55 protein-coding genes and 1 pseudogene (1 of these 56 running past the window's edge) are annotated in these 57,671 nt (G+C 37.6%); 18 read left to right on the top strand and 38 right to left on the bottom strand.

The window, feature by feature from the left end; genetic code table 11:
- Positions 1 to 458 precede the first annotated feature (458 nt).
- Positions 459 to 848, bottom strand: a complete 390-nt coding sequence (locus MLE13_RS12920; protein ID WP_346429171.1) for a VOC family protein — start codon at positions 846 to 848, stop codon at positions 459 to 461.
- A 232-nt stretch (positions 849 to 1,080) separates the two neighbouring features.
- Here MLE13_RS12920 and MLE13_RS12925 point away from each other — a divergent pair, with 232 nt between their 5' ends.
- Together MLE13_RS12925 and MLE13_RS12930 are read left to right on the top strand one after the other, a co-directional pair.
- Positions 1,081 to 1,872 (top strand): AraC family transcriptional regulator, encoded by a 792-nt coding sequence (locus MLE13_RS12925; RefSeq protein ID WP_240750093.1) that lies wholly within the window; start codon positions 1,081 to 1,083, stop codon positions 1,870 to 1,872.
- Positions 1,873 to 2,021: 149 nt separating this feature from the next.
- The gene (locus tag MLE13_RS12930; protein WP_240750094.1) at positions 2,022 to 4,124 is read left to right on the top strand and encodes a sensor domain-containing protein; all 2,103 of its coding nucleotides are present in this window, start codon (positions 2,022 to 2,024) and stop codon (positions 4,122 to 4,124) included.
- 51 nt (positions 4,125 to 4,175) lie between these two features.
- On the opposite strand, the gene MLE13_RS12935 is transcribed toward MLE13_RS12930, so the two are convergent.
- The 9 genes from MLE13_RS12935 to MLE13_RS12975 form a co-directional block, all read right to left on the bottom strand.
- A complete protein-coding gene (locus MLE13_RS12935; RefSeq protein ID WP_240750095.1) occupies positions 4,176 to 5,777 on the bottom strand; it encodes a pyruvate oxidase in 1,602 nt (533 codons plus the stop codon).
- Positions 5,778 to 5,896: 119 nt separating this feature from the next.
- Positions 5,897 to 6,079 (bottom strand): hypothetical protein, encoded by a 183-nt coding sequence (locus tag MLE13_RS12940; RefSeq protein WP_240750096.1) that lies wholly within the window; start codon positions 6,077 to 6,079, stop codon positions 5,897 to 5,899.
- Between the two features lie 2 nt (positions 6,080 to 6,081).
- Entirely contained in the window at positions 6,082 to 7,287 is a 1,206-nt protein-coding gene (locus MLE13_RS12945; protein ID WP_240750097.1) for a Bcr/CflA family efflux MFS transporter, read from the bottom strand.
- Positions 7,288 to 7,553: 266 nt separating this feature from the next.
- Complete coding sequence (locus MLE13_RS12950) at positions 7,554 to 8,015, bottom strand: NUDIX domain-containing protein (protein ID WP_240750098.1); 462 nt, start codon at positions 8,013 to 8,015, stop codon at positions 7,554 to 7,556.
- Between the two features lie 60 nt (positions 8,016 to 8,075).
- Complete coding sequence (locus MLE13_RS12955; RefSeq protein WP_240750099.1) at positions 8,076 to 8,837, bottom strand: kanamycin nucleotidyltransferase C-terminal domain-containing protein; 762 nt, start codon at positions 8,835 to 8,837, stop codon at positions 8,076 to 8,078.
- Positions 8,838 to 8,902: 65 nt separating this feature from the next.
- Complete coding sequence (locus tag MLE13_RS12960; protein ID WP_240750100.1) at positions 8,903 to 9,460, bottom strand: AAA family ATPase; 558 nt, start codon at positions 9,458 to 9,460, stop codon at positions 8,903 to 8,905.
- Between the two features lie 42 nt (positions 9,461 to 9,502).
- Entirely contained in the window at positions 9,503 to 10,420 is a 918-nt protein-coding gene (locus tag MLE13_RS12965; protein WP_240750101.1) for a DMT family transporter, read from the bottom strand.
- Positions 10,421 to 10,729: 309 nt separating this feature from the next.
- A complete protein-coding gene (locus MLE13_RS12970) occupies positions 10,730 to 10,984 on the bottom strand; it encodes a hypothetical protein (RefSeq protein ID WP_240750102.1) in 255 nt (84 codons plus the stop codon).
- A gap of 23 nt (positions 10,985 to 11,007) precedes the next feature.
- Entirely contained in the window at positions 11,008 to 11,901 is an 894-nt protein-coding gene (locus MLE13_RS12975) for an acyl-ACP desaturase (RefSeq protein WP_058385095.1), read from the bottom strand.
- Between the two features lie 331 nt (positions 11,902 to 12,232).
- Here MLE13_RS12975 and MLE13_RS12980 point away from each other — a divergent pair, with 331 nt between their 5' ends.
- From MLE13_RS12980 to MLE13_RS12995, 4 genes and pseudogenes are all read left to right on the top strand, one after another.
- On the top strand, positions 12,233 to 12,709 hold the full coding sequence (locus MLE13_RS12980) for a putative immunity protein (protein WP_240750103.1): 477 nt from the start codon (positions 12,233 to 12,235) through the stop codon (positions 12,707 to 12,709).
- Positions 12,710 to 12,945: 236 nt separating this feature from the next.
- On the top strand, positions 12,946 to 13,626 hold the full coding sequence (locus tag MLE13_RS12985; protein ID WP_240750104.1) for an HAD family hydrolase: 681 nt from the start codon (positions 12,946 to 12,948) through the stop codon (positions 13,624 to 13,626).
- Positions 13,627 to 13,823: 197 nt separating this feature from the next.
- Positions 13,824 to 14,239 (top strand): annotated as a pseudogene (locus MLE13_RS12990) (GNAT family N-acetyltransferase).
- Positions 14,240 to 14,345: 106 nt separating this feature from the next.
- Positions 14,346 to 15,002, top strand: a complete 657-nt coding sequence (locus MLE13_RS12995; RefSeq protein WP_240750105.1) for a Type 1 glutamine amidotransferase-like domain-containing protein — start codon at positions 14,346 to 14,348, stop codon at positions 15,000 to 15,002.
- 220 nt (positions 15,003 to 15,222) lie between these two features.
- Here the strand turns inward: MLE13_RS12995 and MLE13_RS13000 are convergent, their stop codons facing one another.
- Positions 15,223 to 16,269 (bottom strand): hypothetical protein, encoded by a 1,047-nt coding sequence (locus MLE13_RS13000; protein WP_240750106.1) that lies wholly within the window; start codon positions 16,267 to 16,269, stop codon positions 15,223 to 15,225.
- 622 nt (positions 16,270 to 16,891) lie between these two features.
- Between MLE13_RS13000 and MLE13_RS13005 the strand changes: the two genes are divergently transcribed.
- Complete coding sequence (locus MLE13_RS13005) at positions 16,892 to 17,437, top strand: GrpB family protein (protein ID WP_240750107.1); 546 nt, start codon at positions 16,892 to 16,894, stop codon at positions 17,435 to 17,437.
- Positions 17,438 to 17,938: 501 nt separating this feature from the next.
- Complete coding sequence (locus tag MLE13_RS13010) at positions 17,939 to 18,292, top strand: ASCH domain-containing protein (RefSeq protein WP_240750108.1); 354 nt, start codon at positions 17,939 to 17,941, stop codon at positions 18,290 to 18,292.
- A 359-nt stretch (positions 18,293 to 18,651) separates the two neighbouring features.
- Here the strand turns inward: MLE13_RS13010 and MLE13_RS13015 are convergent, their stop codons facing one another.
- The 6 genes from MLE13_RS13015 to MLE13_RS13040 form a co-directional block, all read right to left on the bottom strand.
- Positions 18,652 to 19,470 (bottom strand): permease prefix domain 1-containing protein, encoded by an 819-nt coding sequence (locus MLE13_RS13015; protein ID WP_240750109.1) that lies wholly within the window; start codon positions 19,468 to 19,470, stop codon positions 18,652 to 18,654.
- 1 nt (position 19,471) lies between these two features.
- On the bottom strand, positions 19,472 to 19,807 hold the full coding sequence (locus MLE13_RS13020; protein ID WP_240750110.1) for a PadR family transcriptional regulator: 336 nt from the start codon (positions 19,805 to 19,807) through the stop codon (positions 19,472 to 19,474).
- A 1,067-nt stretch (positions 19,808 to 20,874) separates the two neighbouring features.
- Positions 20,875 to 21,786, bottom strand: coding sequence for a hypothetical protein (locus MLE13_RS13025; RefSeq protein ID WP_240750111.1), 912 nt, complete (start codon positions 21,784 to 21,786; stop codon positions 20,875 to 20,877).
- A gap of 75 nt (positions 21,787 to 21,861) precedes the next feature.
- Positions 21,862 to 23,313, bottom strand: coding sequence for an MBOAT family O-acyltransferase (locus MLE13_RS13030; RefSeq protein ID WP_240750112.1), 1,452 nt, complete (start codon positions 23,311 to 23,313; stop codon positions 21,862 to 21,864).
- 143 nt (positions 23,314 to 23,456) lie between these two features.
- Entirely contained in the window at positions 23,457 to 24,851 is a 1,395-nt protein-coding gene (locus MLE13_RS13035) for an AMP-binding protein (RefSeq protein WP_240750113.1), read from the bottom strand.
- Entirely contained in the window at positions 24,844 to 25,092 is a 249-nt protein-coding gene (locus tag MLE13_RS13040; protein WP_240750114.1) for an acyl carrier protein, read from the bottom strand. Before MLE13_RS13040 ends, MLE13_RS13035 begins: the two co-directional genes overlap by 8 nt.
- A gap of 437 nt (positions 25,093 to 25,529) precedes the next feature.
- Between MLE13_RS13040 and MLE13_RS13045 the strand changes: the two genes are divergently transcribed.
- Genes MLE13_RS13045 through MLE13_RS13055 form a run of 3 tightly spaced genes read left to right on the top strand, consistent with a single transcriptional unit; the run spans position 25,530 to position 26,644 of the window.
- Positions 25,530 to 25,850: a hypothetical protein gene (locus tag MLE13_RS13045; RefSeq protein ID WP_240750115.1), complete on the top strand. Its 321-nt coding sequence runs from the start codon at positions 25,530 to 25,532 to the stop codon at positions 25,848 to 25,850.
- Positions 25,851 to 25,894: 44 nt separating this feature from the next.
- Complete coding sequence (locus tag MLE13_RS13050) at positions 25,895 to 26,437, top strand: DUF1572 family protein (protein ID WP_240750116.1); 543 nt, start codon at positions 25,895 to 25,897, stop codon at positions 26,435 to 26,437.
- A 48-nt stretch (positions 26,438 to 26,485) separates the two neighbouring features.
- A complete protein-coding gene (locus MLE13_RS13055; RefSeq protein WP_240750117.1) occupies positions 26,486 to 26,644 on the top strand; it encodes a hypothetical protein in 159 nt (52 codons plus the stop codon).
- A gap of 56 nt (positions 26,645 to 26,700) precedes the next feature.
- Here MLE13_RS13055 and MLE13_RS13060 read toward each other — a convergent pair whose 3' ends face one another.
- From MLE13_RS13060 to MLE13_RS13100, 9 genes are all read right to left on the bottom strand, one after another.
- Positions 26,701 to 28,296 carry a long-chain-fatty-acid--CoA ligase gene (locus MLE13_RS13060; protein ID WP_240750118.1) on the bottom strand — a complete coding sequence of 532 codons (1,596 nt, stop codon included), beginning with the start codon at positions 28,294 to 28,296 and terminating at the stop codon, positions 26,701 to 26,703.
- A 160-nt stretch (positions 28,297 to 28,456) separates the two neighbouring features.
- Positions 28,457 to 28,876: an arsenate reductase (thioredoxin) gene (gene arsC / locus MLE13_RS13065; protein WP_240750119.1), complete on the bottom strand. Its 420-nt coding sequence runs from the start codon at positions 28,874 to 28,876 to the stop codon at positions 28,457 to 28,459.
- A 31-nt stretch (positions 28,877 to 28,907) separates the two neighbouring features.
- Entirely contained in the window at positions 28,908 to 29,255 is a 348-nt protein-coding gene (locus MLE13_RS13070) for an ArsR/SmtB family transcription factor (protein ID WP_240750120.1), read from the bottom strand.
- Between the two features lie 224 nt (positions 29,256 to 29,479).
- Positions 29,480 to 30,556 carry an ABC transporter ATP-binding protein gene (locus MLE13_RS13075; RefSeq protein ID WP_240750121.1) on the bottom strand — a complete coding sequence of 359 codons (1,077 nt, stop codon included), beginning with the start codon at positions 30,554 to 30,556 and terminating at the stop codon, positions 29,480 to 29,482.
- Between the two features lie 12 nt (positions 30,557 to 30,568).
- On the bottom strand, positions 30,569 to 31,384 hold the full coding sequence (locus MLE13_RS13080) for an ABC transporter permease (protein WP_240750122.1): 816 nt from the start codon (positions 31,382 to 31,384) through the stop codon (positions 30,569 to 30,571).
- A complete protein-coding gene (locus MLE13_RS13085) occupies positions 31,384 to 32,268 on the bottom strand; it encodes an ABC transporter permease (protein ID WP_240750123.1) in 885 nt (294 codons plus the stop codon). The genes MLE13_RS13080 and MLE13_RS13085 overlap by 1 nt, the downstream gene beginning before the upstream one ends.
- The gene (locus MLE13_RS13090; protein WP_240750124.1) at positions 32,252 to 33,499 is read right to left on the bottom strand and encodes an ABC transporter substrate-binding protein; all 1,248 of its coding nucleotides are present in this window, start codon (positions 33,497 to 33,499) and stop codon (positions 32,252 to 32,254) included. Before MLE13_RS13090 ends, MLE13_RS13085 begins: the two co-directional genes overlap by 17 nt.
- A gap of 36 nt (positions 33,500 to 33,535) precedes the next feature.
- Positions 33,536 to 34,195: a TVP38/TMEM64 family protein gene (locus MLE13_RS13095; RefSeq protein ID WP_240750125.1), complete on the bottom strand. Its 660-nt coding sequence runs from the start codon at positions 34,193 to 34,195 to the stop codon at positions 33,536 to 33,538.
- Positions 34,192 to 36,075, bottom strand: a complete 1,884-nt coding sequence (locus MLE13_RS13100) for an FAD-dependent oxidoreductase (RefSeq protein ID WP_240750126.1) — start codon at positions 36,073 to 36,075, stop codon at positions 34,192 to 34,194. Before MLE13_RS13100 ends, MLE13_RS13095 begins: the two co-directional genes overlap by 4 nt.
- A gap of 174 nt (positions 36,076 to 36,249) precedes the next feature.
- On the opposite strand from MLE13_RS13100, the gene MLE13_RS13105 reads away from it, so the two are divergent.
- Positions 36,250 to 36,831 (top strand): CDP-alcohol phosphatidyltransferase family protein, encoded by a 582-nt coding sequence (locus tag MLE13_RS13105; RefSeq protein ID WP_240750127.1) that lies wholly within the window; start codon positions 36,250 to 36,252, stop codon positions 36,829 to 36,831.
- Between the two features lie 16 nt (positions 36,832 to 36,847).
- Positions 36,848 to 37,939, top strand: coding sequence for an FAD-dependent oxidoreductase (locus tag MLE13_RS13110; protein WP_240750128.1), 1,092 nt, complete (start codon positions 36,848 to 36,850; stop codon positions 37,937 to 37,939).
- Between the two features lie 67 nt (positions 37,940 to 38,006).
- Here the strand turns inward: MLE13_RS13110 and MLE13_RS13115 are convergent, their stop codons facing one another.
- The 6 genes from MLE13_RS13115 to MLE13_RS13140 all read right to left on the bottom strand — a co-directional run bounded on the left by MLE13_RS13115 (position 38,007) and on the right by MLE13_RS13140 (position 45,704).
- Complete coding sequence (locus MLE13_RS13115; RefSeq protein WP_240750129.1) at positions 38,007 to 38,930, bottom strand: HD domain-containing phosphohydrolase; 924 nt, start codon at positions 38,928 to 38,930, stop codon at positions 38,007 to 38,009.
- Between the two features lie 84 nt (positions 38,931 to 39,014).
- On the bottom strand, positions 39,015 to 39,713 hold the full coding sequence (locus tag MLE13_RS13120; RefSeq protein ID WP_240750130.1) for a hypothetical protein: 699 nt from the start codon (positions 39,711 to 39,713) through the stop codon (positions 39,015 to 39,017).
- Between the two features lie 314 nt (positions 39,714 to 40,027).
- Complete coding sequence (spoIIP, locus tag MLE13_RS13125) at positions 40,028 to 41,092, bottom strand: stage II sporulation protein P (RefSeq protein WP_240750131.1); 1,065 nt, start codon at positions 41,090 to 41,092, stop codon at positions 40,028 to 40,030.
- A gap of 82 nt (positions 41,093 to 41,174) precedes the next feature.
- The gene (locus MLE13_RS13130) at positions 41,175 to 42,473 is read right to left on the bottom strand and encodes a murein hydrolase activator EnvC family protein (protein WP_240750132.1); all 1,299 of its coding nucleotides are present in this window, start codon (positions 42,471 to 42,473) and stop codon (positions 41,175 to 41,177) included.
- Positions 42,474 to 42,677: 204 nt separating this feature from the next.
- Positions 42,678 to 44,735, bottom strand: a complete 2,058-nt coding sequence (locus tag MLE13_RS13135) for a heavy metal translocating P-type ATPase (protein ID WP_240750133.1) — start codon at positions 44,733 to 44,735, stop codon at positions 42,678 to 42,680.
- A gap of 60 nt (positions 44,736 to 44,795) precedes the next feature.
- The gene (locus tag MLE13_RS13140; RefSeq protein WP_240750134.1) at positions 44,796 to 45,704 is read right to left on the bottom strand and encodes a F510_1955 family glycosylhydrolase; all 909 of its coding nucleotides are present in this window, start codon (positions 45,702 to 45,704) and stop codon (positions 44,796 to 44,798) included.
- Between the two features lie 184 nt (positions 45,705 to 45,888).
- Between MLE13_RS13140 and MLE13_RS13145 the strand changes: the two genes are divergently transcribed.
- Positions 45,889 to 47,391, top strand: coding sequence for a multicopper oxidase family protein (locus MLE13_RS13145; protein ID WP_240750135.1), 1,503 nt, complete (start codon positions 45,889 to 45,891; stop codon positions 47,389 to 47,391).
- An 88-nt stretch (positions 47,392 to 47,479) separates the two neighbouring features.
- On the opposite strand, the gene MLE13_RS13150 is transcribed toward MLE13_RS13145, so the two are convergent.
- On the bottom strand, positions 47,480 to 48,772 hold the full coding sequence (locus tag MLE13_RS13150; RefSeq protein ID WP_240750136.1) for an APC family permease: 1,293 nt from the start codon (positions 48,770 to 48,772) through the stop codon (positions 47,480 to 47,482).
- A gap of 301 nt (positions 48,773 to 49,073) precedes the next feature.
- On the opposite strand from MLE13_RS13150, the gene MLE13_RS13155 reads away from it, so the two are divergent.
- The 3 genes from MLE13_RS13155 to MLE13_RS13165 all read left to right on the top strand — a co-directional run bounded on the left by MLE13_RS13155 (position 49,074) and on the right by MLE13_RS13165 (position 52,768).
- Positions 49,074 to 50,384, top strand: a complete 1,311-nt coding sequence (locus MLE13_RS13155) for a VTT domain-containing protein (RefSeq protein WP_240750137.1) — start codon at positions 49,074 to 49,076, stop codon at positions 50,382 to 50,384.
- Between the two features lie 216 nt (positions 50,385 to 50,600).
- Positions 50,601 to 52,040 carry an MATE family efflux transporter gene (locus tag MLE13_RS13160; protein WP_240750138.1) on the top strand — a complete coding sequence of 480 codons (1,440 nt, stop codon included), beginning with the start codon at positions 50,601 to 50,603 and terminating at the stop codon, positions 52,038 to 52,040.
- 23 nt (positions 52,041 to 52,063) lie between these two features.
- A complete protein-coding gene (locus tag MLE13_RS13165; RefSeq protein WP_240750139.1) occupies positions 52,064 to 52,768 on the top strand; it encodes a hypothetical protein in 705 nt (234 codons plus the stop codon).
- Positions 52,769 to 52,874: 106 nt separating this feature from the next.
- Here MLE13_RS13165 and merA read toward each other — a convergent pair whose 3' ends face one another.
- Both merA and merR read right to left on the bottom strand, forming a co-directional pair.
- Positions 52,875 to 54,503 carry a mercury(II) reductase gene (gene merA / locus MLE13_RS13170; protein ID WP_240750140.1) on the bottom strand — a complete coding sequence of 543 codons (1,629 nt, stop codon included), beginning with the start codon at positions 54,501 to 54,503 and terminating at the stop codon, positions 52,875 to 52,877.
- A 2-nt stretch (positions 54,504 to 54,505) separates the two neighbouring features.
- Positions 54,506 to 54,907: an Hg(II)-responsive transcriptional regulator gene (merR, locus tag MLE13_RS13175; RefSeq protein ID WP_240750141.1), complete on the bottom strand. Its 402-nt coding sequence runs from the start codon at positions 54,905 to 54,907 to the stop codon at positions 54,506 to 54,508.
- Between the two features lie 206 nt (positions 54,908 to 55,113).
- On the opposite strand from merR, the gene MLE13_RS13180 reads away from it, so the two are divergent.
- Complete coding sequence (locus MLE13_RS13180) at positions 55,114 to 55,497, top strand: hypothetical protein (protein WP_240750142.1); 384 nt, start codon at positions 55,114 to 55,116, stop codon at positions 55,495 to 55,497.
- A 1-nt stretch (position 55,498) separates the two neighbouring features.
- Here MLE13_RS13180 and MLE13_RS13185 read toward each other — a convergent pair whose 3' ends face one another.
- The 3 genes from MLE13_RS13185 to MLE13_RS13195 form a co-directional block, all read right to left on the bottom strand.
- Positions 55,499 to 56,035: a dihydrofolate reductase family protein gene (locus tag MLE13_RS13185; RefSeq protein WP_240750143.1), complete on the bottom strand. Its 537-nt coding sequence runs from the start codon at positions 56,033 to 56,035 to the stop codon at positions 55,499 to 55,501.
- Between the two features lie 214 nt (positions 56,036 to 56,249).
- Positions 56,250 to 57,149, bottom strand: coding sequence for a hypothetical protein (locus tag MLE13_RS13190; RefSeq protein ID WP_240750144.1), 900 nt, complete (start codon positions 57,147 to 57,149; stop codon positions 56,250 to 56,252).
- Positions 57,150 to 57,353: 204 nt separating this feature from the next.
- Positions 57,354 to 57,671, bottom strand: the final stretch of a protein-coding gene (locus MLE13_RS13195) for a GntP family permease (RefSeq protein WP_240750145.1). The gene runs 1,110 nt beyond the window's last position; only the last 318 of its 1,428 coding nucleotides appear in the window; its start codon lies off the right edge, out of view; its stop codon occupies positions 57,354 to 57,356.

Raw genomic sequence — 57,671 nt, forward strand, 5'->3', positions numbered from 1 at the left:
AAGAACAGGTGCAGTTTTTTATATTGATTGATGTAGATCTAATACGGCTATAAAATTCTTTAACTACTTATACATATAAAAACGCTAATAGATGAACTAAGCTAAGAGGAGAGGTTGAGATAAAAAGTGTTCTTTTAGTAAAATTTAATTTAAGTAGACATAATATAAATTATCGGAAGTAGTGTTTCACTCAATAAGTATACTTAAGACAGTGAGACAAAACCGGATTTTAAGCGTTTTTACGTCATTTTAAGCTAAATTCTATGGTTAGCGATTTGTGTGTGGTTTTCTATGTATTGCTGTTACTAATTTTCATTTTCGCTCAGCAAATTTAATTACGGAAGAATTTTATTTCTAAAAATTCTTCCGTAAGATTTATTTTAAAATTTCGTTTTACCTAAATACAAATAACCACGGTCACGTATTTAAATAGCTGTAAACTAATAATCTTCGTTAAACTACATCACCAGCAAATTCCACCGATGTCCATCCAAATCTGCAAATCCTGCGCCGTACAATCCATTACGCTCTGTTGGCTCACTAAACACAAATCCACCTGCTTGTTTCACTTTTCCGATCGTCTCATCAAGTTCCTCTTTAGTATCTACTGAGATTGAAAACAATACTTCTGTCGACTCGTTTGTGTCCGTTAAGTCGTTTTGCGTAAACCTTTTAAATTGCTCATCTGGAAATAACATAATCTGCACTTGTGGATTACCTACTACTAAACCCACCATTTGATCTGTCTCATGACGATTTTCCATGATTGGTACGCCAATGCTCCTAAAAAACTCCTTTGAACGATTTAAATCATGAACAGGTAAATTAATCCATAATTGCTTCATCATACTCAACCTTCTTTCTTTTTTTAAAGTCTGTTTATGTTTATTTTAGTTTAATTATCAGAATATTCATACCTCTAATTATTTTGCTTGGCTTTTCGACATGTAACTTCTCGTATTTTTTATTTCCTATTAATTCTTGTTCGAGCAATCGGAATTATCTCTAGTATTACCGGTATTATACAGATTTTCTTATTGATTCTTGTTATGATAAAAGAAAAAGAAATGAGCGATTAGTTTGACTCTAGCCCCGGATTCTTTCTTATTTCACAGCATACAATCTTTTTCTGTGCCGTACGGAACATCACAGCACGTCCCGCTCCACCGCCACGCCGATACAGTTGAGATGCTTTTAGTATTATCAGGAACAGTTCAATGTAAAATTGACGGCCAAGTGTATACAGCCCCCGCAGGAACAGTTCTTTTTATTCAAGCAGGATCATGGCATGAGCAACTCTATACTGCATCTGACAAGCATTGTGGGTACCGACTTAGCTTTTGTCCGGTAGACCCTACACATTATGCTGAGTTCCCCCCTGTTATTCCAATTGATAGAATAGACACTTTAAAAACACTCTTTATCCACTTGCAACAAGAAAAACAGTTTCCCCGAAAAGATTCTAAACAAATGACGCATCACGTGATAAGTTCTATTTTGTTACACGTTTATCGCTCTGCGGGTCGACAAGAATCACACAACTACTTAAATTCGGAAGAAACGATTCAAGAAGTAAAACACTATATGGAGGAAAACCATTCGAAACCACTAACGTTAGCAGAGCTCGCTACTCGATTTAACCTAACTAAATACCAATTAGCACGTCTTTTTAAAGAAATTACCGGCATGAGTCCGCTCCAATACATCATCTCTTGTCGTATCACTACGGCAAAACACTTATTACGTACAAGTGATAGTTCCGTCTCGAAAATCGCTGTAAAAATCGGATACAAAAGCAATACACAGTTTCAAGCAGCATTTAAGGCTGTTGTGGGTGTTACACCGAGGCAATATCGGGTAAACAGCAAATAACACAGCTAGTATTGATAAAATTAGATAATTTAAAATATAAATGGTATTAGTTTGAAAATTACTTTATTATACTTAACATATATACATATTGATGTGTGATGCTACCGAGAAGATGGTAGAAAATTTCGGATGACAAGGAGACCAGATTTGTGAAGAATGACAATAACAACGCGGACACCTCCATACACAAAAGATTGCCATTACCAACTGAATTGTTGTACGAGGATTTGTTTGATGACATTGTTCAACAAATTCCCATCAGTCTGTATGTACTAAATGGTTCAACTTACTCCTACGTAAATCCACATTTCTGCAAATTAGTGGGCTATCAGGAGAAGGAAATTTTAAATGGCACAGTTACTTTAGAAGACTTAATTCACCCAGAAGATTTATCCGTTATTCAAAAACGAATATTTACTGAGTATGATAGTAAAGATGCTTTTGCACGTTACCGTGTAAGAATTTACAGAAGTGATGGTCAATTGCTTCATGTTGAAATCCATTCCACTAAAAAGAAGTGGCAAGGTAAAAACGTGCTGTTTGGCACTGTGATCGACATTACAGCTGAAGTAACAGCCAATCTAAAATTAAAAGAAAAAGAAGAACGACTTGATTCGCTCTTTACCTATAACCCAGATGCAATATTTACTTTTGATGTGGAAGGAAATTTTCAATCAGCCAACCCGGGGTGCGAAATAATTTCGGGTTACACCAAGGAAGAAATATTGCAACTGTCTTTTACTCCCTTTATCGTTTCAGAAGATTTACCAAAAGCCTTTTTTCATTTTCACAACGCATTAAATGGAAATGCGAGTACTTATGAAATTAGCATGATTCGAAAAGATGGGGAAACAAGAACCCTGCTGGTAACCAATTTCCCTATGAAGTCAGGTGGCAACATTGTAGGTGCTTATGGAATTGCGAAAGACATCACTGTTGAAACAGACTATAAAAAGCTGATGGAAGGTATGGGTTTTTTCGATCCCCTGACGCGTTTGCCAAACCGTACCTTGTTTGAAGATCATGTAAAACGGGCGATAGAAAGCAAAGACTACAACGAAAAGAAACTTGCTGTGTTTTTCATTAATTTAGATCGATTTAAGTTGATCAACGATTCGTTCGGCCATCAGTTCGGCGATGAATTTTTAAAAGATGTTGCGCACCGGTTATCCGAAAGTATTGATCCAAGTTGTACGGTGGGACGATTTGCGGGCGATGAATTTGCAGTTTTGCTGAAAGGATTGGAACAACCTCAAGTTTTCCAACTAGCAGCGCGATTTAATGACGCATTAGCCAAACCTTTTGAAGCCTTTGGACATTCGGTCTCCATTACTGGGAGTATCGGGATAGCGTTTAGCAGCGGTCCCGATGAAAGTGTAGATGAGCTAATCAAGAAAGCGGACTCCGCGATGAACTACACGAAAAAACACAAAATCGCACAATATACGGTTTACTCTGAAGAACTGGACCAACAATCGGCTTATCGACTAACCATTGAAAGAGAGTTGAAATCAGCTCTCGCCAAACAAGAAATGTCTCTTCATTATCAGCCCATCATCGATTTGGAAAATAATCGATTAAGTGCCATGGAAGCATTAATTCGCTGGAACCACCCGGAACTCGGCTTTATCCCACCGGATTTCTTTATTCCGATTTCTGAAGAAACTGGCCAAATCGTATCACTGGGCAGATGGGTTCTCTATACAGCATGCGCACAAAATAAAGCGTGGCAAGATCAAGGTCATCCGCCCATTAAAATCTGTGTCAACATCTCAACGATCCAATTGCAACAACTCGATTTTGTACAGACCGTTATTGGAATTCTGAAAGAAACCGGACTAAACGCCAAATGGCTGGAACTCGAAGTAACGGAAAGCATTTTGTTGGTTGATACAGAACTGCTGAAAAGCAGTTTACACCAGTTAAAAAAACTAGGTGTATCGATGTCGATTGATGATTTTGGTACAGGCTTTACGTCACTTAGTTATTTACGGCAATTTTCATTTGACCGCATCAAAATTGATCGCAGTTTTGTTGGGGACATCAGCAATGACCTAAACGGCAAAGCCATTACAGCTACCATCATTGCACTGGCACATACTTTAAATATGACAGTTGTTGCAGAAGGCATTGAAGACGATACACAATTAGGCTTTTTACAAGGCAAAAAATGCGATGAAGGCCAAGGTTATTATTTTGGACGTCCCTTGCCTGCAGAAATGCACGATTTGACTACGGTATATAAAAAATAACCAAAACAAAAAAGCGGACGATTTTATTCGTTCCGCTTTTTTGTTTTGGATTTAAGAAGGCGGTGTGCTGTCTTCTACAAACACATCGATAATTACCGGTTTCCGGCTAACTTTCGCTTGTGTCAACGCTTGTCTCAGTTCGCCCCTGTTTTTAGCGGTATACCCTTCTCCACCGCAAGCACGAGCAAAGACGGCAAAGTCGATATTTGCTAAGTCGACTTGGGAAGCCTTGTTGCCCATTTCTTGTTGTTCGTGTTCAATCAATTGGAGTTTTTGGTTATTAAAAACGACGAGAATCATCGGTAAGTCGTACTTAACTGCCGTGACAAAGTCTTGCATGCCCATTGAAAAGCCGCCATCCCCGAGTATAGCTACAACTTGCTTGTCCGGATAGGCCAGTTTCCCTGCAATGGCACCCGGAAGGCCACACCCCATCGTCCCGAGCCACGCCGACACTACGAGTTGTTGATTGTTTAGTTGCAAATAGCGTGCTGCCCATAACGTAATACTGCCAACATCGAGTGAGACGATGGCGTCCTCTTGTAAAATGCGTTGCACTTCCGCTATGACTTGCTGCGGCTGCAATTGCTGAGTTTCTGTATTCATGTCCTGTTGCAACGTGTCATGCCACCGTTCACGCTTTTGCTGGTACGTTAAAAGGAAGGCATCTTCTTTTTCTATTACTCTGGCAGTCAACCAAGTAGCAGTTGGTGCCAGTTCACCCACTAGTCCAAGCGACACAGGATAATACTTACCGATTACTTTCGGATCTGTATCAATTTGAATAGCAGGTACATCTGCAGGCAAATAATCTCGGTATGGAAAAGCAGTACCTGCTAGGATCAGTAAGTCTGTTTCTTGCATAGCCTGTTCAGCCGGATCAGTCCCCAACTTCCCCAATTGACCGAAATTATGTGGGTGGTTGTCCGGTATGATGCCTTTCGCTGGAAAAGAAGCAATTAATGGCGCTTTCAGCTTTTCGGCCAATGCCAATACTTCCGCTGTTCCACCTTTTGCCCCTTTACCGGCCAATATCACGGGTTTTTTCGCAGCATTTAGCAATTTTAATGCGTCTTGTAAGTCTTCTTCAGAAGCTCGTATATTCGGTTTAGAAAAAATAGCGGACGTAAGTGGTTTTTCATATTTAATTTTTGTGCTAAACAAATCACCTGAAACAATCAGTACTGCAGGTCCTTTTTCAGCGTAGGCAGTACGAATCGCTTGATTCAGCATATCCGGTAGTTGTTCTGCGCGCTGAACGTGCCGATTATAAACAGCAACTTCCTCAAACAGAGAATCCATTTTAAGCTCTTGAAACGTATCTGTTCCGACCAACTGACTATCGACTTGTCCAATGATGGCTAGCATGGGTGTTTTGTCTTTTTGCGCATCGTATAGCCCGTTTAACAGATGAACCGCTCCGGGACCTGCAATAGATAAGCAAACGCCGATGTTTCCCGTCAATTTGGAATAAGCGGCTGCTGCTAATGCACCGGTTTCTTCGTGCCGAACTTGGATAAAACGAATGCTTTCTTCTTTTCGCAATTCTTCCATCAATTCATTGATCGAGTCTCCGGGCATCCCGTAAATGTGATTTACTTTCCACTCTTTCAGCAATTCAGTGACATAATTCCCTGCTGTTTTGTCGAACATGAATATCCCTCGCTCTCTACTATTGACACAAGCTTATTTGTTCCTTATACCTCGCGTTAGGAAATGGTAAACAAAAAAGACGCTTTAAATTGCGAGTAGCAACAAAAGAGTCTTTCCATTTACGGGTGTTTGCGATTTTTATCATAGTCTCGGTAAAACGTTTCTTCACGCTTTCGATCAATCAAGCTCCACACAAAATAAATAATCGCAGCAAGTGCAACGACGAGTAACGAGGCATAAATTTCGATATACCAAATAAAAAAACAAGAGCGAGAAAGCTTTCCTCTGCTCTTGGTTCTCATTATTATTCAACTTGCTGTCGATGCCCAGTTAAAAAGAAAAAGGCAATCGTTCCGAGTACAGATGTTCCAAATAAAATAGCGCCCATTGGAACCGCTGAAGTTTCATTGATTCCGACGAGCGGTGACACGAGCGATCCAACAACTAAAGGCAACATCCCAACAACGGCACTCGCACTTCCTGCTCTATGCCCCTGCCCTTTCATCGCTAACGTAAACGAACTCGTAAAGATCATCCCAATCGCAATCATGTAAATAAAAATTGAAATCACAAGTGATGCCAGAGGTCCTTGAATGATCGTCATAATCAACAGTACAAACGTAGCACTCACTGCCACAATGACCGCTCCTTGCAACAAACGATGCTCGGAAACAATGCCGCCAAACTTCCCAATGATAAAACTACCAAGAATCATGGCGATTCCGTTAATGCCAAACAACACACTAAAAGTTTGAGGCGAAACGCCGTAAATCTCTTGATAGACAAAAGGCGTCCCCGCAACATAGGCAAAACTGCCACCATGGATTAAGCCGACGACTAAGGCGTAACCAATATAAGGGCGTTCTTTAAACAAACTGGCCATTGTCCGAACCGAATGTCTGATGGAGCTTGGCACACGTTGTTCAGGAGGCAAAGTTTCCGGTAAGCGCAATATCACCACGATTACCATAATCATACCTAGCAAGCCAAGAAAATAAAAAATCGTTTCCCAACCGGCAAATGGCAAAGCTAGTATCGCGCCACCTGCAATCGGTGCAGCCATTGGAGCTACTGCGTTAATCACCATTAACAACGCAAAAAACTTCGTCATTTCTCGTCCAGTAAACACGTCACTAACAACCGCTCTTGATAACACCACACCACCCGATGCGGTAAATCCTTGGACAAAGCGAGCCGCAACTAGGGTCTCAATATTCGGGGCAACAGCACAAAGCACGGACGACAGCGCAAACAAAATAACGGAGATAATGAGAGGCTTCCGTCTCCCTACCGCGTCACTAAATGGACCAACGACGATTTGCCCAGCAGCGAGTCCGATTAAACACGCAGTCAAACTAAGCTGCACTAGTGAGACGTGCGCATCGAGTTCATCAGCGATTGCTGGAAAAGCCGGCAAATACATATCAATATTCAGCGGAGCTAAAATCCCGAGCATGCTGAGAATCAATGCAAGACCTAGTCGTTTTCTTCCTTTCGGGTTTTGCATCATATCTTACTAACACCTTTCACTTCTATATATATCCTCCATTACTATACAGCATTTTTATGATTGGTGGCAGTAGCTAGTGCAAAGGTTCCTACCTCTTTCGCACGTCTTACGCTAAGGGGAAGTGATTTTATTCAACTAGAATTATTGTATTAATATTGTTTTTGGTTCTTTTCTTGTTGATTTAATGGCTTTATTTTGAATTTGCAATTAAATCCTTAAGTAGATAACTACATTTATAATAAAAAAACCATATCGCTCTTTTTACTTTAATTAATATCCCCTAAATACGCAGCGGTTTTTTTATTATCCGCAAATTGCTGGATTGGCAACCGAATTCCTTTTGGATAAATACGGTACTCATGTAAGTTTGGGATCGCTACCCACTCCATGCCTATTTGATGAGAATCAGGATTAGACGGAACTTGCATTTCTACCGCTTGAGCATCGATTGTACAAACAAAATAAAACTCAATTTGGTGAAAGTCTCGATCATGCGCATGTTCATGATTTTTACCTATGTATTCGCGTATATGTAACAGTTCTCCCACTGTAACTTGGTACCCTATTTCTTCTAAGCATTCTCGTTTAATGGTTTGGACTAATACTTCCCCGTGCTCTTGTCCCCCACCAGGAAACAAATAAAAGATGCCTTCTGCGTCTATGTTTTTTGTCAGTAACACGTGACCTTCTTTTTGTATCACGGCTTTGGCTGAATTGCGTATATGCATTTTATAAGCTCCTCCGTTTTAAGATACAAATAAGTTTAAAAGCGTCTTCCCGCTCCTACACTAAAATGGAAGTTTATTGAGTCGGTAATTTAAGCCCAATGACTCCATCCAATCATTTAACCCAGTCCATAAACTTTCACAAAGCTGGTAAACCGTTTCCGTATCTGTCAGCTGTCCATTTTTCACGTGCTGCACAATTTCTTTGTAACCAGAAGGCACGGACTCTATCTGTATGGATTCTTCGTAAGTCTTCGCTCTTGTACTGTAGTATGTATGGTTTGCAAGACCGATTAACTTGGCTGTTTCCCATACCAAATCGTTTGCGCCAAGCGGGATGTAGTTGTGGTTGCCGCTATGATAACTATTACGAATTTTTGCCATGGTCTCGTATGGCTCTCCCACCATGAATTCTTTCATAACACGGTGAGCAGATGAACTCAACCCTTCAAAAGGCAAGCTTTTCACTTGATCAAACAGGTTTGTAGGATCGTATACGGGTAAAACATGGATAAACGCTCCTGCTTTAATCGCCCAAGCATCATCAATCTTTTTGGCTTTCTCAAAAAACGCCTGCTTGTCATGAAAACCTATTTCGATTTTGAACTTGTCGTAAATAAATTCAAGATCTTCTAATCGATGATACTCTTTTGTCACCACATGCATTTCAATATCTGAATACAGACCTTCAGTTTCTAACGCTATAGAGCCATATACGCCGATGGCTAGTAGCTGCTCCCCGTAAGCTGCCAACAACCGTTCTTTTAATACAGCGATCATGTCTAATTTTTCACTACGAGTAGTAGAAACAGGATACGTTAACAATACAACTACCTCCTTATATAAAATCTCTTTCTGCTTTCAAACAGTCGAAAGTTTTTCCACGCATTTTACAAGTTAAAATAATCTTTAATCTTCACCGCAACGCTTTTGGGACTTAGATATGTATTATCAATCCGTATATAATTCGGTTCTTGAATTTCGTTTGGCAACGAGTTTAACCGATATGTATTCATCGACTCGATCAATTCAAGTTCAGATGCTTTGGTGTTTCGCTTTGTGGGTTTGTGTTCAAGGCGATGCGCCGAGCGATTCCGCTCCATACGTTCGGTGATTTCCGCTTCTAGTTCAACAAAATAAACTTCTCCTCCGACCGCTTCAAAAATCGACCGTGTTTGTTCGACAAAATCCCAATCCTCTTGGCAATCAAAAGCCCATACATAGGTGAAAATCATGCCTTCTTCCTTACTTTTGGCGAAAGATTTGAAAATTTCTTGACGAAACAGGGTTGAAAGCCGCCACGTTTCATCACCAAACTCAAACAAAGGATGCAACAGTTCAATGGTCATATGATTGTGAAACAATTTTAACGAAGTGCTTTTTTCAAGTTCATGTCCGATGGTCATCTTGCCGACAGCTTGAGGACCAAATAGCATTATAAACTTCATTAGATCCCCCCTATTGGTTAGTAAAGAGTATGTGTAACGAATTTACACTCCCGCCTGGTCATATTGGTGCGCGAGCTTTGATTTTTGTTTCTTGGATTCCTGTACAATAATGACCGAGCTGATCACCATGATCATGCCGAGGTATTGCCACGTTGATAACGTTTCATTAAAGATAAAGAACCCTACGACCGAAGCGACGACTGGTTCAATCGTTGCAATAATTGAGGCGCGGCTTGACTCGACAAATTGAAGACCTTTTGTGTAGAAAATAAATGGCAGCATGGTCGAAAGAAAGCCAAGTCCGATTACCAGTCCAAGTACTTTTAAATCCGTCAAAGTAGAAAGTTTCGAACCTAATCCACTAAAAGGAACAATGGCAACTGTAGCGAAAAGAAACGTGTATACCGTAACGGTTAACGAGTCATATTTTGATAGGGCTGCTTTTCCAAATATGCTGTAAAGGGCATAGAAAAATCCTGATCCGAGTCCAAGGATTAATCCATAAAGTGAAATTGATGCGGTAGAACTAGAAAATGTTCCAATAACAAGAGAACATCCTATTAACGTAATGAGGAGGGCTGTGAGTTTGCGAGCGGTTAATGCTTCTTTAAAGACGATTCGCGATAAAATCGTCACGAATGCCGGGGCTGTATACAGCAAAATAAAAGCAATCGAAATAGAAGACTCTCTCATCGAACTAAACAAACACCAGTTAAAGAGAACAATACTAATAATACCGGTACCTATGAAATACCTAGAATCCTTCACCTTTATTTTGAACAACTGTCGATTTTTCATCAAAACATAAGGAACCATAAAGATGGAAGCTGTTAACACACGCACAGCGACAACTTCAAGTGGCGTAAACCCTACTTCATAAAGGTAGGTGACAAAAACTCCGATAACACCCCATAGCGAAGCGCCAATTGCAATAAGTAGCCACGCTGATTTATTTTCCATCCAACCCCTCCTAACTATAATTTATTTATACTACCATAGGATGCATTATTCTATCCAAAAAATAGCTGAATTTCACTCGTCTTCTATCTTGATCTTGCTTAGATAGATTCACTGAGCTAAATAGGTGCGGTTCATAATTACTTGAACTTTTTTATTCTACTGGTATCGACAATCCTCTGTTTTCTATATCAATATTTTAGAACGTAAAAAGCCACCCTCCCAAAGAAGATGGCTTTCCTTTTTCCGACTCTTGTATCCTCTTATTGCTCATATGCTTTCAACTTAGGCTCAATAAATATAGCTGAGTAATTAATTTTCGATTTCAAGAATAGCCTCGATTTCTTCTTGGACCTCTCTATTCACCAAAAGAGAACGTTTTTTTCTCAATTCAAGATCCATTTCTTTATCAATGAAATTATTCGTATGTTTATCAAAACAATTAAAACAAATAGAGTAAAAGTCTTTATTCTCCTTCTTTGAAAAATTAAATTCCCACGTTTCAAGTTCCAAATAACTTACTTTATCTTTCGTTTCTTTTCCACATATTTCGCAAGTTGTTTTCATTATAAAAAAATCCTTTCATACAACTACCTTTTATTTTTTTCCTGACGCTCTTTGATTCTTTTTAAACGCCCATGATATTTCAATATATTCGCTTGTGATTGTTTGGCATCTTCGCTAGTAGGCTGCAAGTTGGCAATATCCCAATATTTTATAACGACATCTAATACTTGGTCAAAGTATTGCAGTGGTCCATAATTCGTATCTATGGCAATGGTTTTCATTCTATCCTTAAAGTCTGGCATAACTGCGCCTGGCATAGAGAAATTAATAATTACTTTCTCAAAAAAAACAATGAAATTCGGATCAAGTTCAAGATGGGCTTTCACTGTGTCGCGATAGAATGCATAATGAAGTGCTTCGTCTTTCGCTACACGTCGAAGTAATGTTGCTAAATCTTTGTCGTAAAGACCCGCTACCTTAGCTACATTGTTATAAAAAACGAGTGTAGCTAACTCTTGCAAAGTAGTATAGGCCATTGTTGCTAGAGGATTCGTGAAGTCTGGAAACCAACCACTTTCAACTACTCGTTTTCTTAATTGATGCAATCTTACGGGATCTACGTTTCGTGTCACCAATAAATACGTTTCCAGTAAGTTAGAGTGCTGGTCTTCTTCAGCCGTCCAAGTGCGTACGAAATCATTTATGACTTCCATTGAATTTTTAAATGTATAATCCAAATGCGAAGTATACCAAGGTAAATTAACTTCTGTAAGTAATGCTGTTTCTACCGCAATAACTACACCTTCTGGAAGCGTTACTTGACTCTCCTCCCAAGGAACTCGTTTAAAGGACATGGCCTTGTCCCATGGTATAAATTCGTGATAGCTCCAATCAATATTTGCAGAACGTTCTTTATGTAATTGATACAATTCTTTAAGGCGTGGTTCTAAGCGTATATCCAAATCTGAATTTAACATGATCCATTCTCCTTTAGGTGTTTTTCTAACTTTAAACCATTTGAATTTATTTAACAATTATAATGTTAGAACGTTGGTGTAACCGTCAAGTAGGATAGATCAATTTTTCACAAAATCGGTTTTTTTAACTTTTATTATTAAATATAGACAATCCTCTATTTACATAAGCTAGTGGTATATTTATGAAAAAAGACTATAGATGAAGTTGTTGATATAATGGCTAAGTAAAATGATATTTTAGCTAATGGCATGATTAAGATAGATTTATCTATAACCAATTAGGCAATTTTAAAGAGACCTATCTTTACAAAGCAAAGCTAGGGGGATCTTTATGGAAAGTAAATCCAAAATCAAAATTGTTGATGATGCAGAATTACGAAATGAAATAGTGGAAAACACTGAACTACTTGATCAAATAGAACTGGCTAAATGGGCAATTAGTGTCGCAGAGCATATACTTCCTTATCTCGAACAAGAATTTCCTCAAGATGCAAAAATACTAAATGCAATTAAAGTAAATAAACTCTGGCAAAAAGATGAGGCAACAGTACATCAAGTTAGACAAGCTGGTTTTAAAGTCCATCAAGTCGCCAGACAATGTAAAGAAGAAACAGCCAGGGCTGCGGCAAGGGCTATTGGGCAAGCCATCGGGGTTGGTCATATGAGAGGCCATGCAATGGTAGCTACGGATTATGCGATTAAGACAATTAACCATGCTTTTAATAATGATCTGAAAAAGGCAAGAGAAGAAAGAGAATGGCAATTGCGTGAACTATATAAGTATATCCAAGGTGGCAAGTTCGATTAGGTTATTATTGTCCATACGTGAGTACGATAGTTACGTAACCGTTTGAAAAAGAGTTGCTAGGTAGTGGACCCCGAAAGTTAGATTTGAACTCTAAATTTCGGGGTATTTTTATATGACAAAATTTTCTATAGATTAAGCGGTAATAAATGATTGGATATGAAATAGTTTCGACAATCCTCTGTTTTCATAACCGAATGGTATATTTATAAGAAGAATTCGTCATAGGAGTTGAAAAGATGATAAAAGCTGTCCTATTTGATTTTGATGGAACTTTGTTAAATCGAGACGCTTCAGTAAAAGCATTTATTGACAATCAATACGATCGACTGAAGAAATGGGTTGGTCACGTCCCGAAAGAACAATACATGACTCGATTTATCGAACTCGATAAGCGTGGGTACGTTTGGAAAGACACGGTCTATCGACAATTAACTCAAGAATTCACTATTTTCACGATCACTTGGGAGGAATTGCTTCAAGATTACATCCGTGAGTTTCAATTCCATTGTGTCCCCTTCGATCAGTTAATTGAGATGTTAGAAGATTTAAAAAGTAAAAACATTCTACTCGGTATGATCACAAACGGTTATGGACAATTCCAAATGGATAATATTAAGGCGTTAGGAATTGAAAACTATTTTGATATGATTTTAGTATCTGAGTGGGAAGGCATCAAAAAGCCAGACCCGGAGATTTTTAAACGAGCTTTGCGAAAACTTGATGTATCACCAAAGCACAGTATATTTGTTGGAGATCATCCTGAAAATGATGTAAAGGCTGCACAAAACATTGGAATGAAAGGGATTTGGAAAAACGATAGTCAATGGACGAATGTTGATGCTGATTTCACAGTGGATGATTTGAAAGAATTGCCATTACTCGTTGAACATTTAATGAAAGAAATAGAAATCACTTAGAATACACTTTTATAGTTATTGAGCATTAAGTTAAAGACGTTGCTCTTTTGTGTGAATTTACAACGAGGGTTATTGATGTGATGGCTCATTGGCATGTTGGATTAAATAATATTGTGATTAAGAGAGATTAATCTTCAACAAACGAGCCATATTACTGAGCCTTGAAAAATAACTGGAAGGAATCTAGATGAATGAAAATGGATATAAGGAAATTGAGAAAAGGCGAAAAACTCCCGATGGAATTATTATTACTGGCTGATCCTTCGAGTGAAATTGTTGAAGAATACATCAATAGATGGGTGTTTATGTCTTACTTCCAACAAGACCCCAGATAGTAGAGCTTGTGAATGTTGCTGTCATTGAAGACCAGCACGGTAAGGGAATAGGCAAACAACTAGTTTTGGATGCAATAAGAGTAGCTAAAACAAAAGGTTATAAAACAATTGAAATCGGAACGGGAAATTCAAGTGTAGGTCAACTGGCTCTTTACCAAAAATGTGGATTTAGAATAATTGGTATAGATACGGATTTTTTTATTCGGCATTATTCTGAGAATATCTTTGAAAACGGTATTCAATGCAGAGATATGATTCGTTTATCTCAAGATTTATAAGGTAAAACGCTTTCCACAAACGGATGCGGTTGTTGAGTAAACGTTTTAGAAAAGAAGATGCAAGCTGGTCAATTACTAGAGCTTGTACTTTGATGCGGAGGTATCTATGAACACTCATTATTATTTAGGTTGGTTTACCGATTTTTTTCCTGAGCGACTGAGTCAAATGTTGCGAGATGATATAACGGATAGAAAATCACTCGTAATGATCAGCTCAAATCCACTAGACGCTAAAGTAGATGGTACTGTTGAACGTTCATGGCTTGACCATGCTGGCATCTTATTTGATGACTACTATTTAATCAATCATGGTATAAAAAAAGAAGCTGCTCATACCTTGATTCAGAACGCTTCCGTCATTTTCTTACTAGGTGGCGATACGCTTAAACAAAATGAGTTTTTAATGGCCTACGGAATGTCGGAATGCATCCGAAAAAGTAACGCCGTTGTGATTGGAGCAAGCGCTGGCGCGATTAATATGTCGGCTAAATGGTTATGCTCAAAAAACTTTGGCTATCAAGTTAAAGAAAACGCCTTTTACAACGGAATTGGTCTTGACAATTTTTCCGTTCTATCTCACTTTGACCTTGAAAATAACATGGCCTTGGTTCAAAGCGAACTGTCTTCCCTATCAGTAGAAATGAAGATTTATGCGTCGAATAAGGATTGCGCGCTGCGTATAAAGGGAGATAAAATCGATATATTTGGTAATGTATATGCATTTTCTCACTCAAAAATTCAGAAATTAAAGGAAACGTTCTAGTTATTTTCTATAGCTATAGTTACTCCACATAGATAAAAGGCGCTTATTTAGCAATGATACTTAGTACGCTTTGGACCAGCTAATTTTTAATACATGTATCGACAATCCTCTATTATCTAAGTTTGAATTATTTACAAAACTAAAAAAGAGGACTCCGGCATAATACCGAAGTCATCCAATCGTAACCTAGCTGCAGGATACCTTTTCTATAAACTGTCTATTAAACGGGGCGCGGATCAGTTTTTCCTATCCCTTTCTTCCTCCTTTTAGCTCCCTTTTCGTATTTTGATGCAGTCCCTTTTTTCTTTTGCGGACTGAATATGGAAAGGGTTACGCCATTTTTTTTATGGGTTTTGCCAATGATTTGATGCAAGTTTTTCTCAATATAACGTAGCTGTTGATGATTTATTTTTTGTGTAGCAACGATATCATATCTCCATTTAGGGGGCTTTAAAATACTTACATATTGATTACTTTCTCTGACGCGCTTAAAGTAACGGTGCTTATCATCCCATAAGATATAGTGCTCATCGTACATGCGCTCATGTTCGTTCTTTAGACGAGGCAATACAATATATACGTCACCTTTTATTCCTTGAGTTCGTTGATAATCTATGTCAGCTGTTGCGGTTTGCCAAGTAATGTACGCTATCCGATTTTTGTAATCGGAATCAGTCTCTCCTTCCATTTTCTTCGGATAAGTTGGTTTTTGTTTTCTTGAAAACAATTCTACAATGATAAAAGAAAAATCCCCATCGTAATGAGACGAAAATCGTTTCTCCATATGCCTTACATCAATCCATTTGCCCTTTGTGTCTATATCCTTTAACCTATCCCGGACGATCAATACAGCTGTAGATGTACTGCTTTTCACATATGTAATATACGCATCATCGTATTGTTGACTATTTTTCAAGTAAGGGGGTTGAGCTATATTTCGACCTTTTTCTTCTGCTTTACACGTGGCGTAATCAATATATTTTTCAATGTAATGGGCTCGTGCTACTCCCGAAGGTCCCTGTTTTCTTTTAACTTTTACTAATTGTTTTTTACGCTTTTTCTGTTCCTCTATCTTTTGTAAAACTTCAGAATTATTTACAAGACTGGCATTCGTGTACGATTCACTACAGTCATAACAGATTTTCCATTGTTTAATCCAAAGATGCTTTACATCTAATTCGTTGGTTATTCTTAAATAATCTTTTACTTTTTTTTGCAACCGGTCATTTTCATTTACTACTTCTTCACCACAAATGATGCAATCCATCGTACACCGCCTATCGTTGTGTTAGTCGAAGAAGGAGATAGCCTTCCACCTTCTTCAACTATAGTACAAATTTAAAAAACATATTATAAATAATATGTACATCTACCACTAAAAAAATTAGGAACAATTCACATTTTAGTAAGAGCGCGCTAAGAGGCTTTTTTTATATAATATCATTTGTTAGTAAATTATTACATATTCAGCAGGGTTTCATTTTTACTTGCCTGCTTTATACCATTAGTGTTGCATAAATTTAGTTTGAATATTGGTAACACCTAAAATCTTCGTAATCAGTATTTCGAAGACGGTGAACAAAACTCTCTCTATAAAAGAAGTTAGGTGCTTCCCTACATCTAAATGTGTTTGGAATGATCCCTTAAATTTTAATAACCCTCTGTTTTCGTAACCAAGTGGTATATTTATAAAAAGAAAGTATGAATGGATTTAATGATGTGATGGCTTATTGACATGTTAGATTGAATATTCATGAATTAAAAAAGGTTAATCTTCAAGAAACGAGCCCTTTTGTGGAATATAGGTAAGACTTTTAAATATTAATAATTGTCCAAGGTTAACAAATGTTAGGATTAGCCGAAAACTCATTTTATTTAGGAGGTTAATTATGAGCAAAAACGAAGACCAAACTAATTGGCCAGTCTGGGCAACAGAATCAATTGAAATAGCTGATCCAGATTCCACTTGGTTAGAAAAAGGGAAACAAGAAGAAAATCAGCTTTATGACCTCCTTTCTCGATTTAGGATAGGTCAGGTAATACACATAGGCAGTACTTCCATCCCTAATCTTCCTGCAAAACCAATCATTGATTTAATGGCTGATGTTGATTCATTTGAACAGATTACTGATATTTCTGCGTTATTATCCAACTATGATTGGCATTATGTACCTCCCGATTTAGATAACAAAGACTGGAGAAGGTTTTTTGTGAAGGTAAAAAACGATAAACGTGTCGCCCACCTTCACTTAATGCTAAAGGGAGATAACCGATGGGAAAAGCAATTACTTTTCCGAGATAAATTAAGGGATAATCCACAACTAGTTTATGAATATGCTCGTCTCAAGAGTAATCTAGCAAAAGAATTTCATCTTGATAGGGAGGCCTACACGGAAGCAAAAACAAAATTTGTTAATCTTGTTCTTCGATCCTGATACACAACAGCATTGTATTTTATATGAATAAACGGATGGCAAAAGAGTTTGTAGTGGTCTACAGCCATCGTGCACGATTGTTGAGTAAACATTTTAGAAAAGAGTTGGCAAAGATGAGTACTACACCACCTTTGGTAACTCTTTTTTGTTTGTTTCCTTCATGGTTCATGGTTGAGATGAAGGCAGTTTTAAAAGCGAAAAGGCTATAGAGTATGTGAAGTAAACAATTTTTTGTCCGATAGTGTGATAAATATTGACAATCCTCTATTTTTATAACCGAGTAGTATATTTAGGGATAGCAACCACAAATGGGGCTGTCGATGTTATAGCTTACTGGCATATGGGTTTAAATAATTATAGTTTCTTGGTATAAATACAGAACGATTAAGTGAAAAAAGCGCAGGATCATGCGCGAAACTGACAGTAATAACGGCATTACTCTATTTACTATAATTAAGTGATATGTTTATAGAAAGAAAGTACAAAGTGAGGTGTTGTAAAGTGCTGCATCAGATGGGTTTATACGGAGAATACTTTCAGGATATTAAAGAAGGAAAAAAGATAATAGAAGTTCGATTGAACGATGAGAAGAGAAGAAAAATCAGAGTTGGGGATGCAATAGAATTTATTAAGATTCCTAAGCAAGACGAACTTCTAAAGGTAGAGGTCATTGATTTTCAGAGTTACGATACATTTGAAGCGATGTACAATATTATCCCCCTTAAAGATTTTGGTTGCGAAGGCTGGACGATAAAAGAAATGATAGATGGAACGTATGAGATATATACCCCCGAGCAAGAAAAGGAATGGGGAGCTTTAGCAATTACGATTAAATATTTAAGTGTATCGAATTAAGTCAAATCAATCGAGATTTTTACTCAAAATGACAATAGTATCGCCATTCCTCTATTTACATAAGCTAGTGGTATATTTATAAAAAAGACTATAGATGAAGTTGTTGATATAATGGCTAAGTATAATGATATTTTAGCTAATGGCGTGATTAAGATAGATTTATCTATAACCAATTAGGCAATTTTAAAGAGACCTATCTTTTAATGCTTATAAAAATTAGAGTTCAAAATTGGTTCCATGAATTTCACATATAAAATAAAACTCAGCCACCTTAGTATAAAGATTGCTGAGTTTTATTTTACTATATGCAAAATAAGATTCGAAATTGTAATATGTGCTTAACCACTAAGCTTACAATTTTAGTTATATCTCATTTTTCTCTTACCTACTAAAATATAAACTAAATAACCGACTACATTAAAAATAGCAAAAGCAATAATCCAGGCAATATTCAATCGTTTGTGATGATAGGCATTAATTGTTGCCCACATTGTGAATAGTGTTGCATAGACCGCTAATCCTGAAAATAAAATAATTCCCATCCAGCTGCCGATAAGTCGTGTTTCCATTTGAACATACCACTTATCCCCCCCACCACTTCCGTAAGGGTAAAAGTTCGCTAGTAGCCAATCTGGAGACCAAACAGATTTACTGTATTGATACTCAGGTTTTGCGCTCTCTACGTAGTCAAATACGGAATTTACACCTACACCACTGACGTTATAGATTTCAACTTTTGAAATTTGATCTGTTCCATCGATTAAAGCAGCAATTTCAGTTTTCATTGAATCGGTTAGCGAACCTTGACTAGTTAAAATTTCGTGTACAGCTGAAGCAACTTCGGAATTCTCAGAGGCATTTTCATTTTCGTATGCAGAAAGTAATCCGACTGCCACAATACTTAACAGTAGAACGGTTATGGCTAAATAGAGAATCCAATTAGCAAATATTCGTTGTGCCTTAAATAACTGACCAACTACCGAACGCATTTCTTGTTCTCCACCAAAACGTTCAATAGCAAGTTGAATTGCTTCTTTTTCTGATTTTCCTTCTTGTTTCAACTCATGAACAGCTTCTAATAAGTGGCTTTTCATTTCTTTTTTTGATTCATTAATCTCTTTTTTGTTTCCACCGACACCTTGATACAATTCCTCAACATACGCTTCTATTTGTTTCATCCTATTCTCCCCTTTCTAAAAATAAGTCCATCAGTTTTTTTACAAATTCCCATTCTGAACGTTTTTCTTCAAATCCTTTTTCACCTACAGGCGTGAGTTTGTAATATTTCCTTCTTCCTCCTGGTCCTTGTTCATCGCCCCAGTAAGAGGTGATCCATTCACTTTTTTCTAATCGCTTTAAAGATAAATAAAGTGTTCCTTCTTTTAACTCGAATTGGTCTCCACTTTTTTCACGGACAATTTTAGCTATTTCATAGCCATACATATCTCTGCCCTGTAAAAGAGAAAGAATTAATGTATCAATATGGCCTTTTAGTACCTCTTTACTAATTTCCATTTTCACACCCCTTTATATTACTTTATTTCATATTACTCTATAATACAAGGTATTATTTTAAAAATAAAAAATATTAAAAAAGAGGTTATTCAGCATGCACTAAAGCACTTAAGTTTGTAGATAAAAGTACAGACAATCCTCTCTTCTAGTAACTACTTAGCAGATAAAATCATTTACATAGTTCAATGATAATGTCATGATTTACTTAAATTTTAATTTTACTAATAATGACATTTGTGAAAGATAATCTTGTCCCTCGTTTTTGCGTGTGGAACACTTTATGGTCTTGTTACACTTTTTATAGGAACGCGAAAGAATTCAAAAATGAGTAAAAATCAGATTGGACTAGCAATTTCTCTAATTATCACATGCACAGCATCATTTTTAATAACGATTAATTAGATATGAACATGTAATACTGACTAATAGATGACATCGTTTAGAGGAGAGAAGTTAAATGGTACTCAATTATTTGAAAGGTTCTTCTGCATCTATTATTTCTTCGGTGTCCGCATACATGATTTTGACTTACTTATTTGATCCGCACTACCAATCTGACTACTTTTACTTTTTTATAATGTATGCAACTTTCATTGGTTATGTTATAGGATTGATTGCTATTTTTATAATAATTCGCGATTCAAATAAAGCGGTCTTTACCAGGAAAAAGGTTGCTATATTTTCAAGTATCGGAATAATCCTTGGAATCGGACTCGAATTTTTATTGGATTTTTCAAATAGCCCTTTTTTTCTATTAGCCGCATTAACAGGTTCACTAATGTTTTTAGTTGTTCAAAAAATAGAGAACCACTTTGTAGCTTGGAGTATCATCGGAGTTCATCTTCTAGTTGTCTTTTTATACCCGTACCTCCCTATTCATTTCTTCAATTAAAAAGGTCCATAAAGAAACTTTGTCCTAAACGCATCGAATTTTTGCCATTATAGACAAAAAAATCTCCTGGAGGGCAAGAATTGAATGTCAATTCTTGCCCTCCAGGAGTATTAATATAAAACATGTTAGTTTCCGCTCAAATGAGTAGCGATAAACAATAAAACATAACGATCGCTCAAAAATACCCTAAACTTTTGAGCTCCTCGTAAACGATCCACGAATATTTTTTTCTTCCCTTACTGTTTAAATGGTCGGAATCGATAAAATACTCTTTGTTGTCTGTGAAACGTTCATCGTTCATATAATTTAAAAAAGGCACATCTGTTTCAAGAGGGTTTAAATACTGGAAAACAAGTCGATTCATGACTTCTTCATCGAAATGTTCTTGGTACGTCTTGTGTACGGGCTCCATGGTTAAAATGACCTCGTAGCCCTGCTCTTGACAATATTCCAATATTTCCTTAAGCAGCTCTACGTTTTGTTCAATGTAATTATGTTCAATTGCTTTTCTATATTGCTCTTCTACGTATTCGGTTTTTCTTTCTGCATAATTTTCGCCATTATTTGCCCAAGATTGATGAGAAGTCCATTTAAAGCCTTTCCATTTACTTGAGAGCGCAGAAGTAAAATTGTCACTATTTGTGCCTGGAAAATACATATACTTATAATAATCCAACAATCGAAACGATTCAATTTGCGTACGATCTAAAATTTCATAATAACGTCCTTCGTCTACATCCTCGTTCTCACTATTTATGAACGTCATTTGAGAAATGGATAATATGACAACTCCATCCGATTTCAAATACTCACCATACTCTTTCAATAATTTAAAGTCGTATTCGAGCGCTTGACCAGGAAGAGCTAAATCCAAGTGAGCCAAACCCGTTGGCTTAAAATAATAACCATACATGGAATGAGAGGCACCTAAATTGATGATGTCAACGGGATAAGGATCTTTCTTAAACGTCAGGATGTCCTCGTTGATGTTGTAACTCCGAGACTGCTTTACAAAGTTATTAACTGGTATAAACAGCAGTAAAGCCACAGCGATGATTATAGTTAATTTAATAAATAAACGGCCCATGGCAAATCCTTTCGATCTTGTACTCTTTTTACTAAATTGATGGACTAGCATGCACACGAGTCAGTTTGTTTATGATTAAAACCCACCGTAAACAAATCCTTGACCCGTAGCACCGAACACCAGAACTGATACAACGATTAATACATACACGGCAAAACGAGCAACTGCCGGGCGTTGCGATAGCCAGTTCCACGTTGACGTATTGTTTCTTTCGATATAATGAAACAGTTGCATAACGATAAAGAAAAAGCTGAAAATCACTAAGTCGAGTAGTGAAAACATCTCAAACGCCCCGATGATTCCAGATGGGTTCCACGAACTAGGCGATAAGAAATGTTGCGCATTTTCAAATGCAGCGGTAATGGAATCCGATCGGAAGAACACGCGCGAAAAACATACGAGCAAAAAAGTGGTGGCGATTTTCATCCATTTATGCAGCGATGGACTTTGATCCAAATGAATAAATGTCGCCATCTTCCCACGAAAATGTTTTGTGTGATCTCCAAAAGCACGGTAAAACCCATGAATTAGACCCCATAAAACAAAAGTCCAGGCCGCTCCATGCCAAATGCCACTTATTAAAAACGTAATCACAATGACTAAATAAATTTCGCTTCTCTTCTTCTTCCCTTTGCACAACGGAACAAAGATATAGTCTCTGAGCCAAGTTGAAAGTGTAATGTGCCACCTGTTCCAGAAATCCGCAATCGAAACGGCAAAATGCGGTTGCTTAAAGTTTTCCGTTAGTTTTATCCCAAGCATTCGTGCACAACCAATGGCAATGTCGCTGAGTGCAGAAAAATCAGCGTACAATTGAACGGAGAACAGAATCGTCGCTAAAACAATTTGTGAACCGGTTGGGTCAGGACTATCGTAAACACTCGCTACAATTGGAGCGAGTCGATCCGCAATCAATGTTTTCTTAAAAAATCCCCATGCAATTCGCTTCATCCCATAGCTTATATTGTCATAGTTTAAGGTTTGTTCAACTTTGAATTGAGGAAGCAATTTCTTAGCACGTTCAATGGGTCCGGCAACCAATTGAGGGAAAAATGCAAAGTAGATTGAGAAATAGCCGTAATGTCTTTCTGCTTTTTGCTTGCCTCTAGAGATGTCGACAAGGTAACTGACTGCCTGAAAGGTATAAAAAGAAATGGCTAAAGGCAGGATAATCTCTTGATAGGGTATGGCATAATTCCAATTCATGTATGTTGAAATGGCTCGAATCGAGTCATTTACAAAATTAAAATATTTAAACCAGCCGAGAAAAAACAGCAATACGCAAATTCCAACTAGCATGGCTCTTTTCTTCTGTTGTTTGGTTTCCTGTTTTTCAATGACTATTCCCGTAAAATAAGTAAACACTGTGCTTATAAGTAGTAACAGGACAAAGTAGCCACTCAATGTAGCGTAAAAACTGTAACTGGCAGCTAGTAAAAGAATCCATCTCCACTTGTGTGGGATTAAATAATACGTAAAAACGATACCTGTAAAAAATAACAGAAACTCAATTGATATAAAAGTCATCCAATCACCTGATCAAAAATAAACTTAAGATTTTATATAAAACAAGATAAACAAGTACTTTACCTACACTCAATTTCAACTTTCAGTAGGTAAGTTTTGTCACATCTGATACATCTCCTGTAACGAGTTCAGGTGATCGTAAATTATTTATCTATAGGTAACTCGGAATAAAGGATCTTCCCAAAAGGGTTACGTGGGAATTCCTCAATTCTGATAATCTTAACGCCCCTTAAGTTTAATTTTTCCTTAATTATTTTTTTAATTTGAAGCTGATTTTCTTTTAATGTATAAACGATCATTTGATCATCTGTCCCCGCGCAAACACAATCATGACCATGCTCAGTTAAAAGTTCTTCCACTTCATCTAAGCTGATGCGGCTTCCAGCGACTTTAATGATTCTTTTGATTCGTCCAGTGATGTAGAAATAACCGTCCTCATCAAAGTAAGCAAGATCCCCTGTGTGCAGCGACCCATTGTTGTCATCTTGTTTCGATAAATCGACTAACGACTCCGCATACCCTAAAGAAACATTGGGTCCTTTGTATATCAATTCGCCGATTTCATGAGGTGTTGAAATGTTGTTGCCAGTGTCATCTTGCAGCATCAGTTCGCCACCTGGAATGGCGATTCCAATGCTTCCGGCTTTAACAAGGTTTTTTTCGGCCGGTAAATAGCTCATCCGTGCCGTTGCTTCTGTTTGCCCGTACATAGTAAAAAATTGAATCCCTTTTTGACTACACACATCTGCAAATTTAGCGAATAGCTCTGGGCTTAATTTGCCGCCTGCTTGCGTTAGTTTTTTCAAACTTGGAACATCCATCTCTTCAAATTTCAGCCGATCGAGCATCTCATAGATGAAAGGAACGCCTCCAAAAGTTGTGGCTCCCTGCTCTTTACATAAGTCCCAAAACTCTTTTTTCATGATCGATGCATCCGTGACAATTATGGTCGCTCCACTAATGAAGTGACTGTTGATGATCGACAGGCCGTAAGAGTAATTCATAGGAAGTGTTGTGATCGGTTTATCGTCTGCCTTAATATCAAGATACTTCACGATAGATTCAGCGTTTTTGAAGATGTTTTTATAACTTAAGCGAACAAATTTGGGGCTGCCAGTACTTCCTGAGGTGGTTAAAAGGAGTGCAAGATCTTCATCAAGTTCATGTTGAATTGCTGTTGGACATTTAAATAATGAGTAATCTCCAAACACGAATGTACTATCCATTGAGTTTAAAAGGTCTTGGTTTTCACTACTCGCCCAAATATACGCAGGCTTATAAAGCTCGATTAGTTTTTGCAACCGCTCCACCGAAATAGATGCATCTAACAAGACAGGGACAACATGCCCTCTCATAAAGCCCACGTAACCAAATATAGACTCTTTATTATTTGAAGACAAACAAAAAACCAGCGCTCTTTCACCTACATGACTGCAGATTTCGTCAGCAATCTCTACCATTTCAGCGTAAGAGTATTCTCTTTCAGCATATACAGCGGTTTGGTTGCCAAACTCCTCAAGCTTTTTGAACCTATTCATTTACAAAGTCTACTCCTAAACGATTCAAAAGCTCTTTTCCTGCCTTATACGAATCGAATTCTGTCATCCATTCAGCATCTATTGACACATCAAAAACATCTTCCATCGTAGAAATCAGAATCATATGACCTAATGAATCCCATTCTCTTGTTTCTCCTAATGCTAAATCTTCACTTACCTGGTCTTCTTCCAATTCCAACGCATCCATAAATGCATTTCTATATTTTTCAATATTTTTCATCACTTACACCCTTTCAATATTTACGTCCACTAACGTCTGCTTTAGCGTAACGATGGCTTTTATATGCTTTTACTTTCTTTAAATATTCTTAGGAAGTTTCCTTTAATAATCTTATTGAAAATGATTCTCATAATCAAGTATAAGTATATGAAAAGAAAAGTCAATATCGTAATAACAGGCGATTTCTTTATATTTATAACTGAATTATGAGTCTTTAACGTATCGAAAATTGCCACTAATAAACATGGATTGAGTACTGTAGATCAACCGATTTAGGATAGCATCAAAAAAATAGGAATATTTCTTGCTAGAGTTAGGAAAAAATCCAACAGTTCAGTTATTCTAAATAGAGCAGTAAATGTCACATACCTTAACATTTTTCAATGATTAAATTCACTGTATGTAATAACGTATAATGAAAGTTAGGAGCGAATTTCATGAAAAAAATCATAACCGTATTTTCATCTCTCCTTTTGATTATCGGAATAATCGTTGGTACAGTTTATTTATATAGCGAACATAAAGCAAACGAAATGGCTGCCTTTCATTACGCAAAAGATTTTATCATAACTAACTATCACGAAAGCAATAACTTGTCTCACGGCGGGACTAGATATGATGTTGGCAGAGGTAATTACTTTGTGATTGTGCAAACTCAGCAACAGAAGAACTACTATTTAGAAGTGAAATTAGACAGTGATGGGTATTTAGCTTCTATAGAAGACAATACAAGTGCTGTAATAGATTCTGAACACTAAAACACCTCAATTCAGCATTTATAAAAATGAAGGAGTGTGTAGGTATGGAACTCGGAAAAGAATATTTGAAGGTGATTCAAGAGAGGTTTCAAAGCGTTAAGGATCTTGGGGACAGAACCATCAGTCAATTATCAGAGGCTGATATACACTGGAGATTAAACGAGGCTTCTAATAGCGTAGGAATTATAGTCAAGCATGTAAGTGGAAACATGGTATCTAGATGGTCTGATTTTTTAACGACGGATGGAGAAAAACTTACTAGAAATCGTGATCAGGAATTTGAAGATGACATTTCCTCGAAACAAGAAATGATAACTACCTGGGAAAAAGGCTGGAATACGTTTCTTGGTACATTGAATGGTTTAGAAAGCCAAGATTTATTAAAAAATGTCACTATTCGAGGTGAAAAACACACTGTATTAGAAGCAATCGAAAGACAACTAACTCATTATGCTTGTCATGTTGGTCAAATTGTTTATATTGGAAAGCAATTAAAAGATGAGAATTGGGAAACGCTTAGCATTCCAAAAGGAAAATCGGAAGAGTATTTGCATGGGGAGTTAAAAAACATCAATCGTAAAGAGTGAAAACACTTTTTAACAGTACTTTATAGAAAGAACGGAGAATTAATATAGATGTTATATGTAATTGGTAGCGTTGCCCTTGTTATTTTACTCATTAATTTCATCGTTGGTTTTCTTTTGCTCAATATTCGCGACAAGAACTACTGGGTGATGTCGACTGTCACTAGCTTGTTATTTACATTAGTCTTTATTGCGATTTTAGGTTTATAATTCATCACAAAAACCGTCTATCCATGAAGATTCTCATGAATAGACGGTTTTTTAATTTAATTAACTTTTTTCCCTCGACCCCAGTACATTTCCCTCAACTGGAACTTCTGCAATTTCCCAGTTGCCGTTTTAGGTAACGATTCAACAAAGTCTACAGATTTCGGTACTTTAAAGCGCGACATGTTTTCACGTGTATAATCCAGGATTTCTTGTTCAGTTACTTGTGCTCCTTGATGCAGAACAATAATGGCTTTTGGTACTTCCCCCCATTTTTCATCCGGTACAGCAATTACAGCGACTTCAGCAATCGCTGGATGCTTGTACAAGACACCTTCGATTTCTGTAGAGGAGATGTTTTCGCCACCAGAAATGATCATGTCTTTAATGCGATCTTGAATTTCGATAAAGCCATCTGGATGCGTTACAGCTAAATCACCTGTATAAAACCAGCCGTCGCGAATCGCTTCTGCTGTTTTTTCAGGGTCTTTGTAGTATCCCGCCATCACAACATTACCACGTGTAACGATTTCACCGAGTTCTTTGCCGTTCCATGCCACTTCTTCGCCGTCTTCTTGGTTGACCACTTTCGTTTCTCCATTAAAAGCGAGCTCTATTCCTTGGCGTGCTTTAATAGATGCTTGTTGTTCAGGGTCCAAATCATTAAATTCATTTTTCCATTCGCAGTAAAGAATAAACGGTGACGTTTCGGTTAAGCCATATACATGCATCATATTCAATCCGAGAATGCTTTGCGCTTTCGCAATTAATGCTGCAGCAGGTGGCGCACCTGCCGTTCCCATATGGATGGTTTGGCTCAATCTAATTTCTTTCGCTTTTGGTTCATTAACGAGCATATTAACAACTGTCGGCGCACCACAAAGTGAAGTGATACCATGACTTTCAAATAAATCCAAAATGAGCGGTGGGTCTACTTTTCGTATACACACATGCGTCGCTCCCGCTGCAGTAATAGCCCAAACACCGCCCCACCCGTTTGTATGGAACATGGGCAAAGTATGCAAATACACGTCATCGAATTTAATTTCTAAATGATGCAAGAAGTTTGCGGCATTTAGATAATTGGTGCGATGCGTTTGCATCACCCCTTTTGGACTCGACGTTGTACCACTCGTATAGTTTAACGACAGCATTTGATTTTCGTCTAATTCAACGGGAGGCACTTTTGCATCAACTGGAACATTGCCGATAAACGTTTCGTAATCTTCACCATCGATCGCTGAATCAAAGCCATCTACCGCCACCACAACATATTTTTTAATTGGTAGCTCGTCTTGAACTCCCTCCAACATTTTGCCAAACTCCGCATCAACAATCAGCATTTTGGCGTCGCTATGTTGTAAAATATACGTTAAATCTTTTGTAGACAAGCGGTAGTTAAGCGGAACAATGACCGCGCCAAGTGGGATAATACCGTAAAAACACTCTAACATCGCATGATTATTTGGCAGCATTACCGCCACATGGTCTTTATTGCCAATCCCCGCATTATGTAAAGCAATCGTCAGTTGATCTACTCGTTTGCCAAACTCTTTGTATGTAAACTTTTTGTCTCCATCAATTACCGCTACTTTCTCCGGATAGTATTTTACCGCGCGGCGTTTCCAATCCAGTGGTGTTAACGTTGCCAGCATAATATGACCCCTCTCGTGTAAAAAGCTAAACTGTTATATAGCAAGTATAAATAGCGCCTCCAACTGTGTCAATGAAGTTGTTGGAATCGATTGACAATTTAGACAAATGAAAAACCCCACAAGCTTTTTTATTAGCTTGTGGGGTTCGTTTAGAGAATTTTTAAATGCCAGTTTTCGCAAACGATTCAATGCGCGTTCCGATAGCATCGCGAACCGTTTGGAACACAGTCCACTTTTCTTCTTCTGTGCCTTGTGCTTTTGCTGGATCTTCAAAGCCCCAATGTTCACGTCGAATATGGGATGGAGTTACCGGACATTTATCCGCTGCATCCCCGCAAAGCGTCACGATGAAATCCACACGGTTGAGCAAATCTTCGTCAATAATATCTGAAGTTTGAGTCGAGATATCAATAGCCACTTCATTCATTGCTTTCACAGCATTAGGGTTTAATCCATGAGCTTCAATTCCAGCGCTATATACATCCCATTCCGCTGTTAAATGTTGTTTTGCCCATCCTTCAGCCATTTGACTACGGCAAGAATTTCCTGTACATAAAAAATAAATAATTTTTTTCGTCATGAATGATTCTCCTTTTTAACGTTGATAAATTTTAAAAACAATCTACTGGTTTTTCTTTCGCACGCACAGCTTGAAGTTGTGCATCTGAGTCTTCAATATGGCCTAAAATATCCAGCAGTAATGCAATGTGGGAAGATTCTTTGTTCATCGAATAAAACCGCCACTGCCCTCTTCTGTTTTCTTTTAAAAGCCCCGCTTGCTTTAACTTCCGCAAATGTTGACTGATCGCTGGCTGACTCATGCCAAACATTTTAACAAATTGGCATACGCAATACTCATTCGTCTCAACCAATTTCATCATCATTAGACGAGTTGGATCGCTGACAGCTTTCAGACAAGCTGTAACATCAGCTGCAGATTGTGTTGATAAAGTCTCCATGTAGATCCACTCCTTTGTATTAAGTGTATGCCAATAATATTATATAAGTCAAAGCTTATACTCTATGCAACAAGTTTAAAAAATGAATAATATTCACCTATATATTTAATTGGTGAATATCTATTTTTTAACTAATAACCCTTAACTAAATCGAATATACATATTCAATATTCATTCATTGGTAAAAGTTTATATTCAATAGGAATTCATTACGCACTTCATAGTCAGTCATTCACTACCCATAATTCTTTTTTCTCTATTTGCAAAGCGATTGTTTGACCTACACAAAGCGTAGCAGCTTGTTGACTCGTCAAACTACAAGTTAAATGGGATTCTCCTGCACTAATTTTGACTGAATAAAACCCATGATTAAACTTCATCTGTTCTACTATTCCTTGAATTTGGATGCCGGATATAAGTGTTGGTGAATCTTCTGTCACAAGTTGCATAGCTTCAGGTCGAACGATTAAACAGCTCAGACCATTCTTGGTAGTTGCATCAACTATAAATTCAAAACTTCCATCAGTAGAACGAAAATAGCCACTTTCAACATTTCCTTCAATAATGTTTTTCAACCCAAGAAAGGAAGCTACTTTTGTAGTTAACGGTCGCTCGTATAACTCTTTGGCAGTTCCAACTTGTAAAAACTCGCCTCTACTCATCACAGCAATCCGATCCGACAAAGAAAAAGCTTCTTCTCGGTCATGCGTAACAAACAGTACGGTAACATGAAACTCAAGTTGAATCCGGCTAAGCAAGTCCCGCATTTCTTCTCGTAGACCTGGATCTAGTGCACTAAATGGCTCATCCATCAATAACACTCGCGGATTGGCTACTAATGCCCGTGCTAAAGCTACACGCTGTTGTTGCCCACCGCTAAGTTCATCTGGAAAACGGCTGCCGAAGCTTTGCAGTCCGACGTGTTCAAGCATATCTCGCGCTTTTGACAAACGTTGTTTTTTATCCACTTTTTGCATTTTTAATCCGAAGGCGACATTGTCTTCTACTGTCATATGTGGAAACAATAGCGATTGTTGAAAGACCATTGCAAAGTTTCGGGCTTCTGATGGAACTTGAGTTAAATTTTGATCACCAATCCAAATTTCTCCATTATCGGCTTGAAGTAATCCCGCAACTAGTTTTAATAAGCTCGTCTTACCGCAACCAGAAGGTCCAAGCAATGAGAAAAACTCGCCTTCGTGAATTGTCAAGTTGATAGGGTGTAACGAAAAGGCAGGATTGTCTTTTTGTTGCGGTTGTTTATATTGTTTTTCCACATTGATTATTCGCAAATCGCTCATGTTCTCACTCCTTTAGCCTTTGTTTGTTACGGCTTTTTTCTGTTGATAGTATTTTTTCAAAAGAACATCCAAACCGAACAATGTCATAATCGCCATTCCCGCAAACAATAAGGAATAGGCTGAAGCAATTGCAGGGTCACCACCGCTTATAAATGGAAACAACAATATGGATAACGTAACCACTTGACCAGAGCCAATGATAAAGGTGATTAAGTATTGACTTAAAGAAATTAAAATACTTAAACTAGCTCCTGCGACAATACCCGGCAGTAAATGAGGCAAGACCACCAAAGTAAACCGAGAAACAGGACCCGCTCCAAGCATGCGAGCTTGGTCTTCCCAATCGACCGATAAAGTTTGATAGCTAATCATAATGGCGCGCACCATATAAGGCAAAGTAGGCGAAAGATGAGCTAGCACCACACCTACTATCGTTTCTGTTAATCCAAGTTTTAAAAACGTTAAATGAATGCCCATCACTGCGACAAAAGGTGGAATGATAATCGGCGCAAAAATAATGGCTTCCATTAGCCATTTGCCACGAAACGAATTGCGCACGAGTGCATTAGCAGCTGGTACCGCAAGCAGTATGTTTATGATCGTGACAATTAAAGCAATTAGTAAACTTACACCAACCGCTTGCCATGTACCCGAACTGCCAAATAACACATAATCCCATGCACGAAAACTAATTGAATCTGGTATAATCGCTGGCCATTGCCAACCAAATGACAAACTAGATAAAATGAGCGGGATAAAAGGCAAGAACATTAGTAGGAATACCAGTAAGGAAAGGCTGATTTTTATGAACAATTGAGGCTTCATCATCAATCCCACCCCTTTAAAGCGTTCCATCGTTTATTAACAGCGTAAACAACTAACCCCAATAATACGGTGAAACTTGCCAAAATGATGTTGACTGCGAGCGCTTCTGGTCGGTCTGCTAACGTTCCACTTGTATAGAGTTGATAGGAATACACCGGTAACGTGCTCGGGTATGTAACACCAAGTAAAAACGGGACTTCAAAAGCAGAAAACGTAAAAACAAAAACGATAAATGTCGCAATCGTCCATGCAGGCATCATGACAGGAATAACAATTTCGCGTACATAATTCCAGCGACTTGCACCGAACACACGTGACACATCGCGCCAGGAGCTGTGGATTCGTGACAACACTGGATAAATCATTAGTGATATAAATGGCGCTTCTTTCCAAGCATAAGTCAAGATGATGCCCCAACCAAATGAGTCATTTACCAAAACAGGAAACTCTGAGATTGTCTCGATAAAGCCGAGATTGGTAGCAATTCGAGAAAGAAAACCACTTTGCATAAACAACAATACGATAATATAGCCACCGACTAGATGCGGAATCGTTAACGGCAATTGAAACAGTCGGTACCAAATAGACGAGTTGCTGCCGTTAGTTGATTCTTTCATCATAAACAAGAAAATGGCGATAATTGCACCCAAAACAGCAGCGAAAAGTGAAGACAAAAATGCAACGCGAAGAGTTAAAATAAGTGACTCCCAAAATTCAGACGAGCGGAACAACTCGCGATAAGCGGTAAAGTTAAAGTCCTTTTGATCAAGTGCTGGAAAATAGCCAAGACTTTTCAAAAACCCATCAAAAAGTCCCCCGAAAAACAGGAGGACGATGGTGCCGATGGCTGGAAACAACAAAAGATACGGTTTATTCTTTTGCCACATGTTGTAACCATCCTTTTTCGATTATTTCAATATAGTCTGATGACAGTTCAGGAAGACGGTTGTTTTCTAACTCCGCTAACGACAAAGTAGCTTCACCTAATTCGACTGCATTCATTGCCTGTTGTTGTTCAGACGATAGTAAATTTAAGTCGATTGCAGACAAGTCACCCCAGTTTTCAGGGGACAGTTTAGCCGTTTGAGCTTCTGGCGACATCATTTCATTAATGGCGACCATCGCTCCCGCTCGCGCAGAAGAATTGAATGGAATCGACAAAAAATGGGTGTTGGAAAGAGTTCCGCCGTCTAACACGAATGTGCGAGTTGAATCGGGGAAACGTCCTTTTAACACTTCACTCGCAGCAAGTGCAGGGTCGTAACTCATCGTTATGGCAATTTCACCACTTGCATACAATTGATCTTGTTTCGCTAAACTTTCAGGATACGTTTCTCCGTCGCGCCACAAATACGGCTCGATGCTATTTAAATAATCCCACATCGGTTCTAACCTTTTTTCTAAGTCTGAGATAGATTCAGCAGGTTGCTGGTATTGTTCATATCCACCTGTTGTTTCATACAACACGTGGCGGACAAATGCACTGCCCGTAAAATCAGGTAACGCCGGATACGTAAACTGCCCCGGGTTTTCTTGAACCCATTCGGCTAATTCATCCATAGATTTGGGTGGGTTTTGCGATTTTTTTTCATCATGCACAAAAACAAATTGCGCTTTTCCCCATGGGGCTTCGAGTCCTTCTACAGGTTCACCGAAATCATTAGCGATTTCAGGCGCATCTTTGTCGATAAAGTCGTTGAAATTCGGTAATTGGCCACTAAAACTTCCCCACAACAAATCATTGTCTTTAGCCGTTTTGAAATTTTCACCGTTTATCCAAATGATGTCCATACTGCCATTCGACTTGCCAGCAAATTTTTCATCAACCAATTGATTGATGATGTCTTGAGAGTCGTTCATCGGGACACGGTTTAATTCAACGTCATGGTCTTTTTTCAAGCGAGGTGCTACCCATTCATCGATATAACGATTAATGTTGTCGCTGCCACCCCACATATACATATTCACTTGCTGCCCGGTTGCGGAATCCGCAATCGTTTGCCAATCACTTGTCAGCAACTGTTCTGTTTCTTCAGCTGTCTGCTCATTCGTGTCTTGTGAACATGCAGATAATGTCAACGCTAGAAAGGCTGATGCTAGAAATATGGAGTTCTTCATTTTTTACACTTCCTAAATCCATTGATAAAATTGCTGTTATTTATTGAGCGTTTGTTTTTTGTTCCACCGATTGCGTAAAGCAATTGGTACTACTGTTAGTATAACGAAAACAACGACGGCGAGAATGATGATTTTCGGGTTTCCGCTAACAAAACTACTGCCCAAAAAATTATAAGCAAAAGTACCCGGGATAATTCCGATAAATGTAGCCAACGCGAAAGACGTAAAACGAACTTTGGCAAAAGCCGCGACATAACTGATTAAATCGAAATTAATGACTGGAATGAAACGAAATAACAAGACGTAGAAAAAGCCGTTTTGTTCCATTTGAGATTGAATTTTCCCGACGTTACCGGTCCAAGATTTGCGAACAAAGCTTTTTCCTAGAGTTTTGGCAACGTAAAAAGATAACATGGCTCCAAGAGTTGCACCGATAATGGTGTAAAGTGTGCCTAGCCATGCCCCAAATGCTAAACCGCCTGCAATCGATAAAACCGATGCTGGAAAAAAGATGAGCGGCCGAACAGTATAAATAAGGATGTAAAAAACGGGCGACCAAATACCAAATGACAAAATCCAATTACGAAGATCGTTGGCATCTACTTGGAAAACTGAGCGGCTGAGCCAAATGGCGATGCCGATTAATGCAGCAATCGCTACCCATTTGGCTATTTGCAAACCTTTGCTCTTGTTCATACGTTTCGCTTTTGAGCCAAAATGCTAAAGTATCGACTTCTCATTTCATCATAGCGCTCTCGGTTAACGCCCCAATCTGAATGACCTGCGCGAGAAGCTGACCGGAACTCAATGCGCTCTGCGGCATCATTAAAGTAAAATTCAATGTCATCTTTAAATCTAAGGGGTTTGGATATAGCTACTGCACGGACGTAATTTTTATCATTTTGCTGAATGTGAATATCATCATAATCTTCGAGCATCTCAAGTAAACTTTGTTTTGCTCTATGTTTATTGCCGTTATATGGCCATGCCGGTACTTGCATGTCTTGCTCTGTTGTTTGAGACGATATGGCGTTCGGTGTTGAAGGCATTTCTTTTAAAAGTCCATTTTTCACACCTAGTTTTGGTTTAATGTTGTTGTTAATTATTAAGTTTGCAATGCTGATTCCAGCTACTGCTGCAGCTCCGTAAATTCCTATTTTTTCTGCTGGCAGTTCTCCAGCTTTCGCTTTGTTAAACGTTTTTACAACAGGTTGGTTTAATAAATTGTCTACGAAAACCTTTTTCCCGATTTTCACCAATACTTCACTATAGGTTGGGTACGGGTGAATTACACCTGATAATTTGCCCATATTAATGTTTAAGGTTTTAATGGTTTGAATTTGGCTAATGATTTCACCTGCTCGGTCACCAAGAATACTCGCGCCTAAAATATAGCCTTTTTTATCTAAAATCAATTTCACTTTCCCGATGTTATCTTTTTTCGTATTGGCACGGTCCAAGTCAGCATAATCGTGCTCATATATGCGAATGGAATCGCCGTATTTCTGACGGGCTTCTTCTTCGGACAAGCCGGATCTGCCGAGCTCAGGATCTGTATATGTACACCACGTCACATGCTCGTAGTCCATTTTTCGATTAATCGGTAAAATGGCATTTTGTGTTGCTAAAATTCCTTGTGCATTTGCCATATGTGACAGTTGATAAGGACCAACGACATCACCAATCGCATAAATGCCTTTAGCGGTTGTTTCTAAATGTTCGTCAACTTGAATGCTTTTCGAATTGAATTCCACACCAGCTGTTTCCAATTCATATCCTTTAACATTTGCTTGACGACCAAGCGCTACTAGAAGCCCTTCTCCGCTAACCGTCATTTCACTACCGTCTTTTTCGATGATCAAATCAATGATTTCTCCATTTTGCTCTGCACGAACAGCAGTAGCGCCGGTATGAATCGTTACACCTTCATCGATTAAACGTTGCTGAATCATCAACACGAGCTCTTCCTCGTCTTTTGGTAAAATTCGCTCGAACTTTTCTACAAGTGTTACGTTAACTCCAAGACGATTTAATGCTTGGCTCAGTTCTACACCAATTGCTCCACCACCAAGAATGGTCATCGTTTTCGGAAACGTCTTTTGAGTAAAAATGGTTTCATTTGTCAAATAAGAGACCTTGTCTAACCCTTCAATTGGCGGCACCATTGGAGAAGATCCTGTTGAAAGAATGATTTTTTTTGCTTCAATACGCTCGTTATTTACTTCTAATGCATGAGGTTCGATAAATTTCGCATAGCTATTGATAAAATCAATGCCTGCTTCCTTTAACACCTCTGGGGATTCGCCTGCATATACTTTTTGAATGACGTCTTGAATGTCTTCTAAAACAACTGAAGTATCTACTTGTAAATCCGGTGTATATTTTTTCGCATGATGTACTTCTTTTGCGATATTAATAAGTGATTTACTTGGAATACAGCCCGACCATGTACATTCTCCGCCAGGTAAGTTTTTATCGATTAGTACAACGCTTTTAGAAAACCCAGCTGCTGTAAAAGCAGCAGTTAATCCGGCTGCGCCAGCTCCTATTACGGCAATATCATATTTTTTAACCATTTATATCATTTCCTTTCTTTTTTAAAATTAAATCCATTTTAACAATAAAGAAGACTTATATTCTCTTAATCTGACTCAACACTCGCGAGTTTTTTTGAATCGAGCGAAATTACGGGTTACAATTGGGAACATCCTTTATACTTAAAGTATTCTAAAAATGAAAAGGTGAACCTGATGCTTGATACATATGGACGAAAACATGTACAACCGGTCGTTGACAAAACAGCTGACTTCTTACTAAAGAGGGGCTTCACTGCTAATGGTGTGACCAAAATTGCTTTTGTGATTGGCCTTTCATCAGGTGTCTTTGTTTACTTCGATCAACCCTTTTGGGCAGTCGTTGTACTGTGGCTCTCCGGCTATTTGGATGTAGTTGATGGGACGATGGCCCGCAAAACCAAACCTTCTCCTTGGGGAACCTTACTTGATATTAGCTTTGACCGCATAGTAGAAATTAGCGTGATTTTGGGACTAGCTTTCCGTTTTCCAGATGCTATGTGGGCATTATTATTGTTAAGTACCTCCATAATCATTGGCATGACTGTCTTTTTAACTGTAGGAGCTTTGTCCGATAAAAAAGGCGTAAAGTCTTTCTACTATCAGGCAGGGTTAGCCGAAAGAACAGAAGGCTTTATATTGTTTACCCTAATGATTGTCTTTTCAACATATTTAACAGCCATTACCTTGGTTTTTATCGCGATTCAACTTTTCACCATTTATCAACGAATGGCTGAAGCTAAACGAATTTTAAACTAGATGGGAGTAGTGAGAGATGAAGACCCTTGTATTAGTAGGAGGCGGACATGCACATTTGCACTGCCTAGAACAATTAAAGAAAGATTCTCAAAAAGACTGGAACGTCTTCTTAATCTCACCGTCCTCTTATCAATATTATTCTGGAATGTTTTCCGGGTATACAGAAGGCGTTTATAGCTTGGATGATATCCGGATTGACCTATCTAAATTATGCAGAAGCATTGGTGTTGAATTTATTGAAGATGCAATTACTACTGTTGATGCAAAAGCACGAGAGCTGACGGGGGCAAACGGAACAGTTTATGCTTATGATTTTGTATCGTTTGATATTGGTTCACAAACTGCTGTCCCAGAAGCGATTGAAAATCATGCATTATCGATCAAACCGAATTACCGTTTTCCCGAGCAACTTGTACGGACTCGAGAATCTGCCCATCCGGTAATAGTGGGAGGCGGCGCATCAGGTGTAGAACTAGCATTTTCAATCCTTTCTTGGCGAAAACAAAATCAGTTATCTAACAATGTTGCATTATTTAGTTCCACTCAGTTATTGATGAGTCAAGGGGCTGCAGCTTCAAAGAAAATTGAAGCGATTGCCGAACAAAAAGCATTACCGTTTTATTCGGGTACGGGGATCGAATCTGTTGATGAAAATAACGTGATAACGAGTGCTGGAGACAGTCATCCTCAATCAGAAGTCTTATGGTTAACAGGTCCAAAAAGTTTCGATTTATTCCAAACCTCTGGATTACCTACTGATGAGAACGGTTATTTGCTAGTGACCGAGATGTTGCAAAACAATCAACACCCTGAAATTTTCGGAGCTGGAGATTGTGTCACAATTGATCAGTACCCAGCTCTAGCTAAAAACGGAGTGTACGCTGTTCGACAAGGTCCAATTCTTTGGGAAAACTTAAAAAAAAGCTTATCTAAAGGCCAATTAGTGCGTTTCACTCCTCAAAAAAGATATGTATCGATTTTGTCTACAGGCGATGGTGAAGCTTTTTTATCTTATGGAAACCAGCTTTTCCATGGCAAAATCCCGTGGAAGATCAAACAGTATATTGACCGTAAATTTATGAAACGATACAAAGATCTTTACAAATAACAGACATCCGTGAACTAATGAAAAAAGACAAAGCCAACTGGAATTTTCCAGTTGGCTTTGTCTTTGCTTATTCAGTTTTTTGAGTAATCTTACCATCTTCTTTTAATATTTGTTCAAAAGCAGCTACTACATCTTGATCGAAGTGAATGCCAGACATTTTTTTTAGTTCGGCAATTGCTTCGTGGTCTTCCATTGCTTTTCGATAGACACGATCTTCTGTCATTGCATCAAACGTATCACTTACTGCAATAATACGTGACTCTAAAAGGATTTCATCTCCACTTAGTCCATACGGGTAGCCACTACCATTGAGTCTTTCGTGATGTTGTTCGATTATCGGTGCCAGTTCAGAGTAATAAGAATTTCTAACCATTTCAGCTCCATCAAATGGATGTTTTTTTATAAGTTCAAATTCTTCATTCGTTAACCTACCAGGTTTATTTAACACCTCAGAAGGTACGTGTATTTTTCCGATATCGTGGAGAAAAGCTGCCACTGTCAAATTTTCGAGTTGCTCTTTGTTTAGCTCTAGTTTTTGGGCAATGCGGACTGAATAAGTAGCGACTCGGTGACTGTGTTTATGGGTATATCTATCTTTATCTTCTACTTGTTTCATAATATCCATTAATTTTGAAATTTCTTTACTAATATGAAAAAATGTTTGTTCTGTGAAAACACATAATAAAGTAACTTTCGATACTGCAGTGAAATAAATGGGTTCTTTAAGGCCACGTGTTGTAAAGTAATCTTCAGGACCTAATCTTTCTCTATGGTTATCAAGATCATAAAAAATTTCTCCTGATAAAACAAAATAAAACTCTACAGCATTGTGATTCTCACTGGGATAAACATAAAACAACATTCCTTCTTCAATAGATTGATGTAATATTTCTACACCATCTCCTTTAGTAATAAGGCTTAAGGAAGTATTGTCTTCAAAATCTACCGTTTCAAGAAATTCTCCTTTTCTACCTACCTTAAAACCGTCCATATCATCCCACCTCAACACGAATAAAGACGAGTTCACGATGAACTCGTCTTTATTGTACTACAAATGAATACTGAATTGTAAAAATTATCTTCTTCCAACTACACGTATTGGATCAATCCATACCCATTGATCAGCGAAACGAACTAGTTTCCAACTGCATTCTGCTTCAATGCCTTTTTCAGCAGCTTTTGCAATTGTCTCTGCTGACATTTTAAATGTTACATCATAAATATCTTTAATAACTTTATTTAACTCATACGTATATTTTGTTGTTTTTTCTTTAAACTCAATTGATTTAGTATCTAGTTTTTCGGTTAGTTTATTTAGTTTTTTTTCTAATTTCTTCGCATCTTTTTCATCAGCTGATACAATTCTTTCTGTTAGTTCTGTAATTTCAAAATTGATTTCTGCCATTTCTTTATCGATTTTCGCTTGCTCTTCTATCATCTTTTGGTCTAATTTGAATAACTTTTCCTGTAGCTTTACTTGCTTTTTCAAATCATGTTTAGACATTTCTAACTCAGCAAGTACTTCGTTCTTTTCAATTTTGATATCAAGGACTTTGCCGCCTTCTTCAATTTTGCGAATATCTAGTAGGTAATCTTCTTGCAATTCATCTGCCTTCTCGACTGCTTTTTCAATTTTTTCATCAATCTCAACATTTGTTTTTTCGATCATTTTCATAGCTTCTTCTACATCTTTGTCGCTAGCTGCAAAAGTAGGACTTGCTACTCCAGTTAACAATACAAGCATTAACGAAATCGATAAAAACTTTTTCTTCATAACTAACACCCTCTCATTATTATTAGATAATAAACGAGCTCATTTAATTTAGAGTTTTAAGCATGTATTATGTAAATTTTTTTTATTCAATATCTTTTTTCTACATAGTTATCATACAACTAGTTTAAAGTGAGCCTTTACTATTATCTTTCTACATTATATAGGTATTATTTACCTAAATCTATTAATTTTTATATTTTTCTGTATATTATTGAAAGAAATTTTTTGAATAAGAAATATTGCACATATATAACAATAATTTATTTTTATTTTTAGTTTCCAAGTATTTAGAACTATGAATCCTTTAGTTTATTTTATTCATGCCAATAATTATCGCTCAATACATCGGCCAATGCCTCGACAGTTAAATAAAGTTCATCTACCGTATTATCCACTCCACCTATTTCAACAATAATTGCGTTTGCAGCTAAGTTCTGATTGTATACGCCGTTTCCTTGGCTCTTATCTTTTTCTAGTATTCCTTTTGATAAGTTAGGATATTGTGTTTCCAGCTGCAGTTGTAATTCTTTTGCGAAAGACAAGTTTTTTTCAAACTCTTTATGTCCTGTACCCACTATAAAAAGTAACCGTGCATAATCACTTCCGTTTACGTTGACCGTTGTGGAATCTTTGCGCAAAGAATCTCGGTGGATATCTATGAAAATTTCTAAGTTCGGATTGTCTTGGATTGCTGCTTTTACTTGTTCCCCCGACACTAAATATGAACTTCCGTAGTCCATTCCTCTTGAATCCAGTTCTTGGACTATATCTGAAGAATTTACTGTTGTTCCTATTCCTCTTCGTTTTAGCGCTTTTCCTAGCATCTTCCCAACTAAAGTTACATTTGCTTTGGAATGAAAAGCTTCTTCAGGCTCATCTACGTTTTTTAAATATGGTAAAAATGCTTCTCTACTATGACTCTGATAAATATAGATGACGTCTTTGTCAAAAGTTGAATGTCCTGTGTCGATATTCGTACCAGAACTTATAGCATCAAACAGCTCTTCATTAAAATCTGAAGATAACTCCTTTTCATCTATAAAAGTTCTCATAGGCGGTTGAAATTCATCATTTGTTTGCTTTCCGGTTTGTAAACTGGAGTCTACTTTAGAGTCAGTAGCATTTTGTTTTTCTGCAAACGGATTGAGCAACTTAAAATAAAATGAAGACTTGCTTGCATCAGCTGATTCCGACGATCTTGGGTCGTTCGTTTGCGAACTACTTGTGGCACCCTCTTTTAAACTTGGGTAAACAAAGGCTAAAGCAATAAGCAATAAACTGGCTATGAAGATGACTAGTAGATAGAAAAACCCTGTTAATTTTGAAATTTTCTTTTTACTTTTTACTGGTTTACTTGTTATTTCATTTTTTTTCGACACACTTTGACCTACTTTACAATAAAATTTTTAGAAGATAAAAAAACAATCGTCACTTGTAAACAGGGACGATTGTTTAAAACGTTTACCATATATATTGAGCTGGATCTACAGCGTTTGATCTTGATCCATTCCAAGGACCTACATGCACTTCAAAATGTACATGAGTTCCAGTCGAACGTCCCGTGTTCCCCATGCCGCCAACTTGTTCACCTTGTGATACAAATTGACTGATAGAGACATTTATTGAATTTAAGTGCGCGTATACTGTCGCGTGCGTTTGACCGTTGATAGAGTGTGTAAGAATCACAACGTTGCCATATCCACCCATGACTCCTGCAAAAGATACATAACCATCTGCTGCTGCGACAACCGATGTTCCTGTTGCATTCGCGATATCATAACCTAAATGTGTTTCCGCTCCATCCCCTATGTCCCGGCCACCAAATCCAGAAGTGTGTCTGCCAGCTGCAGGTCTAATAAAAGGAGAATTTACTACTTTGTTAGTAATATTCACTGATGATTGACTGTTTGAAGCTTGGCGTAACCGCTCTTCTTCAGCGGCTTTTCGCTTACGTTCTTCTTCCGCTTTTCTTGCCAATTCAGCAAGGCGAGCTTGTTCTGAAATGATTTGTTTTTCTAGTTTCTCGCTAAGTTCCAATTCTTCTTCAAATCGATTTTCCAATTCGGATTTTGCTTTTGCTAATCGCTGTTGTTCTGCTGTTAGCTCTACAACAAATTCAGCATGTTCTTTCTTTTGAGCTGCTATTGAATCGTTCAGTTCTTTAAGTGCGGATTGCCGCTCTTTTTGCTCTACAAGTTTGGATTCCGCGATTGTTTTTTGTTTAGCTAATAGTTTAGTATCTTCAACTTGCTGCAACATGATTTCACGATCTGCTTCTATTAATGTGTTTACGGCTGAGAATCGGTCGATAAAATCGACAAAACTATTGGCACTTAACAGTACATCGATGTAATCAATCGACCCACTACTCATTTGTATAGCACGAACACGCTTTTTTAACAATTCTGTGCGTTCCGCTATTTTGTTTTCAAATGATTCAATTGAATTTTTCAACTCATCAATTTCAATTTTCCGTTGATTAATTTCTTCTTGAACTTCGGTGATATAATATTCCATTTCGTTAATTTTATTCGTTAATTCTGTTATTTTCTCCATAATGTCATACAACGTTATTTGATTCGTACTTATGGCATTTGTTTTTTCTTTTATTCCAGAATGCAATTCACTTTTATTTTGTTCAGTTTCTTGCTGTTTTTTTTCAAGCTCACTTAATGTAGTAGCATATGGTGTTGGTACGTAAATGGAAAGGGCCAATATTATTGAAATATTGGTTGCCAGCCATTTTGACTTTGTGTTCAAGTTTGCGTCCCCCTCCATCTACCTAGTAAATTTTCAACCTTTTACCTCTTTAATTTCATATTACAGGAAATTTATCAAGAAGCTATCTAAAAATGAAAAAACGGGTGAAAATTCACATTTTTTTCTGTTATTTTTTGTTAAAACAGAACATACCCCGTTATTGTTAGTAACTTATAACAATAACGGGGTAATTAATTCCTCATACTATGCTTTTAATAGCTTCGCATTAATGGCAACAATGATGGTGCTTAAACTCATTAATACTGCACCCACTGCCGGGCTCACAATAATACCCCACGGCGCTAAAACACCAGCGGCTAATGGAATGGCAAATATATTGTAGCCTGTTGCCCACCACAAATTTTGCACCATTTTCCGATACGTTTTTTTCGATAAATCCATTAATTCAACGACATCATTCGGATTGCTTCGAACAAGGATGACGTCAGCTGTTTCCATTGCTACATCCGTTCCCGCTCCAATTGCAATTCCTAAATGAGCTGTCGCAAGCGCTGGTGCGTCATTGACACCATCTCCAGTCATTGCCACTTTCCATCCTTTATCTTTAATTTTTTTGATTTGGTTGGCTTTGTCATCAGGTAGCACTTCTGCGTAAACTTCGTCAATGCCAAGTTGTTTGGCTACCCAGTTCGCTACTTTTTGATTGTCTCCGGTCAACATAATTGAATGAATGCCTTGTTCTTTTAATGCCGATACGGCTTCTTTAGCAGTTTCTCGTACGATATCGGCTAGTGCAACCATTCCAGCGAGTTGATCTTTGACTAATACAAATACAACTGTCTTTCCTTCTTCTGATAACTCATTAAACTGATGTTCATCAAAACTTAAATTATTATCAGTCACATACCTAGGACTCACTACATTTATTTTTTGACCGTTTACTTGTCCTTGAATGCCTTTTCCGGTAATCGATTCAAAGTCGGTCACTCTTTTCAGCTCAAGTCCTCGATCTTTAGCAGAATTCACAATACCAGTTGCAATGGGGTGCTCTGAATTTTGCTCAATTGCAGCAGCAAACTGCAGAACCTCATCTTCTGTGTAATCGTCGCTAGGTATAATATTGGTTACGCCGAACTCGCCTTTTGTTAACGTGCCTGTTTTATCAAAAACAACAGCATTTAAATGGCGTGCGTCTTCAAATCCTGCGCGATTTCGAATTAATAATCCTTTTTTAGCCGAAATTGAAGTTGAAACGGCGACCACCAGAGGAGCAGCCAAACCTAATGCATGAGGACATGTAATAACCATAACGGTTACCATTCGTTCTACTGCCACATCCACAGGGTAACCAAGTAATATCCACACAGAAAATGTTACAAGTCCTGCCACTATAGCTAAGTAAAATAACCACTTGGCTGCGCGATTCGTTAAATCTTGTGTTTTAGATTTTGACTCTTGCGCTTCTTTCACCATTTTGACGACTTGTGATAAATAGGATGCTTCTCCTGTTTTTTCAACTTCGACTGTTAAAGAACCTTCATTATTTACTGAACCACCTATCACTTTGTCGCCTTCTTCTTTTTCAATAGGAAGTGATTCACCTGTCAACATAGATTCATCAACTGTTGACTTCCCTTCAATAATCAAACCATCTACTGGGATTTTTTCGCCTGGTTTGACTAGTAATCGATCGTTGTTTTGAATTTCAGCTAGCGGTACATCGTGCACTTCGTTATTTCCGTCTAGTTTATGTGCTTCACTTGGCATGAGTTGGATCAATTCCTCTAAAGCATTAGAAGCTCCCATAATCGAACGCATTTCTATCCAATGACCAAGCAACATAATAACAACTAATGTAGCCAGTTCCCAAAACAACTGATTGCCGTCCCAACCAAAGACGACCATGGTACTGTATCCATAAGCTATGGTAATTGCTAAAGCGATTAAGGTCATCATGCCGGGATTTTTATCTTTAAGCTCACGAATTCCTCCTGTTAAAAATGGCCATCCGCCATAAAAGAAAACGACGGTTGATAAGATAAATAGAATATACATATCGTTGTCAAAGCGCCAATCGACCCCTAAAAAATGTTGAATCATAGGCGATAGTGCTAAAATCGGAAGAGTTAAAATCAGGGAAATAAAAAACCGTTTTTTAAAATCTGCAACCATGTCCCCGTGGCCACTGTGACCTTGATGATTGTGATTTGAATGATTTTCACTTTCACTCATTTCTGCGTGATTATGCTCGTTTTCTGGTACATGTTTTTCATGATCATGATGTGAGTTGTTGGAATTCATCGTAATCACTCCTTATTTTTATTGATTGCTTATAATCTATAAAGGAAATATCACATTGTGTTATTGTACATTGCCTTCGTCAAGTAACGACATCCAAGTCGTTGCATTATCTTTTGTTAAAAATACTTCTCCTTGCATTGTATATATCCCAATTTCATCTTTATTAGTAGGATTTTGAGAAATAAAGGCAACTTCATCTTGTGTAAGATTTGGCAAATTAACTTTTTCTTCTTTTTCATTCGCCACTGTATATTTTGTCAACATGGCATTCTCTCCATAGCTTGCATAAAACAATTCGCTTTCATTAAAGAAAACGGCTGTTCCGGAATCATTATCCTTTGTAATCAGGTCGAACTGTTCGCCGCCATCTTCTGAGACATATATCCCGGTAGATGTCGCTGCTGCAACTATATTGGAATTGGTCGGATGTAGAGCAAGCGCTGAAACTTCACCTTCTAATCCTTCCGCATTTACAGGCTTCCATTGTTCGTCCTCTCTCGAGAGTTTGTAAAATCCAGGGTCTAATTCAGTGTTCGCTTCTGGATTTAACAAGAAAATGTCTTGACTAATATATCCGACAGCCATCGCATGAAAATCCGTTTCTCCTTCGAACGCAATATGTTCCAGAGATTTTCCGCCATCTAAACTTTTTTGAATCCCAAGTGGATTTGGCATATCAGAATCAGCACTAGGATGCCCTGATGTATAAAACCCTTGGTCTATTGCGTTAAATCCCATATAATCGAAAAAATCGTCAGAAATGGTAAACCAGTTGTCCTCACGATAAATTTTCATCCCTGTATGAGCTGCAAAATACAACCCATTGTTGTTTCCGACATAGCCCATCCCATGGACATGATTGAGTTCACCTGAAAAAGGAATTTCTTTTTTTTGTTCTGTACTGTTATTACACCCTGTTAAAATTACTGTAGTCAAAAAAAATATCCATCCCAATTTCTTTATAACCATAGTTCTCCCTCTTTCTATACGATCAGATCTATCTTAAGTGTAAAGGAAAGGTTTTGATTTTTTGTGCAGATTAATGACTTCTTAAGCCTTATAGTATAGCCATAAGAATGCCATTATTCCTGCACGGCTTATGCATATCTTTTAGGTAAAGTATAAGCATAAACGAAAGAAAGAAGGGTTTACGATGAATCACAAAAATAAATTGATAGGAATAGTGCTTTTTTCAGCTATAACCTTATCTGCTTGCTCCAGTAACAATGGTGGGATGAATTCAAATATGATGAGTGAAGAAGATTCTGACCAAGGTATGGGAGGGATGAATCAGGGCGGTATGGGTTCAATGATGGATCATGGCAATGTACCTTCCCTTACTTCTTCCGAAGGATTAAATGATTTGGCAATCCCTCCATTACTCGAAAAGCAAAAAGATCAAGATTACGATTATGAAGTTGTTGCACAAGAAGGAACTACTGAATTTTTTAAAGGAGTTTCAACAGAAACATATGGATATAACGGTAATTTGCTTGGCCCTACACTTAAAATAGAAGAAGGAAAAAAGGTTGATGTTAAAATTACGAATGATTTAAGTGAACCTACTACATTTCATTGGCATGGCCTTGAAGTGGCAAGTGAAATTGATGGCGGCCCTAGTGATGAAATCCAACCTGGTGAAAGTCGAATCGTCACATTAGAAGCTGATCAGCCAGCCGCAACTTTGTGGTATCATCCCCATGTTCATGAAATGACTGCTGAGCAAGTGTACAGAGGATTATCAGGTATGTTGCTTATCGATAGCTCTGATAAGGAAGATCCTACTATACCAAATGAATATGGAGTCAATGATATTCCACTGATTTTCCAAGATCGCCTTTTTGATGAAGACAAACAATTGAATTACAATCAACTTATGAATGAAGATGGCACATTAGGAGACGTTTCTATCGTTAATGGCACAGTCAATCCTAAATTAACGATTACGGAACCGATAATGCGTTTCCGCCTATTAAATGGATCGAATGCGCGTAACTACACATTCAGTTTAAGCAATGGCGCTAGCTTTACTCAAATTGCATCTGATGGCAGTTTGCTCGATGAACCTGTCGAGATTCAAGAATTAACATTGGCAGCATCAGAGCGTGCAGAGATTCTGATAGATTTTTCAAAACTAACAGCCGAAGAATCGCTCGCTATCATAAATGATGAAGGCGTTGAATTATTGCCATTTGATGTAGAGCTTGACGGTTCTACCGTAGATTCAACTGAAATGTGGACAACTGAAGAGCCATTCCTATCGCAAGAGGAAAAAGAAATGCCTGTTGAAAAAAACATCGAATTATTTGGCATGATGGACATGGTAACGATTAATGGCAAGAAATTTGATGCAGACCGCATTGACTTACGCCAAGAACAAGGCGTGACCGAAGTGTGGGAAGTGTATAATAAAAAAGATATGATGGGTGGGATGATTCACCCGTTCCACATTCACGGGACTCAATTTAAAGTTATTTCTCGTGATGGTAAAGAAGTGGGTCTAAATGAACAAGGTTTAAAAGACAGTATATTAGTTAATCCTGGAGAAAAAGTAAAAATACTCGTCACTTTCCCAGAAAAAGGTGTATACGTGTTTCATTGTCATATTTTAGAACATGAAGATAATGGCATGATGGGACAAATTGAAATCTATTAACCAATAAAAAATACCCCCGAAAAGTCAAGGTTCTACCTAACTTTTCGGGGGTATTTATATGCTCAGTTTTACAACATTTATAAATCGGTTATGCTGTACGTTTTAAAAAGAAACGCTCACCTGCAAAGATTAACAGGATAAATACAAAGGAGACACCGACAACAAATAAGTCAGAGTTTATCTTCACCCAAATAAATGCAGCGAGTATAACAGCATCCAACGATAGTGCGGTCAACACAATCACTGAATTTGCTCCCACTTTTTCGCGCAAATGCTTGAACACGCCCCAATGGATAATCATGTCCATCACTAAGTATAAAATTGCACCCATTGAAGCAATTCGACTCAAATCGAAAAAGATAGTAAGGAACATCGCCAACACAATCGTGTAAACCAAGGTATGTTTTTGAATATCTCCAGGCATACTGAAGTGTTTATGAGGAATCAGTTTCATATCTGTCAACATCGCTAACATTCGAGATACCGCAAAGACACTTGCGATAATTCCAGAAATTGTCGCGATGATGGCAATACCTACAGTAAACCAAAGTCCGTAGTCTCCAAATGCAGGTCTAGCCGCTTCAGCAAGTGCATAATCTTTCGTTTTAATAATTTGGTCCAACGGCAAATTACTTGAAACTGACCATGCAATTAATAAGTAAACAAGCAAACTAATTGAAATCGAAATCATAATGGCTCTGCCAACATTTTTCTTAGGTTTGGTTATTTCAGAACCACTATTGGTGATCGTTGTAAATCCTTTAAACGCTAAAATTGTCAATGCCACCGCAGCAATATAGCTAACAATTGTAGGATCTACCGAATTCCCTCCGCTTTCTGCAGGTGCAAAAGAAAATCCAGCAACGCTTAATCCACCTATCCCAAAAACAGCCAGTCCCGCAATTTTCAGTAGTGACGCTATGGATGTAAACGACTGTATAAAGCTATTGCCAGAAATATTTACTAGAAAAGCAAAAGTTAGTAACCCGACCCCTAATAGTGGAACAAGATAACTTGATTGATCCACATCAAAAAGTTGTAGCGTATACGTCCCAAATGTTCTAGCAACCAAACTTTGGTTAATGACCATTGAGATTGCCATTAATAAAGCAGCTGCAGCTGTAATTGTGCCCTTCCCATACGCTTGGACTAAAAACATGCCAATTCCACCGGCTGATGGAAATTCATTGCTCAATTTAATATAAGAATAAGCACTAAACGCTGTGACAAGCCCACCCGCAATAAATATTAACGGAAACCAAGCTCCTGCAAGTTGCGCGACTTGTCCGAGTAAGGCGAAAATCCCTGCGCTAATCATCACTCCAGTTCCCAAACCGACAGCCCCGGTTAAGGAGATACTATTCTTTTTATAATCTGCCATTCTCCATTCCTCCATTCTATGTACAAGCATTACAACAAACGAACATGCTACATTTAGATAAAAAGTTAGCTGTCCACTTGCTTTGCGATTACTTGAATTTTCCCTAGACCACTTTTAGTTAAACAGGAATATGAAAATTCGACACAAACTGCACATTTAAATTGTTTTATGTATATAGTGAGAAGTTGAAATTACACACAGCCATTTTTTAAAAACGACACACCATTTTGTTTGAACCTAGAGTGACATTCACTTCTGCTGTAAACTAATTTATACGAGATACTTTTTGGAGGCATTTCTTATGGAGAATATCATTGCTTACCTTGAACAGTATGGATATATCGTTTTGTTCGGAGCACTACTTCTTGAACTGATTGCTTTTCCTATACCTGGTGAAGTTCTTATGACTTACAGCGGATTTCTTGTGTACCAACATGATTTAAACTGGGCTTATAGCATAATCGTAGCAGGTGCAGGTACTTCAATCGGCATGACCATTTCCTATTCTATCGGTCGCAAATTAGGAGCACCTTTTTTCATCAAATATGGACACCATTTTCATATGGGACCAGCAAAAATCAGTAAGATATCCGTATGGTTTAATAAACACGGAAATAAATTGTTAATCGTTGCGTATTTTATACCGGGGCTTAGACATATTACAGGGTATTTTTCCGGCATTATTCAAATACCATTTCGACTATATGCCTTATATGCATATAGTGGCGCTTTTCTTTGGGTCAGTCTATTTATAACATTCGGCAAAATTTTAGGTCCCGAGTGGGAACAATTTCATAGTTCGATCAAAAAATATTTCTTCATAGCTGCTGTATTCGCAATTGCTTTTTTAGTGGGGATGTACCTATACAAAAAATACAAAGCGCAGTTCCGTGATTATGCCACTCGTTTTTTGGAAATTTCTTTATACTTAATGCATTCGCGTAAAAAGGTGGCCATTTTATTAATAAGCACAGCAATAGTCACTTTTGGTTTGTTTCTTTTAATGATTGGGTTAATACAGGATTTTTTAGGAAATGAATTTCAAGATTTCAACGACATTACGAATTTAGTAATCCAGTTTATTTTCACTGAAGCTTGGGCAAACTTTATGTTGTTTTTTTCACTCCTAGGTTCTAGAAACACATTAATCTTCAGTCTATTATTTATAGCCTTTTGGATTTTATGGAAAAATAATGATAAAGTTCCTTACTTTTTGTTACTGGTAGTGGTTAATGGAGGCGGTGAAATATACGAAGAATGTTTGAGAAAAATATTCCATAATTTCTCTCCTTTGAATCAAACACTAGAAAATCTATGGTATTCATTTCCGAGCGAGCAGTCTTTAATGACATTTGTGATTTATGGGATTGTCGTCTTTATCCTAGTTAGAACCATCGAAAAGGTTTCGGTTCGTACATTCTTTCCTTTTGTCATATTCATTCTTTTGATGTTAATTTCGATAAGTCGCATGTATTTAGAGCTAGAACTTCCTAGTGATATTTTAGCTGGCTATGTTTTTGGTGGTGTATGGCTTGGATTTACAATTCTCTTTTTCGAATCTTTGCTTTTGCTAAGAAACTTGAAAACTAAAGATGACGTTTTAAAGAGCTAATGTAGTTTATAATCTTATTATTTAATAAAAGGAAGAAAAGTGATGAACAGATATCATTTTTCTTCCTTTTTCTTTCGACTAATTTTTAATTCTTAATGGAAACTATGCATTTTCTATGGAGTTTATCTCGTGAAAAGAAAGGGAATTTTTATAAAGTATCAGAAAATAACGGATTAAAAAATTACAATCATAGCTGGATTGGGAAAGGAAAATTCTATGGAAAAGTCTATTGTAAAAGATCAGGTGTTAAAACCTCAAAACGATCGAGATCGAATGAAAATCATTGTGATTTTGGCAGTACCTGCAGTAATAGAAAACTTCTTTCAAACGCTACTAGGTTTTGTAGATACTTATTTTGTGTCTCAAATCAGTTTATCGGCCGTTTCAGCAGTAGGTATTACAAATGCGGTACTTGCTATTTACTTTGCACTTTTTATGGCAATCGGAGTTGCAGCCAATGTCCGGATAGCTAACTTTTTAGGGGCAAATCAGCCGGAAAAAGCTAGGCACATTTCTCAACAATCTATACTACTCGCAGTACTATTTGGGATTTTAACGGGTATCGCAACATGGTTTTTTGCTGAACCACTTCTACAGTTAATGGGCATTGAAGATGATGTGTTGGAATTAGGTGTCTTATACTTTCGAATTGTTGGTATCCCTTCAGTCATAATGTCCTTAATGTTTGTTATGAGCGCCATCCTAAGAGGTTCAGGTGACACCAAAACACCAATGATGATCAGTTTTGTCATTAATGGGATTAACGCATTGCTCGATTATGTATTAATTTTCGGGTTTTTATTTATTCCGGAACTTGGCATTGTCGGTGCAGCAATTGCTACCGTTGTCTCGCGTTTAATCGGTAGTTTAGCTCTTTTCTTTTACATCAATAAAAATCAGGTACTCGCATTTAGAAAAGACTATTGGAAATTAGATAAAGACCATTTACTTGAACTCTCTTCTTTAGGGGCACCTGCCGCCGGAGAACGTCTAGTTATGCGAGCTGGTCAAATTGTCTATTTCGGATTTGTTGTAGCACTTGGAACTAATGCTTTTGCGGCGCACCAAATAGCTGGTAATGTTGAAGTTTTCTCTTACATGATAGGTTACGGCTTTGCTACAGCAGCAACCATTCTTGTTGGTCAACAAATTGGAGCAGGAAATTTAGATGAGGCGAGAAAGTATGCGAAGTTGTCTATCCAGTTCACTGTTTTTTGTATGACTTTATTGGGGGCTGTCTTGTTTTTCTTTGGAGAATGGGCTGCTGCTTTCTTTACAAATGACCCTGCTGTAATTAGTGATATTGGTACTGCTTTAAAAATTTCAGGTGTCTTTCAACCCTTTCTTGCTGTGTTATTGGTGTTGACCGGATCGTTTCAAGGAGCAAATAACACAAAGTTTCCAATGTATTTAACTGCAGTTGGTATGTGGGCTGTCCGTACAGTTCTTGTTTATTTATTAGGAATCCGATTAGGCTTCGGATTAGCAGGCGTTTGGATTGCAATAGGTATCGATATTGCATTTCGTTCTGTCGTATTAGTAATTCAATTCCAACGCGGTCAATGGATGACGTTAGAAAAAGCACCTGAACCCGAAGCACAATGTCACCCACAAACCAATAAAGAAAACATGTCTACTAATTCAAATAACTACTAAAAGAAACCAAGGAGGCGTTTTGTTTGAATAATCATCATCACGAACATCATGAAAAGAGTAGTGGAGCTTCTGAAGTACAAGTAAATACGACATACAATTCCGGTTGTGTGACTATAACAATTAGAGATTTACACAATCAACCTGTGGATTTAACCGAAACTCACGAAAAAAAAATACACTTAATTATTGTCAGTGCAGATTTGGAAAACTTTATACACGTTCATCCTATTGAAAACGAGTCTGGAGATTACGAAGTGGATGTGAATTTACCTGAAGGTCGTTATCTTGCATTTGTGGACATAAATCCCGTTGGATTGAATTACACGATTGAACCAAACACAATAACTGTTGGGGAGAGTTTCCATACTGCTGAAATAAATTGGGAAACTCTTATTGAAAGTGATCGTTCAACAAAAGAGTTTGAAGGTAAAAAAGTTACATTTCAAAGACCACAACTAATTGCTGGTAAATCTGCTACATTATCTTTTGATTTAAATAATGAGACTCCTTTACCTTATTTAGGTGCTTTAGGTCATGTGGTAGTATTAGACGAACATGGAAAGCAATTTCTACATGTTCACCCCATATCTAATGATCAAACTGTTTTCGAAGCAAACTTTCCTTCGGCGGGATTTTATAAATTATGGGCAGAATTCAACTTTTCAGATTCGGGTGTTATGCACTTTCCGTTTGCTGTCAAAGTGTTTTCTAAAGACACAGAACAATGAATGTTGCGCAGTAAACTTAGTTTATATTGAACCAATAAGGCCGGTAGCGAAAATTTGCTACCGGCCTTATTGGTTCAATTACTCGTAAAAGATACTTCTGATTTAACTATCCTGCACAACAAGACAGTTGAGAGACATCTTTGTCAAAAGTCAGTGCAGCTAGTTTTACACCTTCTGCCATAGTTAAGTAAGGTGTTAAAGTATCTTTGAGATTTTCAATTGTTAATCCAAATTTCACTGCAAGTGTTACCGCATAAATCACGTCTCCGGCATTCTCTGCAACAATATGACCTCCTAATAATTTACGGGTTTTCGCATCAACTACCAATTTGAACACACCAGTTGTTTCATGATTTACTTGCACTCTAGGAACAGCTTCTATAGGTAACACAGAACTTATCACTTCGTAACCTTGTTTTATCGCTTGCTGCTCCGTCAATCCGACTGTAGCAACTGCAGGTGAAGAAAACGTAACACCTGGAACAACGGCCAAGTCTAGCTTGTCATTACGACCACCGATCGCATTTCCTGCTGCTACTCGTCCTTGATAAGATGCTACATAAACAAATTGTGGACCCAATGTAACATCTCCTGCTGCATATACTTTTTTATTTGTTGTTTTGCTATAGTTATCAATTACAATTTCTCCGCTTTCTCCTATTTCTACATTCGCCTTATGAAGATTCAAGCTTATCGTATTAGGTGTACGACCAGCAGCAATTAATAATTGGTCAGACTCGACTACATGGCTGTTGCCATCTACTTCAAGATACACTTTTTTTACAGTTCCTTGTTGTTCAAGTTTTTCATACTTCGCGCTTGTAATTACTCGAATACCTTGTTCAGTTAATGATTTAGTAAAAGCTTCCGATATTTCAGGGTCGTATTCTTTGAACAAACGAGAACTTCTTTGGATTAATGTGACTTCTGAACCCAAATTGTGAAACAACTGACCCAACTCTACCCCGATGTATCCTGCACCAATAACAGTTAGTCGTTTAGGAATTTCTCTTAACTCCAACAGTGTAGTGCTCGTCAAATAATCGATTGTTTCTATTCCAGAAATAGTCGGAACAGCTGGAGAGGCCCCCGTCGCAATCAAAAATCGGTTTGCTGTTAATTTCATATTTCCTACTTCGATGGTATTTTCATTAATAAACTTAGCTTCACCTTTTATCAATTCAAAGCCATAATCATCGATTAAATCAACATATTTTTTATTTCTAAGATTTGTGACTAGTTCATCTTTCTGATTTACTAATGATGCTAAATCAACTTTCTCTGCTGACGTTTGCAAACCAATAAATGGATTCTTGCGAGCTGCACTATTAACTTCACTAGCGCGTAACAATGTTTTAGATGGGACGCAGCCAATGTTTACACATGTGCCCCCTACTGTCCCACGTTCAATCATGGCTACTTTTGTACCGTGTTTGACTGCTTCGATCGCAGAAGAAAAAGCGGCTCCACCGGAACCAATAACGATATAGTCAAACTCCCTATTGCCACTTTCTTGTGTTGTCATTTCTTCCATGTCAAGCGTCTTATAATTCGCTTCATTTACTGCTTGTTTTGCTTTAGTAATCTCTACTTTTTCTGACAATAAAAATTCAGCTTGTCCTTTTTTAAAGTTTACTTGAACATCTCTAGCTTGGACGCTTTCAAGTGCCTGTGTAACATGCTCTTCACATTTGGTACAAGTCATTCCTTCTATGATCATTTTGTATTTCTTCATTTTTATTCCTCCTCCATTAATAAATCGATTATCGGACAAATATGCAGGTCCTTTTCATCTGGACATCGATTTTTCAACTCCACCAACATACGTTTAGCCCGTTTCAAATCGTCTAGTTGTTTATCGATTTCAACTTCTTTCTGTGAAACAAAATCGAACATATCTTCACAACGATCATCATCTTTGTCTACAACACCTAATAACTTATAAATCTCATTTAGCGAAAATCCTAAATCTTGTAACCGACGTATAAAACCAAGCCGTTCAATAGTTTCTGTTGAATAAATTCGGTATCCTGAACTGTTCCTGTGAGGTTCTTGCAATAATCCTTTTCGTTCATAATATCGAATGGTTTCTTTGTTTACTTTGCAAAGAGCTGCTAGCTCACTAATTTGATAAGTCATGGTTTCACCTCTAAAAAAAGTATAGACCATGTACCTAAGTACATGGTCAACAAATAAAAACTAAGATTCATTTAAAACACGAATTTCAACTTTGTTTCATACTAGATATCTTTAGTGATTCCAATTATAGTAATGCTAATATTAGAAAATTATTTTGTAGTAGACAAAATAATAGCTTACTACTTCAAATTGGAGGTCGATTAAACATGTCTGCTAGTTTCCAACTTATTGTTCCTAAAGGCTGTGACAATTCGCCAAGAAAACAAATCGTACTAGATTTTATAATAGCAGTTTTAGAAGGGCAAACTGCAAACATACAGAGTTATATCGATAACTCGATCCACTGGTATCAATTAAATCAAACTAAAGCTTTATATGGTCAAGATGAGTTAATTGAATGGCTACAAAATAAACAAAAACTTATGAGCAGTCTTGAAGTTTACCAAGTCATTACGCACGGAAAATCCGCTTCGATCAACGGCGTTATCACATTAACAAAAGGTGATCGCATTGAGTTTTGCTATGTCCTGACGTTTAGCAGTGCCGCGAAGTCAGCAAAAATTGTTGACGTTAAATCTTATGAAATTTAGTTCAGCTTGATTTTCTTCTATAAACCAACATTGTGATTCCGTCTGTCACCGTAGCACGATCAAGATGCAAATCAATTTTCGGATTGCCACCTTTAAACAACGTGCGTCCCCGTCCTAAAATGGTTGGAATAATTCCGATAATGTATTCATCTACAAGGTTCGCTTTCACAAATGGTTCGGCAAGAATTCCTCCACCATATAACCAAATGTCTTTGCCTTCTTTTTCTTTTAATGCTAAGACTACTTTATAAACATCACCTTGAATAAATTCTACATTGTCTCTTTTCTCTAGCTCTCTTGTCGTTGCAACCAATATTTTTTTATCTTCATACGTATCCAAATTTGTTAAGACTACATCTTCATATGCTTTTGACCCCATAACGATAGTGTCGATACCATCCATAAATTCTGCAAAATCAAAAACATCTGTCGTATCGTTCTTTGTGTCTCCGTGACCCACGATCCAATCAAATCCCCCATGCTCATCTGAAATAAACCCATCTAAACTAATTGCTAGATTTAAAATTAACTTTCTCACCTAAAACGCCACCATTCATTTGTATCGTTTCCATAAAATGCTTACTATCGTGATTTTAACTTTTGTTTAGTTAATGCATATAACCAAACTACTATATTGTCTTCTTCATATTCTCTCACAAATCTCAATGAAGATTTTTCAAGAAGCTTTACTGATTGTATATTCTCTTTATATACTTCAGCTGTTATTTCTTCTTTTCTTCTACCAAAAGGAATTAAATGGTTTCCAACGCATCAAATGCGCGAAGGGTTTTTAAATTAGTAAGCGTAAGCACACCTTGCCATTCTTGCTTTGCTACTTTCCATTCTTCTTCGAATTGACCCCACATCCAAGTAGGATTCCAATAACCATCAATTGTTTGCTTTTGAATTACATACGTTACGTTTTCTGGAATTATCTCTTTAAATAAGTCGTAAAAATCAGAACTAGGTGTAAGAACTACTTGGAGTGGTTGTAGACTATAAGAGTCCCATTTTTCCGAATCTATAGTTACACATGCTTTTAAAATGTCGCTCAATTTATGATAAATAACAGCTTGCTTAGACGCAGAAAGTTGTTTATACAATTTTAAAAAACTAAGTAATTCGTGCGATTCATACATCGTTAAGTTGTTTAAATAGTTCAAGGCAACTGATGTTATTTCATCTAAGAAATCTGCTGGTACTAAGCCCTTATAATGATGAAGAAGTCCAATGATTTCAGCGGTCGGATTGCCCCATGCCCAATCCTCACTGTAGTTCCACCAAATCGCTCGCGGTGCATTTTCAACAGCACGTGGGACGATTTGCCACCCTTGCTTTTCTTGGTTAAACGTATTTAGTAAATATTGAATGCCCTTCTCCACTGTTGCTTCTGTCTCTGTTACGCCAATATCGCTCAAAAGATGCAATCCAACCGCAGTCGCCAAAGCTGAAGATTCCTCACAGCGAAAATCCGATTCCAAGCCATGACCAAATCCGCCATCTTTATTCTGAAATTTTTTCACTTCATTTAAAACAGCCTCAGAGCTACCACCTTCAAATTCCCATGCAAATAAAGTCCGTTCTAAAGGTCGTGCTGTTGTTTTTAAAAACAAAGCGGCTTTTTCAAATTGATCAAGAGATAGTTTATTCATATAACACACCCCTACCCTATTTTTGTCACTAATTACTTGAGTTTAAATGAGCATTAACTACTTACCCCTTAACTACTAGTAATTCAATTGTTTTTTCCTTATTCCTCCTTACTAGCCTAAAATCATCTGTCTCTTCTCTTTATGAGATGCTAAAAAGCTGTCGAGTCTGATGAGACTCGACAGCTTTTTAGTAGAATAAATAGTTCAAACAATACCAAACAACGTGTAGATTATAATGACAACAAAAACAGCTAAAGTTTTGATCAATGTGATGACAAAAATATCACCATATGATTGTTTATGCGTTAATCCAGTTACCGCAAGTAACGTAATAACTGCGCCGTTATGCGGCAAAGTATCCATCCCACCTGATGCCATTGCGACTACCCGGTGCATTACTTCTGGCGGGATATTAGCCGCAGCTATGGCTTTATTGAATTGATCGCCCATTGCACTTAACGCAATCCCCATTCCGCCAGAAGCGGAACCGGTGATACCCGCAAGCGCACTCGTAGTAACTGC

Source organism: Planococcus halocryophilus (assembly GCF_022489025.1).
Lineage (GTDB): Bacteria > Bacillota > Bacilli > Bacillales_A > Planococcaceae > Planococcus > Planococcus halocryophilus_A.

Coding starts and splice junctions, on each gene's coding strand:
- MLE13_RS12920 (WP_346429171.1), bottom strand. CDS start 848: ATGATGAAGCAATTATGGATTAATTTACCTGTTCATGATTTAAATCGT.
- MLE13_RS12935 (WP_240750095.1), bottom strand. CDS start 5,777: ATGTTCGACAAAACAGCAGGGAATTATGTCACTGAATTGCTGAAAGAG.
- MLE13_RS12940 (WP_240750096.1), bottom strand. CDS start 6,079: ATGAGAACCAAGAGCAGAGGAAAGCTTTCTCGCTCTTGTTTTTTTATT.
- MLE13_RS12945 (WP_240750097.1), bottom strand. CDS start 7,287: ATGATGCAAAACCCGAAAGGAAGAAAACGACTAGGTCTTGCATTGATT.
- MLE13_RS12950 (WP_240750098.1), bottom strand. CDS start 8,015: ATGCATATACGCAATTCAGCCAAAGCCGTGATACAAAAAGAAGGTCAC.
- MLE13_RS12960 (WP_240750100.1), bottom strand. CDS start 9,460: ATGAAGTTTATAATGCTATTTGGTCCTCAAGCTGTCGGCAAGATGACC.
- MLE13_RS12965 (WP_240750101.1), bottom strand. CDS start 10,420: ATGGAAAATAAATCAGCGTGGCTACTTATTGCAATTGGCGCTTCGCTA.
- MLE13_RS12970 (WP_240750102.1), bottom strand. CDS start 10,984: ATGAAAACAACTTGCGAAATATGTGGAAAAGAAACGAAAGATAAAGTA.
- MLE13_RS12975 (WP_058385095.1), bottom strand. CDS start 11,901: ATGTTAAATTCAGATTTGGATATACGCTTAGAACCACGCCTTAAAGAA.
- MLE13_RS12980 (WP_240750103.1), top strand. CDS start 12,233: ATGGAAAGTAAATCCAAAATCAAAATTGTTGATGATGCAGAATTACGA.
- MLE13_RS12985 (WP_240750104.1), top strand. CDS start 12,946: ATGATAAAAGCTGTCCTATTTGATTTTGATGGAACTTTGTTAAATCGA.
- MLE13_RS12995 (WP_240750105.1), top strand. CDS start 14,346: ATGAACACTCATTATTATTTAGGTTGGTTTACCGATTTTTTTCCTGAG.
- MLE13_RS13000 (WP_240750106.1), bottom strand. CDS start 16,269: ATGGATTGCATCATTTGTGGTGAAGAAGTAGTAAATGAAAATGACCGG.
- MLE13_RS13005 (WP_240750107.1), top strand. CDS start 16,892: ATGAGCAAAAACGAAGACCAAACTAATTGGCCAGTCTGGGCAACAGAA.
- MLE13_RS13015 (WP_240750109.1), bottom strand. CDS start 19,470: ATGAAACAAATAGAAGCGTATGTTGAGGAATTGTATCAAGGTGTCGGT.
- MLE13_RS13020 (WP_240750110.1), bottom strand. CDS start 19,807: ATGGAAATTAGTAAAGAGGTACTAAAAGGCCATATTGATACATTAATT.
- MLE13_RS13025 (WP_240750111.1), bottom strand. CDS start 21,786: ATGGGCCGTTTATTTATTAAATTAACTATAATCATCGCTGTGGCTTTA.
- MLE13_RS13030 (WP_240750112.1), bottom strand. CDS start 23,313: ATGACTTTTATATCAATTGAGTTTCTGTTATTTTTTACAGGTATCGTT.
- MLE13_RS13035 (WP_240750113.1), bottom strand. CDS start 24,851: ATGAATAGGTTCAAAAAGCTTGAGGAGTTTGGCAACCAAACCGCTGTA.
- MLE13_RS13040 (WP_240750114.1), bottom strand. CDS start 25,092: ATGAAAAATATTGAAAAATATAGAAATGCATTTATGGATGCGTTGGAA.
- MLE13_RS13045 (WP_240750115.1), top strand. CDS start 25,530: ATGAAAAAAATCATAACCGTATTTTCATCTCTCCTTTTGATTATCGGA.
- MLE13_RS13050 (WP_240750116.1), top strand. CDS start 25,895: ATGGAACTCGGAAAAGAATATTTGAAGGTGATTCAAGAGAGGTTTCAA.
- MLE13_RS13055 (WP_240750117.1), top strand. CDS start 26,486: ATGTTATATGTAATTGGTAGCGTTGCCCTTGTTATTTTACTCATTAAT.
- MLE13_RS13060 (WP_240750118.1), bottom strand. CDS start 28,296: ATGCTGGCAACGTTAACACCACTGGATTGGAAACGCCGCGCGGTAAAA.
- arsC (WP_240750119.1), bottom strand. CDS start 28,876: ATGACGAAAAAAATTATTTATTTTTTATGTACAGGAAATTCTTGCCGT.
- MLE13_RS13070 (WP_240750120.1), bottom strand. CDS start 29,255: ATGGAGACTTTATCAACACAATCTGCAGCTGATGTTACAGCTTGTCTG.
- MLE13_RS13075 (WP_240750121.1), bottom strand. CDS start 30,556: ATGAGCGATTTGCGAATAATCAATGTGGAAAAACAATATAAACAACCG.
- MLE13_RS13080 (WP_240750122.1), bottom strand. CDS start 31,384: ATGATGAAGCCTCAATTGTTCATAAAAATCAGCCTTTCCTTACTGGTA.
- MLE13_RS13085 (WP_240750123.1), bottom strand. CDS start 32,268: ATGTGGCAAAAGAATAAACCGTATCTTTTGTTGTTTCCAGCCATCGGC.
- MLE13_RS13090 (WP_240750124.1), bottom strand. CDS start 33,499: ATGAAGAACTCCATATTTCTAGCATCAGCCTTTCTAGCGTTGACATTA.
- MLE13_RS13095 (WP_240750125.1), bottom strand. CDS start 34,195: ATGAACAAGAGCAAAGGTTTGCAAATAGCCAAATGGGTAGCGATTGCT.
- MLE13_RS13100 (WP_240750126.1), bottom strand. CDS start 36,075: ATGGTTAAAAAATATGATATTGCCGTAATAGGAGCTGGCGCAGCCGGA.
- MLE13_RS13105 (WP_240750127.1), top strand. CDS start 36,250: ATGCTTGATACATATGGACGAAAACATGTACAACCGGTCGTTGACAAA.
- MLE13_RS13110 (WP_240750128.1), top strand. CDS start 36,848: ATGAAGACCCTTGTATTAGTAGGAGGCGGACATGCACATTTGCACTGC.
- MLE13_RS13115 (WP_240750129.1), bottom strand. CDS start 38,930: ATGGACGGTTTTAAGGTAGGTAGAAAAGGAGAATTTCTTGAAACGGTA.
- MLE13_RS13120 (WP_240750130.1), bottom strand. CDS start 39,713: ATGAAGAAAAAGTTTTTATCGATTTCGTTAATGCTTGTATTGTTAACT.
- MLE13_RS13135 (WP_240750133.1), bottom strand. CDS start 44,735: ATGAATTCCAACAACTCACATCATGATCATGAAAAACATGTACCAGAA.
- MLE13_RS13140 (WP_240750134.1), bottom strand. CDS start 45,704: ATGGTTATAAAGAAATTGGGATGGATATTTTTTTTGACTACAGTAATT.
- MLE13_RS13145 (WP_240750135.1), top strand. CDS start 45,889: ATGAATCACAAAAATAAATTGATAGGAATAGTGCTTTTTTCAGCTATA.
- MLE13_RS13150 (WP_240750136.1), bottom strand. CDS start 48,772: ATGGCAGATTATAAAAAGAATAGTATCTCCTTAACCGGGGCTGTCGGT.
- MLE13_RS13155 (WP_240750137.1), top strand. CDS start 49,074: ATGGAGAATATCATTGCTTACCTTGAACAGTATGGATATATCGTTTTG.
- MLE13_RS13160 (WP_240750138.1), top strand. CDS start 50,601: ATGGAAAAGTCTATTGTAAAAGATCAGGTGTTAAAACCTCAAAACGAT.
- merA (WP_240750140.1), bottom strand. CDS start 54,503: ATGAAGAAATACAAAATGATCATAGAAGGAATGACTTGTACCAAATGT.
- merR (WP_240750141.1), bottom strand. CDS start 54,907: ATGACTTATCAAATTAGTGAGCTAGCAGCTCTTTGCAAAGTAAACAAA.
- MLE13_RS13180 (WP_240750142.1), top strand. CDS start 55,114: ATGTCTGCTAGTTTCCAACTTATTGTTCCTAAAGGCTGTGACAATTCG.
- MLE13_RS13190 (WP_240750144.1), bottom strand. CDS start 57,149: ATGAATAAACTATCTCTTGATCAATTTGAAAAAGCCGCTTTGTTTTTA.